The 57671-nt window shown below is 42.5% G+C and carries 56 protein-coding genes, 1 tRNA gene and 2 pseudogenes (2 of these 59 cut by a window edge); 28 read left to right on the top strand and 31 right to left on the bottom strand.

Annotated features, from left to right (window positions below; all coding sequences use genetic code 11):
- A protein-coding gene (locus CLV57_RS12140) for a carboxypeptidase-like regulatory domain-containing protein (RefSeq protein WP_100341672.1) crosses the window boundary here: on the bottom strand, positions 1 to 1188 show its 5' portion. It extends 2424 nt beyond the left edge of the window; the window shows 1188 of its 3612 coding nt (coding positions 1-1188); its start codon is at positions 1186 to 1188; the stop codon falls past the left edge of the window.
- Positions 1189 to 1354: 166 nt separating this feature from the next.
- Complete coding sequence (locus tag CLV57_RS12135) at positions 1355 to 1837, bottom strand: CinA family protein (RefSeq protein ID WP_100341671.1); 483 nt, start codon at positions 1835 to 1837, stop codon at positions 1355 to 1357.
- Between the two features lie 179 nt (positions 1838 to 2016).
- Here CLV57_RS12135 and CLV57_RS12130 point away from each other — a divergent pair, with 179 nt between their 5' ends.
- Positions 2017 to 3966 (top strand): glycoside hydrolase family 97 protein, encoded by a 1950-nt coding sequence (locus CLV57_RS12130; RefSeq protein WP_100342824.1) that lies wholly within the window; start codon positions 2017 to 2019, stop codon positions 3964 to 3966.
- A 117-nt stretch (positions 3967 to 4083) separates the two neighbouring features.
- Positions 4084 to 4602, top strand: coding sequence for a hypothetical protein (locus tag CLV57_RS12125; protein ID WP_100341670.1), 519 nt, complete (start codon positions 4084 to 4086; stop codon positions 4600 to 4602).
- A 58-nt stretch (positions 4603 to 4660) separates the two neighbouring features.
- Here the strand turns inward: CLV57_RS12125 and CLV57_RS12120 are convergent, their stop codons facing one another.
- Positions 4661 to 7279, bottom strand: coding sequence for a TonB-dependent receptor (locus tag CLV57_RS12120; RefSeq protein ID WP_100341669.1), 2619 nt, complete (start codon positions 7277 to 7279; stop codon positions 4661 to 4663).
- A 327-nt stretch (positions 7280 to 7606) separates the two neighbouring features.
- Between CLV57_RS12120 and mgtE the strand changes: the two genes are divergently transcribed.
- From mgtE to CLV57_RS12100, 4 genes are all read left to right on the top strand, one after another.
- Positions 7607 to 8956 (top strand): magnesium transporter, encoded by a 1350-nt coding sequence (gene mgtE, locus CLV57_RS12115; protein ID WP_100341668.1) that lies wholly within the window; start codon positions 7607 to 7609, stop codon positions 8954 to 8956.
- 43 nt (positions 8957 to 8999) lie between these two features.
- The gene (bioB, locus tag CLV57_RS12110) at positions 9000 to 10013 is read left to right on the top strand and encodes a biotin synthase BioB (protein ID WP_100341667.1); all 1014 of its coding nucleotides are present in this window, start codon (positions 9000 to 9002) and stop codon (positions 10011 to 10013) included.
- 94 nt (positions 10014 to 10107) lie between these two features.
- The gene (locus tag CLV57_RS12105; protein ID WP_100341666.1) at positions 10108 to 11436 is read left to right on the top strand and encodes a M23 family metallopeptidase; all 1329 of its coding nucleotides are present in this window, start codon (positions 10108 to 10110) and stop codon (positions 11434 to 11436) included.
- A gap of 141 nt (positions 11437 to 11577) precedes the next feature.
- Positions 11578 to 12369 carry a murein L,D-transpeptidase catalytic domain family protein gene (locus tag CLV57_RS12100; protein WP_100341665.1) on the top strand — a complete coding sequence of 264 codons (792 nt, stop codon included), beginning with the start codon at positions 11578 to 11580 and terminating at the stop codon, positions 12367 to 12369.
- 75 nt (positions 12370 to 12444) lie between these two features.
- On the opposite strand, the gene CLV57_RS12095 is transcribed toward CLV57_RS12100, so the two are convergent.
- On the bottom strand, positions 12445 to 13878 hold the full coding sequence (locus tag CLV57_RS12095; RefSeq protein WP_245857033.1) for a L,D-transpeptidase scaffold domain-containing protein: 1434 nt from the start codon (positions 13876 to 13878) through the stop codon (positions 12445 to 12447).
- Positions 13879 to 14079: 201 nt separating this feature from the next.
- Here CLV57_RS12095 and CLV57_RS12090 point away from each other — a divergent pair, with 201 nt between their 5' ends.
- Positions 14080 to 14592 (top strand): DinB family protein, encoded by a 513-nt coding sequence (locus tag CLV57_RS12090; RefSeq protein WP_100341663.1) that lies wholly within the window; start codon positions 14080 to 14082, stop codon positions 14590 to 14592.
- Here the strand turns inward: CLV57_RS12090 and CLV57_RS12085 are convergent.
- The 5 genes from CLV57_RS12085 to CLV57_RS12060 all read right to left on the bottom strand — a co-directional run bounded on the left by CLV57_RS12085 (position 14581) and on the right by CLV57_RS12060 (position 20909).
- Complete coding sequence (locus CLV57_RS12085; RefSeq protein ID WP_100341662.1) at positions 14581 to 15798, bottom strand: MFS transporter; 1218 nt, start codon at positions 15796 to 15798, stop codon at positions 14581 to 14583. The genes CLV57_RS12090 and CLV57_RS12085 overlap by 12 nt on opposite strands.
- Positions 15799 to 16327: 529 nt before the next feature.
- Positions 16328 to 17428 carry a chorismate synthase gene (gene aroC, locus CLV57_RS12075; RefSeq protein WP_100341660.1) on the bottom strand — a complete coding sequence of 367 codons (1101 nt, stop codon included), beginning with the start codon at positions 17426 to 17428 and terminating at the stop codon, positions 16328 to 16330.
- A 120-nt stretch (positions 17429 to 17548) separates the two neighbouring features.
- Positions 17549 to 18829 carry a 3-phosphoshikimate 1-carboxyvinyltransferase gene (aroA, locus tag CLV57_RS12070; protein ID WP_100341659.1) on the bottom strand — a complete coding sequence of 427 codons (1281 nt, stop codon included), beginning with the start codon at positions 18827 to 18829 and terminating at the stop codon, positions 17549 to 17551.
- Positions 18830 to 18832: 3 nt separating this feature from the next.
- Entirely contained in the window at positions 18833 to 19963 is a 1131-nt protein-coding gene (locus CLV57_RS12065; RefSeq protein WP_100341658.1) for a bifunctional 3-deoxy-7-phosphoheptulonate synthase/chorismate mutase type II, read from the bottom strand.
- 37 nt (positions 19964 to 20000) lie between these two features.
- Positions 20001 to 20909, bottom strand: a complete 909-nt coding sequence (locus tag CLV57_RS12060) for a prephenate dehydratase (protein WP_100341657.1) — start codon at positions 20907 to 20909, stop codon at positions 20001 to 20003.
- A gap of 458 nt (positions 20910 to 21367) precedes the next feature.
- Here CLV57_RS12060 and trxB point away from each other — a divergent pair, with 458 nt between their 5' ends.
- Positions 21368 to 22324, top strand: a complete 957-nt coding sequence (trxB, locus tag CLV57_RS12055) for a thioredoxin-disulfide reductase (RefSeq protein WP_100341656.1) — start codon at positions 21368 to 21370, stop codon at positions 22322 to 22324.
- Between the two features lie 70 nt (positions 22325 to 22394).
- Here the strand turns inward: trxB and CLV57_RS12050 are convergent, their stop codons facing one another.
- The 6 genes from CLV57_RS12050 to CLV57_RS12025 are packed head-to-tail and all read right to left on the bottom strand — an operon-like array spanning position 22395 to position 27313.
- Entirely contained in the window at positions 22395 to 23105 is a 711-nt protein-coding gene (locus CLV57_RS12050; RefSeq protein ID WP_100341655.1) for a lycopene cyclase domain-containing protein, read from the bottom strand.
- Positions 23102 to 23566: a sterol desaturase family protein gene (locus CLV57_RS12045; protein WP_100341654.1), complete on the bottom strand. Its 465-nt coding sequence runs from the start codon at positions 23564 to 23566 to the stop codon at positions 23102 to 23104. The genes CLV57_RS12050 and CLV57_RS12045 overlap by 4 nt, the downstream gene beginning before the upstream one ends.
- Entirely contained in the window at positions 23550 to 24095 is a 546-nt protein-coding gene (idi, locus tag CLV57_RS12040) for an isopentenyl-diphosphate Delta-isomerase (RefSeq protein ID WP_245857031.1), read from the bottom strand. The genes CLV57_RS12045 and idi overlap by 17 nt, the downstream gene beginning before the upstream one ends.
- Positions 24086 to 24922 (bottom strand): phytoene/squalene synthase family protein, encoded by an 837-nt coding sequence (locus CLV57_RS12035; RefSeq protein WP_100341653.1) that lies wholly within the window; start codon positions 24920 to 24922, stop codon positions 24086 to 24088. The genes idi and CLV57_RS12035 overlap by 10 nt, the downstream gene beginning before the upstream one ends.
- 4 nt (positions 24923 to 24926) lie before the next feature.
- A complete protein-coding gene (locus tag CLV57_RS12030; protein WP_100341652.1) occupies positions 24927 to 26420 on the bottom strand; it encodes a phytoene desaturase family protein in 1494 nt (497 codons plus the stop codon).
- Positions 26417 to 27313, bottom strand: coding sequence for a MerR family transcriptional regulator (locus CLV57_RS12025; protein ID WP_100341651.1), 897 nt, complete (start codon positions 27311 to 27313; stop codon positions 26417 to 26419). The genes CLV57_RS12030 and CLV57_RS12025 overlap by 4 nt, the downstream gene beginning before the upstream one ends.
- Before the next feature lie 258 nt (positions 27314 to 27571).
- Between CLV57_RS12025 and CLV57_RS12020 the strand changes: the two genes are divergently transcribed.
- From CLV57_RS12020 to CLV57_RS11995, 6 genes are all read left to right on the top strand, one after another.
- On the top strand, positions 27572 to 29833 hold the full coding sequence (locus tag CLV57_RS12020; RefSeq protein WP_245857029.1) for a family 20 glycosylhydrolase: 2262 nt from the start codon (positions 27572 to 27574) through the stop codon (positions 29831 to 29833).
- Positions 29834 to 29839: 6 nt separating this feature from the next.
- Entirely contained in the window at positions 29840 to 30544 is a 705-nt protein-coding gene (locus CLV57_RS12015) for a PliI family lysozyme inhibitor of I-type lysozyme (protein ID WP_100341650.1), read from the top strand.
- 150 nt (positions 30545 to 30694) lie between these two features.
- Positions 30695 to 32770 (top strand): BatA domain-containing protein, encoded by a 2076-nt coding sequence (locus CLV57_RS12010; protein WP_157799149.1) that lies wholly within the window; start codon positions 30695 to 30697, stop codon positions 32768 to 32770.
- 10 nt (positions 32771 to 32780) lie between these two features.
- On the top strand, positions 32781 to 34043 hold the full coding sequence (locus CLV57_RS12005) for a dihydroorotase (RefSeq protein ID WP_100342821.1): 1263 nt from the start codon (positions 32781 to 32783) through the stop codon (positions 34041 to 34043).
- A gap of 4 nt (positions 34044 to 34047) precedes the next feature.
- Positions 34048 to 34716: a hypothetical protein gene (locus CLV57_RS12000; RefSeq protein WP_100342820.1), complete on the top strand. Its 669-nt coding sequence runs from the start codon at positions 34048 to 34050 to the stop codon at positions 34714 to 34716.
- Between the two features lie 18 nt (positions 34717 to 34734).
- The gene (locus tag CLV57_RS11995; protein WP_100341648.1) at positions 34735 to 35280 is read left to right on the top strand and encodes a DUF4199 domain-containing protein; all 546 of its coding nucleotides are present in this window, start codon (positions 34735 to 34737) and stop codon (positions 35278 to 35280) included.
- 343 nt (positions 35281 to 35623) lie between these two features.
- On the opposite strand, the gene rseP is transcribed toward CLV57_RS11995, so the two are convergent.
- The 9 genes from rseP to CLV57_RS11950 all read right to left on the bottom strand — a co-directional run bounded on the left by rseP (position 35624) and on the right by CLV57_RS11950 (position 44333).
- On the bottom strand, positions 35624 to 36964 hold the full coding sequence (rseP, locus tag CLV57_RS11990; RefSeq protein WP_100341647.1) for an RIP metalloprotease RseP: 1341 nt from the start codon (positions 36962 to 36964) through the stop codon (positions 35624 to 35626).
- 13 nt (positions 36965 to 36977) lie between these two features.
- Positions 36978 to 38183 (bottom strand): 1-deoxy-D-xylulose-5-phosphate reductoisomerase, encoded by a 1206-nt coding sequence (locus CLV57_RS11985; RefSeq protein ID WP_245857025.1) that lies wholly within the window; start codon positions 38181 to 38183, stop codon positions 36978 to 36980.
- 26 nt (positions 38184 to 38209) lie between these two features.
- A complete protein-coding gene (locus CLV57_RS11980) occupies positions 38210 to 39712 on the bottom strand; it encodes a GH3 auxin-responsive promoter family protein (protein WP_100341646.1) in 1503 nt (500 codons plus the stop codon).
- 5 nt (positions 39713 to 39717) lie between these two features.
- Positions 39718 to 40488, bottom strand: coding sequence for a hypothetical protein (locus CLV57_RS11975; protein ID WP_100341645.1), 771 nt, complete (start codon positions 40486 to 40488; stop codon positions 39718 to 39720).
- Between the two features lie 3 nt (positions 40489 to 40491).
- A complete protein-coding gene (locus CLV57_RS11970; protein WP_100341644.1) occupies positions 40492 to 41472 on the bottom strand; it encodes a glycosyltransferase in 981 nt (326 codons plus the stop codon).
- 100 nt (positions 41473 to 41572) lie between these two features.
- On the bottom strand, positions 41573 to 42526 hold the full coding sequence (locus tag CLV57_RS11965; protein WP_100341643.1) for a glycosyltransferase family 2 protein: 954 nt from the start codon (positions 42524 to 42526) through the stop codon (positions 41573 to 41575).
- Between the two features lie 226 nt (positions 42527 to 42752).
- On the bottom strand, positions 42753 to 42932 hold the full coding sequence (locus tag CLV57_RS11960) for an Arc family DNA binding domain-containing protein (RefSeq protein ID WP_100342818.1): 180 nt from the start codon (positions 42930 to 42932) through the stop codon (positions 42753 to 42755).
- A gap of 2 nt (positions 42933 to 42934) precedes the next feature.
- Entirely contained in the window at positions 42935 to 43474 is a 540-nt protein-coding gene (locus CLV57_RS11955; protein WP_100341642.1) for a hypothetical protein, read from the bottom strand.
- Between the two features lies 1 nt (position 43475).
- Positions 43476 to 44333 carry an SPFH domain-containing protein gene (locus CLV57_RS11950; RefSeq protein ID WP_100341641.1) on the bottom strand — a complete coding sequence of 286 codons (858 nt, stop codon included), beginning with the start codon at positions 44331 to 44333 and terminating at the stop codon, positions 43476 to 43478.
- A gap of 114 nt (positions 44334 to 44447) precedes the next feature.
- On the opposite strand from CLV57_RS11950, the gene CLV57_RS11945 reads away from it, so the two are divergent.
- The 8 genes and pseudogenes from CLV57_RS11945 to CLV57_RS11915 all read left to right on the top strand — a co-directional run.
- The gene (locus CLV57_RS11945; RefSeq protein WP_100341640.1) at positions 44448 to 46514 is read left to right on the top strand and encodes an HD family phosphohydrolase; all 2067 of its coding nucleotides are present in this window, start codon (positions 44448 to 44450) and stop codon (positions 46512 to 46514) included.
- A 135-nt stretch (positions 46515 to 46649) separates the two neighbouring features.
- Positions 46650 to 46736, top strand: a tRNA-Ser gene (locus CLV57_RS11940).
- Positions 46737 to 46988: 252 nt separating this feature from the next.
- Positions 46989 to 47216: an Arm DNA-binding domain-containing protein gene (locus tag CLV57_RS11935; protein WP_100341639.1), complete on the top strand. Its 228-nt coding sequence runs from the start codon at positions 46989 to 46991 to the stop codon at positions 47214 to 47216.
- A 42-nt stretch (positions 47217 to 47258) separates the two neighbouring features.
- On the top strand, positions 47259 to 47957 hold the full coding sequence (locus tag CLV57_RS11930) for a site-specific integrase (protein ID WP_157799148.1): 699 nt from the start codon (positions 47259 to 47261) through the stop codon (positions 47955 to 47957).
- Positions 47945 to 48304 (top strand): tyrosine-type recombinase/integrase, encoded by a 360-nt coding sequence (locus CLV57_RS11925; protein WP_100341637.1) that lies wholly within the window; start codon positions 47945 to 47947, stop codon positions 48302 to 48304. The genes CLV57_RS11930 and CLV57_RS11925 overlap by 13 nt, the downstream gene beginning before the upstream one ends.
- 84 nt (positions 48305 to 48388) lie before the next feature.
- Complete coding sequence (locus CLV57_RS11920; protein WP_100341636.1) at positions 48389 to 48649, top strand: helix-turn-helix domain-containing protein; 261 nt, start codon at positions 48389 to 48391, stop codon at positions 48647 to 48649.
- Between the two features lie 158 nt (positions 48650 to 48807).
- A complete protein-coding gene (locus tag CLV57_RS18705) occupies positions 48808 to 48936 on the top strand; it encodes a hypothetical protein (protein ID WP_262497429.1) in 129 nt (42 codons plus the stop codon).
- Positions 48932 to 49992: pseudogene (locus tag CLV57_RS11915) on the top strand (ORF6N domain-containing protein); the annotation flags it as partial. The gene CLV57_RS18705 and the pseudogene CLV57_RS11915, both read left to right, overlap by 5 nt.
- Positions 49993 to 50007: 15 nt before the next feature.
- On the opposite strand, the gene CLV57_RS11910 reads toward CLV57_RS11915, so the two are convergent.
- A complete protein-coding gene (locus tag CLV57_RS11910) occupies positions 50008 to 50748 on the bottom strand; it encodes an SDR family NAD(P)-dependent oxidoreductase (protein ID WP_100341635.1) in 741 nt (246 codons plus the stop codon).
- Between the two features lie 101 nt (positions 50749 to 50849).
- Between CLV57_RS11910 and CLV57_RS11905 the strand changes: the two genes are divergently transcribed.
- Entirely contained in the window at positions 50850 to 51221 is a 372-nt protein-coding gene (locus CLV57_RS11905; RefSeq protein ID WP_100341634.1) for a winged helix-turn-helix transcriptional regulator, read from the top strand.
- Positions 51222 to 51225: 4 nt separating this feature from the next.
- Here the strand turns inward: CLV57_RS11905 and CLV57_RS11900 are convergent, their stop codons facing one another.
- From CLV57_RS11900 to CLV57_RS11890, 3 genes are read right to left on the bottom strand one after another with little or no spacing between them, the layout of a single operon-like run.
- Positions 51226 to 53202, bottom strand: a complete 1977-nt coding sequence (locus CLV57_RS11900) for an HRDC domain-containing protein (protein ID WP_100341633.1) — start codon at positions 53200 to 53202, stop codon at positions 51226 to 51228.
- Position 53203: 1 nt separating this feature from the next.
- Entirely contained in the window at positions 53204 to 53422 is a 219-nt protein-coding gene (locus CLV57_RS11895; protein ID WP_100341632.1) for a hypothetical protein, read from the bottom strand.
- Complete coding sequence (locus tag CLV57_RS11890) at positions 53419 to 53760, bottom strand: hypothetical protein (protein WP_100341631.1); 342 nt, start codon at positions 53758 to 53760, stop codon at positions 53419 to 53421. The genes CLV57_RS11895 and CLV57_RS11890 overlap by 4 nt, the downstream gene beginning before the upstream one ends.
- 123 nt (positions 53761 to 53883) lie before the next feature.
- Between CLV57_RS11890 and CLV57_RS11885 the strand changes: the two are divergent.
- The 5 genes and pseudogenes from CLV57_RS11885 to CLV57_RS11870 form a co-directional block, all read left to right on the top strand.
- Positions 53884 to 54303: pseudogene (locus tag CLV57_RS11885) on the top strand (SOS response-associated peptidase family protein); the annotation flags it as partial.
- Positions 54300 to 54455, top strand: coding sequence for a hypothetical protein (locus CLV57_RS18630; protein ID WP_245857023.1), 156 nt, complete (start codon positions 54300 to 54302; stop codon positions 54453 to 54455). The pseudogene CLV57_RS11885 and the gene CLV57_RS18630, both read left to right, overlap by 4 nt.
- A gap of 244 nt (positions 54456 to 54699) precedes the next feature.
- Positions 54700 to 54852 carry a hypothetical protein gene (locus CLV57_RS18625; protein WP_245857020.1) on the top strand — a complete coding sequence of 51 codons (153 nt, stop codon included), beginning with the start codon at positions 54700 to 54702 and terminating at the stop codon, positions 54850 to 54852.
- 139 nt (positions 54853 to 54991) lie between these two features.
- Positions 54992 to 55954 carry an aldo/keto reductase gene (locus CLV57_RS11875; RefSeq protein WP_100341629.1) on the top strand — a complete coding sequence of 321 codons (963 nt, stop codon included), beginning with the start codon at positions 54992 to 54994 and terminating at the stop codon, positions 55952 to 55954.
- Positions 55954 to 56766, top strand: coding sequence for a helix-turn-helix transcriptional regulator (locus tag CLV57_RS11870; protein ID WP_100341628.1), 813 nt, complete (start codon positions 55954 to 55956; stop codon positions 56764 to 56766). Before CLV57_RS11875 ends, CLV57_RS11870 begins: the two co-directional genes overlap by 1 nt.
- Here CLV57_RS11870 and CLV57_RS18620 read toward each other — a convergent pair whose 3' ends face one another.
- From CLV57_RS18620 to CLV57_RS11860, 3 genes are all read right to left on the bottom strand, one after another.
- Positions 56767 to 56973 carry a helix-turn-helix transcriptional regulator gene (locus CLV57_RS18620; RefSeq protein WP_245857017.1) on the bottom strand — a complete coding sequence of 69 codons (207 nt, stop codon included), beginning with the start codon at positions 56971 to 56973 and terminating at the stop codon, positions 56767 to 56769.
- Between the two features lie 95 nt (positions 56974 to 57068).
- Positions 57069 to 57245, bottom strand: coding sequence for a hypothetical protein (locus tag CLV57_RS18615; protein ID WP_245857014.1), 177 nt, complete (start codon positions 57243 to 57245; stop codon positions 57069 to 57071).
- A gap of 111 nt (positions 57246 to 57356) precedes the next feature.
- Positions 57357 to 57671: the 3' portion of a nuclear transport factor 2 family protein gene (locus CLV57_RS11860; protein WP_100341627.1), read on the bottom strand. It continues 90 nt past the right edge of the window; 315 of the gene's 405 nt are visible here — the last part of the coding sequence; its start codon lies off the right edge, out of view — the gene reads right to left on this strand; its stop codon occupies positions 57357 to 57359.

The raw sequence follows: 57671 nt of genomic DNA, 5'->3' as shown, positions 1-57671 counted from the left end.
TAACGAACCATCTCTATTCAGGATAATATTTCCATTAATGATCTGGTAAATGCTTGATATTTGCGCATTAGCCACAGGTATATTCAAATGTGCACCTGAGTTTAAAAAGCGACCTGGTTCTCCGTTGCGGGTATAGCAAATGTAAAAGCGGGTTGTATCGCCGTCCTTCACCAATAATGGAAATTTTAATATTTTATTGACCCCCACCAATTTAAAGAGTGAGTCGGTTTTCACAGGCTTGAGGTTAGCGCTGTTAATGCTCATGCGTGATACGTTAGTCGAACGGGTTCGTAAACTGGCGGAGGCCGACACATTATAACTACTGTTTGGCGTTAATTCCGAGTCGGCTATTTTGTAAACCTTAAAGCCTTCCTCTTCTACAGTGCCATTAAATAAAGCTTTAAAAAAATGCTGCATGGAACCATCATAAGCCAGCGCGCGATTTTTCTTCCGGTTTTGTTGTTCGCTGTTATTGCTCTGCATATCCTCAAAAAATACTTTGCCATCGTAAGAGAATGTTTGATCATGCTGGTTAAACGCGAATGCGTTTAACAGATAATTGACCTTATAACCAAGACTGCTATTTTCTATTTTAATAAAATCAACTGAGCGGGCGGTGAGCGTTCCGCTGTTTTTGTCATAGAAGAAACGGATCACCTCGGGGTTTAAAATTTTGCTTCCCCTGCCGTTGTCTGATTGTCCCAGGAAAGTTTCACTGAACATCTTTAAATACCGGGCGTGGTTACCATCAGGTTTGGCGGTAACTTTAACCTCGTTCAGCGCTACAGCATCTGTTTTTAGCGTAACGTTAAAATTTACAGAACGGGTTGTTATAGCTATGTTTTTACTTGCAGAAGTAAAACCCAGCATCCGGATAAATACTTCGTAATTGCCTGCAGGCATGCCGCCAATTTTAAAATCGCCATTGTTATTGGTGCTGGTTGCCCACTTTGAGCTGCTGATAAATACAGTTGCGCCGGGTAGGGGAGCGCCGCTTTCATCAATCACTTTTCCGGTAATGCTATATTGTGAAGTATCGATTTTTACCGCAAGCATGTTAAAATTTTTGGACGCGTTTATTGCAGCAATGGAACTATTGCACATTCCAATAAAACCAAATAATAACACAAACTTTATTGCACGGTAAAAACCATGACCTTTAGGCACAATAGCGTGATTTGTTGACATTTTAGGTTGCAGGAAAAAACTTAATTTTTACTGGTTTATAATAATCGGTAAGTAAACTTAAGTTTTTAGTTTGATAAGTGCAAGAGGGTAATAGTAAAGATTAGATGAAGAAGCGTCGCTTACTAATTATTTGTGGTAAGCGCTTAATAACCAAAGATCAAGAGCGCTACAAATCTGTAACAGCTTGCATCAAAAGTTCGGCAGTGGCATCAACTGTTTTGTGAATGATGTCTTCGCAGTTACCATCAAAAACCTTTCTGAAACTAAATGGCTTTCCTTTAACCAATGCATAAACAAACATGGTGCCTACAGGCTTATCTTCGGTTTCGCTACCGCCAGGTGTTGTAAGGCCGGTAACGCCAACCTGTATGTCTGACGGGATCTTAGATCCAAGTCGCTCGGCAAGCTCCTTAGTAACTTCCATTGATTCGGGCGTGTGTTTATCGAACAATTCCTTCGGAACTCCTAATAGAGATACCTTTAGATCTGCATCGTAACAAACAATACCACCTTTTAAAACCTTGCCCGAATGTTCGGTGAGTGCAAACTCAGAGCAAAGCCAACCCGCGGTAGCGCTTTCTGCAAAGGCAACGGTAAGGCCTTTATCAGCCATTAATTTACTGCATTCACTTATTTTACGTTCTGCCATTTGGATACTTCTTTTAGCTATAACAACTGGTATTTGAGGCGGTTTTCATGAGCTTCTTTTCATGCATTTCACGCAACTTCTTATCAATTAGTATAAAATTAACAAACATAATAAGTGTAATAAAAACAATTATATATTTGCAATTCACATTGTTAAACCACCCGTTAACTATTTACATTATGAAATTTTTCTCCGCAGCCGCTTTGAGCCTGTGTTTAGGAGCGTTCACGCTTAACTGTTTCGCTCAGGACGTATCAGTTCAAAGTCCGGATAAGCAATTGAACGTTAGCCTTACCGTTGCCGATGGCAAACCTGTTTACTCTGTTACCTACAAGGGTAAAACCATGATCGAGAAATCGCCTTTGGGATTAATGACCAACGAAGGGGATTTTAGCACCGGCATGAAATACCTGAGCAATACGCAAGGTAACGTTGATAAAAACTACACGCAGGATAAAATAAAACGGTCGCAGATACACTATGTGGCCAATAAGTTGATCTACGTATTGGAGAACGCCAAACAGCGCAAGCTGAATGTGGAGTTTCAGGTAAGTAATAATAACATCGCTTTCCGTTACGAGATAGAGCCAATGGGCGAACGCCTTGCGGTTGTTGTGGAAAAAGAAGCTACCGGATATAAGTTCCCGTCAACTACTACTACGTTTTTATCAAATAATATGTCGCCCATGACGGGTTTTGCCCGTACTGCGCCAAGCTATGAAAGTGCTTACGTGGCAGATGCGCCAATGGTTAAACAGCGCCCCTCAACCGAAGGTTATGTGTTCCCAAGCCTTTTTCATGTGGGTACAGATGGTTGGGTACTATTGTCAGAAACAGGTGTTACCAGCTTGTATTGCGCTTCTCACTTGAGCGAGATGTCTGCTGATGGTGTTTATTCTATTGAATATCCTAACATCAAACAAAATAACGGCTTCGGTTCAACGGGCGCTGCGCTTGCATTACCTGGCTATACTCCATGGCGTACCGTTACTGTAGGCGATAACCTGAAGCCAATTGTTGAAACTACCATTCCGTATGATGTTGTTGATCCTTTGTACGCGGCATCAAAGGTTTACAAATATGGTAAAGGCACCTGGAGCTGGATATTATGGCAAGACAACAGCATGAACTATGATGATCAAGTTAAGTTTATTGACCTGGCAGCTGCGTTGAAATACGAGTTTATTTTGATAGATGCCCTATGGGACAAAAACATAGGCAAAGAGAAAATGGCTCAACTGGTAAAATACGCTGCTTCAAAAAAGGTAGCTGTATTTTTATGGTACAACTCAAACGGGCAGTTTAACGACGCACCACAAGGCCCACGCAACAAAATGAACACTTCTATTGAGCGTAAAAAAGAAATGAAGTGGCTGCGCGATATTGGTGTTGTTGGTTTAAAGGTTGATTTCTGGGGAGGTGATAAGCAGGAAACCATGCGTATGTACGAAGATGTATTATCTGATGCTAATGATTATGGTTTGATGATAGACTTCCATGGCGCTACCTTGCCGCGTGGCTGGGAACGCATGTATCCAAACTACGTAGGCAGCGAGGCGGTAGTAGCTTCAGAAATGGTTTACTTTAATCAAAGCAACAGACAAACTGAAGCGGTTCACGCAACTTTCCATCCATTCATTCGTAACGCTGCGGGTAATATGGAGTTTGGTGGTACATTCCTGAATAAGTACTTAACCAAAAATAACCAGGGTAGGAGCCAGCGTTTAACAACCGATGCTTTTCAGTTGGCTACTGCTGTTCTTTACCAAAACTCGGTACAATTCTTCGCGCTTGCACCAAACAACTTAACTGATGTTCCGGCGTTTGAACTTGATTTTGTAAAGACTGTTCCAACCACCTGGGAAGAGACGGTTTACATTGACGGTTATCCCGGCAAAAGTGCTGTAATTGCACGCCGCTCGCAGGGTAAATGGTACATAGCCGGTGCAAATGCCCAAAAAGAAGTTTTGAAACTTAAAATCAAGTTACCAATGGTAGCAGGTAAAAAAGTGCAGCTTATTAACGATGACGCTGCTAAAACTACCTTCACCAAACAGATAGATATTCCTGCTAATGGTGAGTTGGAAATTGAGATCCAGCCAAACGGCGGTTTCGTAATTAAACAATAACAGTTTAAACAACTTTATAGAAAGCCTTGCCGATCGGCAGGGCTTTTTTTATGGCTTGGTGTAGCATAGCAGCTTAGAATTTCGTTTGAGTTTGGAAATTTGATGATCTAATTTATTATGAAAACAAAGTTTATTCCCTTATTCGCTATTTTGTTGTTCGTTGTAGTATCATGTGGTAAAAATTCTACTAACAATGAGTTTGACAAGAGTTTTGATGCCTGGAAAAGATTCAAAACCGAATCTCAAAACTCTTATAAGTATGCTGTTACAACCGGCTCATTTACGGGTTACGGCACAGAAACTATAATTTATGTACAGAATGGAAAGGTGTTAAAGCGTTCCTTTAAAGCAACGATGCAGGGCCCTGGTTCGCCCCCAACAAGTGTTGTGCAGGAGCAATGGACGGAAGAGGAGGGCAGCTTAAACACACATCAAAAAGGAGCTGCTACCAGAACTTTAGATGAGGTATATACCGAAGCTAAAAATAACTGGCTTAAAAAACGCGCAAAAACAACAACCTATTTTGAAACTAAGAATGAGGGAATGATATCATTGGCGGGGTATGTAGATGATGGCTGTCAGGATGATTGTTTTGTAGGGATCACCATATCTTCTATTATCAAGATGCAATTTTAAGGTAACCAAAAAAGGCCGATCCAAATTTGGAGCGGCCTTAGCTATCAATTGTATTAACCTATAAAGAATATCTCAATGTTATGCCAAGTGTACGTTGGTCGCCTAATACACCTGCATAATGACCAGCGTTACCACCTGCTGGTAGCAATTGCTCAAAGTAATTTTGATTCAATAAGTTACGGCTCCAAATATAAGTGCTAAATCCGTGGGTAGCTTTGAAACCTAAGCGTGCGTTCAATAAACCATAACCGGCTATGTTTAAGTAAGCTGATGGAGACGCGCTTGAAGAAAATGATGAGCGGAAAGAACCATCAACTGCTACAAAAAACTGCGATGTGTTGTTACCAAGGAACGCGTAGTTAGTTGCAAATTCGCCGCCTAATGAGCCGGCCCATTTAGAAACTCCCGGAAGCGCACCGCCGGAAACATCTTTAAACGGAGGTAACTGACCAGTTTCTTCTAAAGGAAGTGGCGCATTGGTGAATTTAACGTATTTAGCATCTGTCCAGGCGCCTGCTGCGTAGAATGAGAAGTTTTTATCTACACGGAAACTTGCATCTAACTCCACGCCTTTAACGTTTACCTTTTCGGCATTGGCAATGTAACCACGGTTCACAGTCAAATCTGCCGACTGTACGTTGGTTTGGTAGTTGTCAATATCTGAGTTGTGGAAAGTTAAGTTGAATATAAAGTTAGTGAACGGCGTGCTTTTAAAGCCAATTTCATAGTGTTTGGTTTTCTCTGGTTTTATTACAGCGTAGTCCAATATTGTTTTACCTGCCTCAGGTGATGGCAAACCGGCCACGTTCACGCCAACCGGCTTGTAGCTGGTTGAGTAAGTAGCAAAAGCGTTTAAGCGTGTGCTTGGACGATAAGCAGCTGTTATTGAATAAGTAAAGTTATTCTCATCAATGTTAGTAGCATAATTTTGGCTGCTATACACACCGCTTTTTATTTTCTGAAGTGCAGCCTTTACATCATCATTATATGTGGTCTTGGCAATATCTAAACCACCTCTGGCCTGTCGATCATAGTATACATCCTTTTTGTCGTAATTAATACGAGCTCCGGGTACAATGTGAAAGTTTTTGAAAACCTCATAATCAACACTGGCGAAAGCTGCCGCACTTTTAGATTTGATGGAAGCGTTGGTATAAATGCCGTATCCCTCTAATAGATCAGGTGTGGCCCATAGTTGATCCCAGGTATAGCCTGTTGGCGCACCTGTGCTGCCAGTCTGACTTTGTGAAAAGCGCCATTGCGCACTGCCTGATTCTTCAGTACCAGTAATTTTTACTTCCTGATCCAGATAGAATATACCCACAACACCGCTTAACTTCTCGTTAAAAGTACCTGCATAACGCACCTCCTGCGACCAGTTATGATGCTTTGCAGGGTTTTGTGATTTCTGCAGTACAGGTAAGCCTGTAAAGTCCCTGTCATTTGATGGGTCCCAGTTCCAGTAACGGTAAGCCGTAGTGGATGTTAAAGTACCAGGACCTATCTTGAAGTCGCCATTTAATGAAACACCACCTAATTGATTGCCCGATCTCCAGGGCGTATCATGGTCTATTACACGATCAAAAGCGTTGTAACTTGGCAATGTATATTTAAGATCTGCAATAATATTATTGAACTGGCGATAAGCAGGACGTTTTGTAGGTGCAACTCCGGCAATAACCTGTGCATAGCCATCAGGTTTTTGATCAGATGCATCACCCGCTAAAGTAATGGCAACGTTGTCTGAGGGTTTATATAGAAATTGTACACGGGCGCCTAAGTTGTTAAGGTCATTAGTTGCGCGGCCGGTACGAATATTTTGAACTAAACCATCTCGTTGTGTGCCCGAGAAGGAAACACGTGCTGCTATAGTTTTGCTCAAAGGTCCGGTAATAGCTGCTTTAGCTTGAATGTATCCAAAGTTACCAAAGCTGGTTTCAAATGTATAGCCGGGCGTAAAGCTTGGCTTACGCGTGGTAATATTAAACGCGCCTGCAGCCGTGTTTTTACCAAACAAGGTACCTTGCGGGCCACGTAATACCTCAATATTTTCAACGTCAATAAAGTCGAATGTTGCAACTGCAGGACGTGCATAATAAACCCCATCCACATAAACACCAACGCCAGGGTCCAAACCATCATTGGTCAAACCAAATGGTGAACCTATACCACGTATATTAATACCTGTGTTACGCGGGTTTGAAGTGTATAACTGTAATGATGGTACAAATTGTTTAACATAGTTAACGTTGAACGCACCGGCCTGGTCTATTTGAGAACCACCTACTACCGAAACCGGGATAGGTACATCCTGCAAAAGTTCTTTGCGGCGGCGGGAGGTTACTACAATTTCGCCCAAAAGATCGTCTTCCACTAATTCCAGTTCAAGTGAAGTGGTTTTAGAGCTCAGTACCTGGAAATCCTGCGCTTTAAAACCTACAGATTTAACCTGAAGGTAAAACGGTGGCTCAAGGTTGGGGGTAATGCTGAATGCGCCTTGCTCATCGGCAGCAACAGAGATTTTTGTACCCCTAACTGTTACTGTGGCATGGGGCACAGCAGCGCCTTTTGAATTTTTAACCACACCGGTTACTACTAACTGGGCGTATGCCGTTGATGAAGAATAAACTAAAAAGATCAGCAGTAAAAGTTTTACTGTTTTAGAAATAAGTTTCATTTATAAGTTGTTGTTTGCTTAAAGAATATGTTGTTAAGTGCTAAGAGATGATCTATTTAGATCAGCAGCAACAACATGTTTTTGTGAGTGAGGTAAAGTAAAGTTTAATCATAAAAGTTAATTTCTATTAATTTGATAAATCCTATAGATTTGGTAGACAAAAATATTAATAATTATTTGTTTGTCAATTTTTTTTTAAAAATAATAGAAAATATGTTTGATAAACAGTGGTTTGTGGACGGTTTGGGATGCTGTTTTTAGCTTACTGTACATTGCCTAAAATGTGGTTTAGCGTTAAATTCGGCAATAAAATGTTTATTTTGCACAATGCAATCTTTTGAACTGGATAGGGAGGATTTAAGCCGCATCAAGGTCGCTCTTGAAGAAGGGGATGATGTATTGAGGGAAGTTTTGCGGGATTATCATGCTTCAGAGATCGCTATCCTTTTTGAAAAACTACCATCCGAAGCGCACGAGCGCATTATCAACATACTGCCAACTGATATTGCCTCGGAGGTTATTTCAGAGATGCACGAAGAGTCGCATCCGGGAGAATTGCTGATCAACCTCGATCCTGAAAAACGTTCGGAAATAGTAAGCGAGCTGGAGTATGATGATGCTACCGACATTATTGCCCAGCTTGACGAAGAAGAGCAGGAAAATATTCTGGAGAGCATGGATGAGGAAGATGCTTCCAGCATTCGTGCGCTTTTAAGTTACGCCGAACATACAGCCGGCGGCTTAATGAACTCGTCGCTTATTAAGGTGAATATCAGCCAGGACAAAAAAGGAGCTCTTGATGATATCATACGCCAATCAGAGGAGATGGAGGAGTTTTACACCATTTACGTAGTGAATGGCGATGATGTTTTGCAGGGCGTGGTTTCCATTAAAGATATAATAAAAGCTCATGCTGATGTAAAAGTACAGGATTTACTAAAGCCTGATCCTGTTTACGTAAAAGCCGATGTTGACCAGGAAGAGGTTGCAAGGCTTATATCCCAATATAATTTAACTACCATACCGGTGGTTGATGATGAAATGAAGTTGCTGGGCCGCATTACCGTTGATGATATTATTGACGTAATGGAGGAGGAGAGCACGGAAGATATATTAAAGATCTCCGGTGTTTCTGAAGATGAGGAACTAAGCGGTAGCTGGCAGGATGCGGTGAAAAGTCGCCTGCCATGGCTGGTTATCAACCTCGGTACTGCATATCTCGCTGCTTCAGTTATCCGGCATTTTGACTCCACAGTTAAACAACTACCCCTGTTGGCAGCATATATGACTATAATTGCAGGTATGGGTGGTAACTCGGCCACGCAGGCACTGGCAGTAACGGTTAGGCGTATATCTTTAAGTGATCTGACCGACAGACAGGCCTACAGCACGGTGTTTAAGGAGTTTTTGGTTGGTTTGATCAATGGATCTGTTAACGGCCTGGTTGTTTTATGCGTTGCCCTATTTTATGATGCTAACCCTATGTTAGGGTTGGTTTTGTTTCTGGCCATGACAGGCAACTTAATGATAGCCGGTATTACCGGAGCAACAATTCCTTTGGTTTTAAAACGTGTGGGGATAGATCCGGCTGTTGCATCATCCATTATTATAACAACATTTACAGACTGCGCCGGCTTTTTGTTGCCATTATGGCTGGCCAGCAAGTTTTTGCTGTAAGCTTAAAATACCTACATTTGAACTTTCAATTTAACTGAACGAAATGACCGAAGTAAGACATAACTGGACCCGCGAGGAAATTGCTGAAATATACCACACTCCATTGCTTGACCTTATTTACCGCGCTGCTACCATACATCGCGAAAATAAAGATTATGCAGAAGTGCAGATCAGCTCACTTATATCAATAAAAACCGGTGGTTGCCCCGAAGATTGCGCTTACTGCCCACAAGCAGCACGTTACAACACAGGCGTTGATGTGCACGCCATCATGCCAAAAGAAGAAGTGATTGCCGTTGCTGAAAGAGCAAAAGCAGGTGGTGCATCCCGTTTATGTATGGGGGCTGCCTGGCGCGAAGTGCGTGATAACCGCGATTTTGACAAGGTGATTGATATGGTAAAAGCTGTAAACGCTTTGGATATGGAAGTTTGCTGTACTTTAGGTATGCTTACCGAGAGCCAGGCACAGCGCTTAGCCGATGCCGGATTATACGCTTATAACCACAACCTGGATACGTCAGAAGATGATTATAAACGCATTATTACTACGCGTACTTATGATGATCGCTTGAAAACATTGGAGCATGTGCGTAAGGCAAAAATATCGGTATGCAGCGGTGGTATTATTGGCCTGGGTGAAACTGTGGAAGATCGCATTTCTATGATTAATACTTTATCTAACTTGCCTCAACATCCTGAGTCTGTTCCTATCAATGCTTTGGTGCCTGTGAAAGGCACACCATTGGCAGATCAGCCGCGTGTTGCCATTTGGGATATGGTGCGCATGATAGCTACTACCCGCATTGTTATGCCTAAAACAGTAGTGCGTTTGTCAGCCGGACGTACCGAGATGAGCACCATTGAGCAGGCGTTCTGTTTCATGGCTGGTGCTAACTCTATATTTGCCGGAGAGAAATTGCTTACAACGCCTAATCCATCTTTTGACGAAGATATGGCTATGTTTGAGCTATTGGGCTTAACTCCTCGTAAAGCCTTTAAAAACGGCAGGCCTGAAATAAAGGAATTAAAAGAAATGAGCATTAACGAAGTGATATAGATATGAAAGGCCGGGCAACCGGCCTTTTTTGTTATAAGGCTCATCAATTAAACCTTTCTTCAAACTTTCCGTCATTCAGTGTGGTTAAATTAACATGCTGAATATTAACAATAAATCACTTATTATATTTATTCCTGTACTGATGTTGGTTGCATCATGCAGTAAAATGAACGGTCCTGCTGCTTTGTTCAAAACGCGCTCTCCGCACGAGATGTATGCTGATAACCTACGCTCTGCGGGCTTAGAACGCTCTGAACTTGGCAGGCAATGGCTTACCCGCGCATCTGATATTGCAGCAAGTGCGTTGGCGGTGAAAATTCCCTACAAAGAAACCGGATACTTTGCTCCTGAAAAAACTCAGGTAGTTACCTTTAGCTTTGAGGCGATAAAAGGGCAAAAACTCAATATCTCGTTAACCAAAAAACCTGCCATAAACTTCAACATCTATTTAGATGTATTTGAGCGTAATAAAAAAGGTGAAGTTGAGCGTGTAGCTTATGCAGATACAGCAGGAACGGGCCTTGAGTATGAAGTGGAAGCGACAGGAAAATACTATTTACGTTTGCAGCCTGAGCTTTTAAGTGGCGGGCAGTACACTTTAACAATAACCGCAGGTCCATCTCTTGGATTTCCGGTTACAGCATCTGCCAAACCCCGAATAGGTAGTTTTTTTGGCGACGGACGTGATGAAGGCGCCAGATCTCACGAGGGCATTGATATATTCGCGCCTAAAAGTTCGGCCGCTATTGCTGCTGCAAATGGTGTAGTAACATCTGTACGCGAGAATAACCTTGGCGGAAAAGTTGTGTTTATGCGGCCGGATGGAAAAGACTACTCACTTTATTACGCGCATTTAGACGCGCAGTTGGTTAACCCGGGTCAGAACGTAAAGGTAGGAGATACGATTGGTTTAGTGGGTAACACGGGCAATGCACGTTATACACCGGCCCATTTACACTTTGGTATTTACACTAATAATGGTGCAGTAAATCCCATACATTATGTTGATAAGCAGGTTAAGGCACCGTTGGGTATAAGTTCACCATTAAATTTGCTTAATGCTACTGCAAGGGTCAATAAAAAAGTTACGGTGTTTAACATGCCTGTCTCCGGTGCTTCTTCAATTGCAACATTGAGCGCTAATACACCTTTAACGGTGACCGCGGCGGCTGCAAACTGGTATAAAGTAACGCTGCCAAATAATTTGACAGGTTATATAGATGCTAAAGCGCTGAGCACAGCGAAGACACTTAGAACTTTAGCGATAAGAGCAAATACCATACTTTACAACCAACCTGATACGTTAAATGCCAAACCTATTGCTGCAATTAAAATGGGCGAGCGCATAGATGTGCTTGGTAACTACAATAATTATCAGCTGGTTTCTGTTGGCGATTTAAGTGGTTGGATTTTGAATAATTAATTTTTTGGAAAATATTTTTCTTTAAAGTGATGTTTTGCTGACATATACAGTATGCAGTGTTAAATATTTTAAGTATATTTGTATATACAATTTTAAAACTCACTACAACACACATTTAATTTTTAACGTAAAAGTGTAATTATGAGAAAACATTTTTGGTGGATTTGCTGCGTCTTTTTGATAGTATGTGCAACAGTAATTAGCTGGGCGCCTGCTGAGAGTAATAAAGTTGCAGTAACTGCAAAAAACGAACGCTCTGCAAAGGAGTTATTTAATGAATATGTAAGTTCTGTTTACCAGGCAGCAAGCCTTGGTCAGGCAGGTTTAAGTCAGCAGGTATTTGAAAAAGCCCTTACAGGCTATTTCAACCTAAAAGCTGCCAATAAATTATCAAATGCAAGTGAAATAGTTACTATTGTTGATTTTACAAAATCCAGCCGTGAAAAACGTATGTGGATTGTAGATCTATTCAGCAAAAAGCTGTTATTGAATACCTGGGTAGCTCACGGACAGGGTAGTGGTGGCGATATGGCCGATCATTTCTCAAATACCAATCAATCTCACCAGAGCAGTTTGGGATTCTACGTAACCGACGATATTTATTATGGTAAACACGGTCGCTCATTGCGTTTAGATGGTATGGACGCCGGCTTTAACAATGCTGCACGTAACCGCGCTATTGTTGTACATGCTGCAGATTATGTTAGCGAAGGTACCATCAATGCTTTAGGCAGGTTAGGCAGAAGCCATGGTTGCCCGGCGGTATCGCCAGCGGTAATTGATATGGTGATCAATAACATAAAAGGTAAAACCCTTTTGTTCATCAACGGTAACGATGCTTCATACACTTCAAAGTATTTAGATAATGCGTTTGAGAATACTTTTGCGATGAACAAGGTGGAAGCTCCAACGCCGGTTTTACCTGTTAATTAAATTTAAATCCAATTATATACAAAAGGCACTGTGGGCAACCACAGCGCCTTTGTTATGTTATGACTTAATGTCGCGCTATGCAGCTATCATTTTATTCATGTGTGCATATAACACAATATCTAGGCCGTAAACGTCTCTTCTGAATTGTAGCGTACCATTTGCATCTTGCCAGCAGGTTACATAAGTAAGATATACCGGAACTTTTTTAGGTAATGCAATATCAGTGGGTTCTGATTTGTTGCTATTCATGTCATTAACAATAGTTTGGTATTTATCGCCTTCGCCGAACAAAGCAAGTGCTAATTCCTGCGGACGCTCCACACGTACGCAACCATGGCTGACCGCGCGAACCGGTTTATTGAAGGCGAGCTTTGCAGGGGTATCGTGCAGGTAAACACTGCTTTTATTATTGAACAGGAATTTAATTTTTCCTAAAGCATTACCATCCCCTGGACGTTGTTTAAATGAATATTGATCGCCGGAAGCGCTGGCCCAATCAATAGTTTCAGGGTCATCAACTTTTTTGCCGTTTTGATAAACGTCAATTCCTTCGTTTTCCAGATAATATGGATCGCGTGCAGCAATTTTCATTATTTCTTTAGTAGCAATACTTTCGGGTATATTCCAAACAGGGTTTACCTGCACGCTATGGATCATACTGTTTAATTGTGGTGTTTCGCGCGAGAAAGGGCGATCAACTTTATCGCTTTCATCATACTCAACTAAATTATCGCTTCTGTCAACATTCCGGCCTTCGCCAACACAAACTTTCATGTTTAATGCTGATTTTCCGTTTTCCATTACATCTAAGGTAAAATCAGGGATGTTTACCAATACATATTTATCAGCGGTTGGTTTGTTTTTCCAGCGTAAACGTTCAAGGTTAACGGCTAATATGCGCTCGCTTTCTTCCGCCGGCATGCCTGGAGCCTGAACACCTCCTGCCAAAGCTTTTTGCAAGGCAACGTATTGTGGGTTTTTAGGCTGAATGCTATCCAGATAATTTTTCAAATTAGCAGTTTGAAAAACTTTTAGCATAGATGTGCTATCAGGTCTTTGGGTTTCAGTATAATAGCGTTGATAAATACGACGCGGGCTTATAACGCCAAATTGCAAAGCATTTGAATAGTTTACCAAAGCATTGGCAGTTAACAATTCTAACTCTGCAAGGTCACGATAAGCTTCATCAAGGGTTTTAATTGCTTTCTTATCATGTATTTTATTGATAAGCGCGTTGATCTCATCTGCCTGAAATATCTTTGGATTTAAGCCGTGTGCTTTGGCTTTGGCCAGATATTCGTTAGCTGGGTTGAATTTTTCTTTTACGATATGATCCATTACAAAAACGGCATCGTAGCCATTGTTTTCGTAAAATGGAAGTATTACTTGTGGCTGTTTGATCTTAGCCTTTTTTTCTGCAAGCACTTTTTGGAAAACCTCCGAAAAGCCTTCGGGTGTTACATCTTTAAAAACCTTATTTTTGGATGCGCTATAAAGTTCTTTGCCCATATCTGAGCGACTTTTTTTGCAACTTTGAAACACCAGCAAAAACGCTAATGAAGAGAAAAGGAAGAGCCGTGTTAGCTTAAAAGTATTTGTTATCATAGGAGTTTGTAAATAATATATGCTTTACATTGCAATAGGCGTACCATTTTGAAAGCATGTTACTAATAATACTTAGTTAAATAAGCTACATCACAAGAAATATATATGTCAGAACAACATCAACGTGAGGTTTGGTTAAGAGGGCCGCTACCCGGAATTCCGCCTTTGTTACAGCCTGTGGCGCATGCTTTGTTGCAAGCGAAGGAAGAGGTAAACCGACTGATGGCCGAATTCCCGGAAATATACCTATGGATAAAACCTGTGGGCTTAGCTTCTCCGGGTTTTCACCTGCAACATATGACCGGAGTTATTGATCGTTTATTTACTTATGCCAATGGAGAAACTTTAACGGCAGCACAGATGGAGTTTCTGCATAGCGAAGGCACATCGCCCCAAAAACAGGACAGCGTTGCCGCTTTACTGGATGCCTTTAGCGCAAGGGTTGACGAAGCAGTAGCGAAACTTAGCATAGTTGAGGAAGCCACACTCTCCGAGGTAAGGGGAGTAGGCCGTGCTAAAATACCATCTACGGTTATAGGGTTGTACGTACATACTGCCGAGCATATAATGCGACACTCGGGGCAGTTGCTGGTAACGGCAAAAATTTTAAGAGGTTAATGGCGTTTTTATGTATCGGTATAAAAACCAGTAACCTGTAGCAGCAAATAAACTTATTAAGCCAAGCATCCACCACAATAAGTAGAAACCACCGTACTGGATAAGTACACTGCCCAGAAACGGAGCAGTAACCTGTGCCGCCGACCATGACATGCTGTACAGCGCAGCATACTCACCACGGTTTGTGGGGCTGCATCTGCTTATCCAAAAAGCATTCATAAATGGCATTGCTAAAATTTCTGATAATGTTATTAGCGTTACGATCACCGCTGCCGCCGCTATCCCGGCGGGTAATAGGTTAAATAATATATAACCAACTGCTCCGGTAAGCACGCCCGTTATAATGTAGACCAAACCGTTACGCCTACCTTCCAAACGGTGTACTATTATCATTTCAATCAATGCTATCATCACGCCGTTCCATGCCATCAAGGCCCCGATAATACGTTCGCCTAAGTGCCAGTTAAGTTTTAGAAACACCGGCTGCATAATGAAGAACTGAAAGAAACACATACCAAACAGCGTAGACAGGAAAATAAATGCAAGATATACTTTGTCCTTGTAGGCTGATATTGCCTCATTAGCTTCATCAACATGCTTTTTGATGCCAAACATTACTTTTGAACGGGGCATGAGTATAAGCAGCATAACACCCGCCAGAATGTTAGTGCAGCCATCTACCCAAAACAATAAATGATAATTGACAGCTGCAAGTAAACCACCTGTTGCTGCCCCGAATGCCCAGCCCAGATTAACGGCCAAACGGTTTAAAGAGTAAGAGCGGATCTTGTTATCTTCAGAACTGTAATGTGCTATAGCTGTTGAGTTGGCTGGTCGGAATGATTCATTGCAAAAGCTCAATATAAATGTGCCAATAGCCAAAGTTGGGTAGGTACGCAGGAAGCCTAATAGCATAAACAACAATCCACCGCTCAATAAAGCACCCACTTGCAAATCGTAAAAACCTATTTTATCTGTGAGTTTCCCGCCAAAAAACGAACCCATTATAGAGCCGATGCCAAACATGGCCATAATGGTACCTGCCTGAACAATACTAAAATGCAACTCCTGAACGCAGTAAATGCTCAGAAATGGCACCACCATGGTACCGCTTCGGTTAATAAACATAACAACGCTCAAATACCAGCTGTTGCGGGAAAGACCGCTATAAGCTTGTTTGTATAGTTGAGCGATTGTGGTAAGCATGGCTTGAATTCGAAATTACATTAAAAATCAGTGGAAGCAGGCGAGCAAGGAAGTCTGAATATTATAATAGAACCGATGAATGTCAAACTATAACATAGATGCCAATCGAAGAAAAAACCACTTTGATTTTGTAGCCAGCCTATGTTAGGTAAAAATAAAAAAAGCATAGACAAAATAATTCCTGTTATTCCAACAAGCGTCTTTCTGTATATAATATTAGTTACATATTTAGCAATAAATATCATGGTTAAAGACCATGCACAACTAAATAAGACAATTCTTAGGATAGAAATGATTAACTCGACCAGATGTATAATATGGTATTGAAAATAATCTGCAGCGTTAAAATATACAATGTAAGCAGAAACTGTACTTGCAACCAGAATACTTGTCAGTAAAATTTTTATTGTATATAGTAAAGCTTGTTTCACTTTGGTGAAGAAATGTGACGTTTTAAAGTTGCTGAAATTTAAACAAAAAGGCGATGAGTCAACCCATCGCCTTTAATATCAGGATAATCCTTAAAATCCTATAAATGAGGGTCCAGACGGGTATTTCTATTTCTTAGCCAATGATCGGCAATAACCAGTGCGGCCATTGCTTCAACAATAGGGACAGCGCGCGGCACCACACAAGGATCATGACGGCCCTTGCCCGAAATCTCGGCAGCATCGCCATCTGCATTAATTGTAGCCTGGTTATGCATAATGGTAGCAACAGGTTTAAACGCAACCTTAAACTCAATTGGCATACCGTTGCTGATACCGCCTTGTATACCGCCTGAGTAGTTGGTGATGGTTTTTACCTTTTCACCATCCTTAATAAACACGTCGTTATGCTCAGATCCACGCATTGAGCTTCCCTCAAAGCCTGAGCCGAACTCAAAACCGTGCACTGCATTAATGCTTAGCATAGCTTTGCCTAAATCGGCATGTAGCTTATCAAAAACCGGCTCGCCTAAACCAACAGGGCAGTTTAATACATGGCAGCTAACTTTACCGCCAACGGTATCGCCGTCCTTGCGCACAGAATCAATGAACTCGATCATTTCATTAGCCGTAGCCGGATCAGCGCAGCGTACAATATTTTGTTCGCGTTCAGCTATAAATTCATCCGCACTTATTATCTCCACATTAGGGGCATCAATTTTACCAACGCTGCTAACATGGGCTACTATTTCAATGCCTTGTGTTTTAAGTAACAGTTTAGCTAAAGCACCCGCAGCAACACGTGCCGCAGTTTCGCGGGCAGATGAGCGCCCTCCACCACGATGATCGCGTATGCCGTATTTGGTGTGATAGGTATAATCTGCATGTGACGGACGGAAAACATCCGTATTATGGTTGTAATCTTTTGAACGCTGATCTTCGTTTGGGATCAGCATCATAATAGGCGTACCTGTGGTTTTACCTTCAAAAACACCCGAAAGAATGCGAACGGTGTCGCTCTCTTTACGCTGCGTAGTGATTTTTGACTGGCCCGGTTTACGCTTATCCAGTTCGCCCTGAATATAATCCAGATCAACATCCAGCATAGATGGGCAGCCATCAATAATTACACCAATAGCTTCGCCATGCGATTCGCCAAAGGTTGTTATCCTGAATAGTTGTCCGAATGAATTGCCTGCCATATAGCCCCCTAACCCCCTAAAGGGGGAATGTTTCGCCCCCCAACCCCCTAAAGGGGGAGCAATTAAATAATGATTCTATTAGGGATAGAATGTAAATAAATACCCGCCAAAGTTCCCCCTTTAGGGGGCCAGGGGGCTAACAACAAACCCCACCTTTTCAAGATCTGTCCAGAAAGCCGGGTATGATTTTTCTACCACTTTGGCATCCTCAACTTCCAGTTCGGGTATCAGCAATGCCAAGGGTGCAAAGGCCATAGCCATGCGGTGATCATCATAAGTATTAATAAACATTCGCTGGGGAATAAATTTGCCGCTGCAGTCCAGCGTGTATTGCTCATTATCCTCAATTAGTTTAACACCCATTTTAGCCAGTTCGTTCTGTAAAGCTGCTACGCGGTCGGTCTCTTTAATTTTTAAAGTTTCCAATCCTGTAAAGGTAGCTTCATGGCCCAACGCGGCACAAACAACGATGACAGTTTGCGCCAGGTCGGGACACTTTTTCATATTGAACAGCTTTTTGCTGATAGCTTTTGCTTCTTTTTTCAGATAAACACCGCCATCTTTAAATTCCGATGATATACCAAAGTTGGCCATTATCTCAGTAATTACACTGTCGCCCTGTAAACTATAGGCAGTTAATCCGCCTAAAAAAAGTTCTGCTTCATCAGCTAATGCAGCTATTGAGAACCAATAAGACGCCGCACTCCAATCAGGTTCAACCGGAAGCTCCGTTTCTTTAAAATCCTGATTAGCTATACTGATCACATTATCATTCCAGTTGTGCTGAATGCCGGCCTGTGCTAACATAGCCAAAGTCATTTCAACATAGGGGCGCGATGTTAACTCACCTTCAATTTGTAGCTCCAAACCTTGAGGTAGCTTAGCAGCAATTAACAACAGGGCAGTGATATACTGGCTGCTGATGTTGCCTTTAATGCTGATGCGATTTGTTTTTTGCTCGAGGTTACCTTTTATGTGGATGGGAGGGAAGCCCTCGTTTTCTACATAATCAATTTCTGCACCCAACTCACGCAACGCATCAACCAATATGCCAATAGGGCGTTGTTTCATGCGGGCGCTGCCGGTTAATATCACTTCCTCGGGCTGCAAAGTAAAATAAGCAGTAAGGAAGCGCATGGCAGTACCAGCGGGACCAATGTTAACTTCGGATATCGGATTTTCGATTTCAGAAGCGGCTAATACAGTGTTTACTTTGCCCGACTTCAAAATTCCATGTAGCAATACCGTATCGGCAGCATCAGACACATTTTGCACCTTAACTTTGCTATTGCTCAGCGCTTCAATAATAAGCGCGCGATTGCATTCGCTTTTTGAACCTGTAAGCTGTATGGCGCCGTTAGCGGTTTTGCCTGGCTTGGTGAGCAGAATATTAGGGCTCATGTATTATGCGTGTGTAAGTTTTTCAGCTTGCTGACCTGCTGCCAGATCTTTATTCATGATAGCAGTTTGTCTGCGGATAGATTCGCTGTGTACCAATTCTAAAAACTTCTCGGTAAACTCTTCGCTTAACTGTAGTGCTTTACCGTAGCTGATAGCTTTTTGAAGGATCTCGTCCCAACGGTTAACCTGCAAAATGGTAATGTCGTTGTCGCGTTTGTGGATCCCTATTTGCTCAGCAATTTTCATACGCTCAGCAATTTTTTGAATTAAAAGGTCGTCAATTTTATCAATTGTACCACGTAGTTCGCTTAATTTATCTTTAACTACAGCGTCACCACCTTCTGGTTTACGTAATATCAAACGATCTATTAGTTCAGCCAAAGCAGCAGGAGTAACCTGTTGTTTAGCATCTGTCCATGCAACTGATGGGTCAATGTGCGACTCAATGATCAAACCTTGCATATCTAGGTCTAATGCTTTTTGAGATATATAACCTATCAAATCACGGTTACCGGTAATGTGGCTTGGATCGCAAATAATAGGTAAGTGCGGTGCTAAAGTTTTAAGGTGGATAGCAATATCCCACATTGGCTCATTACGGAAAGCAGATTTTTCGTATGATGAGAAACCACGGTGAATAGCAGCCAATTTGGTGATGCCGGCATTGTTGATACGCTCAATAGCACCTATCCATAATGAAATATCAGGGTTAACCGGGTTTTTAATTAATACAGGTACATCAACACCTTTTAACGCGTCGGCAATTTCTTGCACGGTGAAAGGGTTAGCAGTTGAACGTGCACCTACCCATAAAATATCAACACCTGCAGCTAAAGCTTCTTCAACGTGTTTTGCGGTAGCAACTTCAACGGCAGTTGGTAAACCTGTTTCGGCTTTGGCGCGTTTTAACCACTCCAAACCAATACTGCCAATACCTTCAAACTCACCCGGACGGGTACGTGGTTTCCATATACCTGCACGTAAAGCGGTTACTTTACCTGTGTTTTTCAATAAATGTGCGGTTGCTACTAACTGTTCTTCTGTTTCAGCGCTGCAAGGGCCTGCAATTAAAAATGGTTCGTTTACGGCCGTGATCCATGAGCTTAACGGCTGTATGTTTAAATTAAGTTTCATCGTTTAAATTTGGTTGCGAATGTCTGTAAATCTTGGTTTATTTATTTAATTTTTTTACACTTATATACTTACGTACAGGTTTTTCGGGCTTAACTTCCGGAGCTTTCTCACTTTCATCTTCGTAGCGGACGTACTCACCTAAAATGTTAAAGTTGTGGGTGTACTTTAGCACTTGTTTAATGGCAGCATCATACTGCTTGTTATCTTCCCACTCTACATCAACATAAAAATTATACTCGTGGCGTTTGCCTAACACCGGCATAGACTGTATTTTGCTCATATTAACGCCTAAATCAGCAAAAATATTAAGCACTTTAGCCAGTGCACCTACCTGGTTACTCACCTGGAAACATAACGACGCTTTATTAGGCGTTTGCTTGGTTACATTCTCGTGTGTGGTTAGTATCAGGAAACGGGTATAGTTCTTTTTGTTAGATTCTATGCGACGCTCAATAATATCCAATCCATAGGTTTTAGCAGCCAGCGCGTTGGCTATGGCTACAGTATCAGTCAGCTGCTCATCCTGAATGCGTTTGGCGCATGCGGCGGTATCGCTGCTCTCCACAATTTTAAGGTGCGGAAACTCGTCTAAGAAATCGCCGCACTGGCGTATGGCCATTGGGTGTGAGGTTACATTTTTAATTTGTTCAAACTTTACACCCGGCAAAGCCATTAAGTGTAACTGAATAGGCAGATAAACCTCACCAACCACCGGGAAGTTATAACCCAATAACAAAGAGTAATTAGGTAAAATACTGCCCGCAATGCTGTTTTCAATAGCCATAACTAAGTAGTCGGCTTCGTCACGCTCTAACGCCACAAAGGTTTGTTTGAACGAATCGCATTCAACAGTTTCAATATTCTCGCCAAAATATTCAAATGCAGCCTGCTCGTGGAACGATGCTTTTATTCCTTGTATGGCTACTCTTGGTTTATCTTTTTTCATAAAGCTTATAAAGCAAAAAGTCCCGGCTTTTTGGGCCGGGACTTTTCAATTTCTTGTTATATGTTTAGTGCATATTAGTCCCGGCTCTTACTGGTAAAGTAAAAGTAGTAGCCGTAAAAGTATGCGCTGTTAAATTTCATTGTTTTTAATTATGATGCGAATATACGTTTAAAAAGGATATGTCAATAGAAAATTTTTATTTTTTGTAAAAAAGAACACTAAACAAAATTTTATTGGGTAAAAATAGGAGTTTGCAGTTTTCAGTAGGCAGTTAGCAGTAATGGTTATTGCAATTTTATATAAGCTGCAAACAAATACGCCTGCACAGCATTTACCACTGCCCACTGCCCACTGCCCACTGCCCACTGCCCACTGACTAAGCAAACTACAAAACGCTGACCAACGCCTATTGATGAGCCGCACAATAAAACCTATTTTTGTATGCAATTTTTATACTGATGTCTGAAAACTTAGAACACGTAAAATGCCTGATAATAGGTTCGGGCCCTGCGGGATACACTGCAGCTATATATGCTTCACGCGCTGATTTAAAGCCTGTTATGTATACAGGCATGTTGGCCGGTGGGCAGCTTACGCAAACTACTGATGTAGAGAATTTTCCGGGATACCCAACCGGAGTAATGGGCCCTGAAATGATGGAAGATTTCCGTAAACAGGCCGAGCGTCTAGGTACCGAAATTAGATTTGGTTATGTAAGCTCGGTTGACTTTTCAAATCTGCCGCATAAAGTGGTAGTTGATGAGGTTAAAACTATATTGGCTGATACCGTAATTATATCAACCGGTGCATCTGCTAAATGGCTGGGTTTAGACTCGGAACAAAAATATAGCGGCTTTGGCGTTTCTGCATGTGCGGTTTGTGATGGTTTCTTCTTTAAAGGACAGGATGTTGCCATAGTAGGGGCCGGCGATACTGCTGCTGAAGAAGCTACTTATTTGGCTAAAATGTGCCGCAAGGTGTACATGATCGTTCGTCGTGATGAATTCCGTGCTTCAAAAGCAATGGTTCATCGTGTGCTGAATACCAAAAACATTGAAGTGTTATATAACACCGAAACCAAAGAGATTTTAGGAGACGGACAAAGTGTTAACGGTGCCCTTGTTATCAATAGCAAAACTAACGAGGAGCGTAAGCTTGACGTTACCGGTTTCTTTGTGGCAATTGGTCACGAACCTAACACAGGCATATTTAAAGGCTGGATTGATATGGACGAAACAGGTTATATCAAAACCCGTCCCGGCTCAACCGAAACTAACGTTGAAGGCGTGTTTTGCTGCGGCGACGCGCAAGACCACATTTACCGTCAGGCGGTAACAGCTGCCGGTTCAGGTTGTATGGCTGCTATTGATGCGGAAAGGTATTTAGCTGCTAAAGAGCACGTTGTGACGGTTTAAATAACTTTTATAATATTGAAAAAGGCATCTATTATATAATAGATGCCTTTTTTATTGGGTGTAAATTTTGTTAACCGGCAATAGCAGATGCGGAGTGATTTTTACCATAGCGCAGCCGCTGATAGATCCAGGTGTTAATGAGCAGAAGTCCCATGCCATAAAAAACATCCTCAATAGGTATCGTTAATATACGCGCCCCAATTATGTGGTCTGGATTGTACCAAACTACCGGCGCATCTAAACAGGTGCCTGTAAGCAAACCGTTTACAATTGTAAAAGGGATGAGCAGTATAATATATATTATATAAAACCTGCCCAGCCACCGCACTTTTTTGTAATATGCGGCAAATATTAAAAGTGCTAATAATCCAAATGCTGATGCTGTGTAATAATTGTTACGGTAAATTGCGGCTATAATTATACATAAGCCAATAAGTGTATAGCTGATGAATGGTGAACTCTTGGATAGCACATTTTCAGGGATTACCCTTATCAGGCAGTCAAACGTGAACACGCAGGCGTAGGGTATACATACAAAGAATAGTATCTCCTCTAAAGGCATATTACCCACATGTATGCCCGTTATATAAGTAGAGTTAAAGCCCCAAACGCCCATGCTTGTAAACCAGCTGTCCCAAACCAAATAGAACAAACTGGTAACTATTATTGCAGGTAGTAAAGCGTACCAGTGCTTATACAATCCGCTTTTTGGATGAAATGATACCAGGAAGGGTACCGAAATACTGAAGAAATCAATAAGCAGATAGGTGTATTTTGTCATGAAGCCGCCTCTTGCTTTTTAAAATATTTGCGCGGAACCCATAGCATACCAAAGCATTCGCCGTCATGCTTACCTAAATGTTTGTGGTGCATTTTGTGCGCGCGACGAATACCCAACAGGTAGGGATTTTTGGTGTTCCGTAACCATTTAATACGTTGATGAATGAAAATATCGTGCACAAAAAAGTAGCAAAACCCATACAGGGTAATACCCAAACCAATGTACAGCAAAAATGTAACAGGGGTATAAATACCGATAGCCAAACAGGTGATACCAGGGGTAGCGAAAATCAAAAAGAAGGCATCGTTATGTTCTAAAAAACCGTAATGCTCTTTATGGTGATGATCTTCATGTAAACCCCATAACCAACCATGCATCAAATACTTATGTGCCAACCAGGCAACGCCTTCCATCGCGACAAATGAAACTACGGTTATTAATATGTTATATACTATTTGCATTGTTTTTCTTTTGGTTAATACGTTCAAAACATAGCCTGAACCATGGTGTGTACTGCTCAGGATTTTCACTGATGTCAGAGGTAAGAGCTTCCGTACTGATATATCTGAAAGAAGCAACTTCCGCAGCATTAGGTTGAGGCAGGCTGTCGCTGATGCCAATAAACACATGGTCAAACTCGTGTTCAACCAAGCCGTTATCAAACTCAGCACGGTAGGTAAAATTAAACCACTCTTCAAGTTCACAATCCATGCCCATTTCTTCTTTAAGTCTGCGGTTTGCTGCGTCAATGGTCGACTCGTGAGGGCGTGGGTGACTGCAACAGGTATTGCTCCACTTGCCCGCCGAATGATATTTTTCTAAGGCGCGTTGTTGCAACAAAAATTCGCCTTTAGAATTGTAAACAAACACGGATATAGCACGGTGTAATGAGCCGGTAACATGAGCCTGCATTTTCTCCATCACCCCCTGTGCAACATCGTTGTTGTCAACAAGTATCACGTTCTCCATTGTATCGGCAATTATATCCAATTTAATTTGTGTTTTAACATCGTGTCAAACAATAACGCAATTTTGCGCCGGTTAGATATGCGGAACCTTTCAGAAAACACAGCACTCGCAGCCGCCAGCTTGATCTTCTTAAAAAGCTGCTGATAATAGCGATACGCTAAAAACACGCCTCTGCGAGATGAGCGAGGTAACATACGTATGCCTACAAGCGCATCCGAGAAATCTTTTTCAATTTCTTCTTCAATTTTGCGCTTATCCACCTCGGTAAATACAGAAAGGTCTACGCCCGGAAAATAGGTGCGGTTAAGCTGGTTGTAGTCAGCGCCAATATCACGAAGGAAATTGATCTTTTGAAATGCCGCGCCAAGCTTCATAGCTGACGGTTTGAGCTGTTCATAAACTTGTTTATCCCCACCCGTAAATACGTACAAACACATCAATCCAACCACCTCTGCGGATCCTAATATATATTCCTCGTACTTGGCTTTGTCGTATTCCTGCTTATATAGATCCATTTCCATGCTATGCAAAAACTGATGGATCAACTGGTGGTCTATCCGATAATCATGCACAGTCTTTTGAAAAGCATTTAAAATAGGGTTCAAACTTATCCCGCTTTCGATAGCCTCAAAACAATGTATCTTAAACTGATCTAATAATAGCTGCTTATTATGGTCATGAAAGCTGTCAACAATCTCATCTGCCAGCCTTACAAAACCGTAAATGGCGTAAATGGGGTCGTGCAGATATTTATCAAGAAAACGTATGCCTAAAGAGAAACTTGTGCTGTAACGCCTTGTGGTCAATTTGCTGCATTCAGCTGATAATCGGTCAAATTTTTCTTTCATAGCACTAACGTTTAAGGTATCTGAGTAATTGGTTGGCGGCAACATTGCCGGATATGATAGCGGGAGGTACCCCCGGTCCCGGCACAGTAAGGTGCCCTGCAAAGAATATATTTTCAACTTTCCTATTGCGCATAGATGGCTTAAGTATGGCTGTTTGCGTTAATGTATTAGCTAAACCATATGCATTCCCTCCAAACGAATTGTAATCTCCTTTAAAGTCGTCAATACAGTAACTCTTTTTGTAGTCAATTGAGTTGCGGATGTCTTCACCGCAATAAGCTTCCAAACGATCCATTATAATATGGAAGTATTTTTCACGCAGCTCATTCGTTTCAGTTATGTCAACAGCTAATGGCATTAATATAAACACATTTTCGTGGCCCTCAGGCGCTGCATCATTATCAGTTTTTGACGTGCAGCACACATAAAACAAGGGTTTTGACGGCCATTTAGGGTCTTTGTATATCTCTACAGCATGTACCTGCAGGTCCTCGTCAAAAAACAAGTTGTGGTGTTTTAAACGCTTTAACTTTTTATTTATGCCGAGGTAAAATATAAGTGCCGATGGCGCCATTACTCTTTTCTTCCAGTACTCAGGGGTATAGGTAGCGTACTCTGGCCCAAGCAGTTCCTGGTCAATGTGATGATGATCGGCAGAGCCTATAACGGCGTCAACATCATGAACGCTATTTTTAGTGTAGATGCGGTCAATTTTCTTTCCGTTAATATCAAATCCGGTTATAGCAGCATCAGTGTGAAATTTTACCCCCTGCCGTTCAGCAACAGTTTTCATCGCTGTTATGATCTGTGCAAAGCCGCCCTGTGGATACCAAGTGCCTAATGCAAGCCCTGCATAGTTCATTAGGCTGTATAATGCAGGCGTATCCTGCGCCATTGCACCCAAAAACAGGGCTGGGAATTCCATCAGCGCTATCAGTTTCGAGTTTTTGAAATGCTTTTTTACGTGCGCGCTTAAAGAAGTAAATACCTGTAATTTAAATACACCTTTTATCAGTTCAATATCTGCAAACTCGGTTATGGATAAGCCGGGTTTGTAAACCAGTTTATTGATACCGATGTTGTATTTAAAAGCTGCTTCTTTTAAAAACTTGTCTAACTTTTGAGCGCTGCCCGTTTCAATCTCTTCAAATAAGGCTGATAAGCCGGATAAGGTAGCGGGCACTTCTAAAACATCATCTTTACCAAAAATGATATCATACTGCGGATCTAATTCAGTGAGTTTGTAAAAGTCGGCAGGAGTGCTGCCCATGTCGGCAAAAAATTTCTCAAAAACATCAGGCATCCAATACCAGCTCGGGCCCATGTCAAATGTGTAGCCGTTATCTGTTTTAAGTTGACGGGCGCGTCCACCTATAGCTGCGTTTTTCTCATAAACGCTTACATCGCAACCTGCCTTAGCCAAATAAGCCGCAGCGCTAAGTCCTGAGAAACCAGCACCTATGACAGCAATTTTTTTAGATGGAGTTAATTGTGTCATACAGTACGTTTGTTTTTTATAATTGATTCAAAATCCGCCGGATTTTCCAGCAATTTAATGTTTTCAGGTAGGTTTACAGCATGCATTATCTTCAAATTGCCTGACAAGTAAATAGTTACTCCCTTGAGTTGTGAAGACAGGGAGTTTAAATAAGTTTGGGCTTCTGCCGGCAGCCTCATTCTTGTCATGAAAAGCAACAGGAATTCCGGCTTCGTGACGGAAACTGCATCGTGCAACGTATCTAACGGAACTCTGGGGCCTAAGTAAATTACACGCTGACCGGCGGCTCTAAGCAAATAGTTGGCTAACAACAGCGGTATGTCATGATCTTCATCTTCGGGCAGGAACAGTAGCCAACCTTTTGTTGTATTATCTACAACTGCGCAGGAATCGGTAGCGGCAAATAGTTTTTGACGGATGATCTGAGATAAAAAATGTTCCTGCGATGGCGAAACTTTTCCGTTAAGCCACAAAAGGCCAATTCTAACTAATAGTGGATAAATAACAAATTTGTAAGTATTGAGAATACCGTCCTGCCCGAAGGATGAAGAAATCAATTCACTCAATTTTTTTTCGTTATAAACCAAGCAGCTATTTATTATTTGGGTTATAAAGTATTCATGTCTGTGTTGGGCGGCAACTGTGCTGTCAATGTCAAGCTGTAACAATTGGCTCATATCGCTATTGCTTAAGCTGCAAACGCGAGATATTTTGTGTCCCGAATGATATAAACCTGTAATACTCAACAAACGTTTTAATTGCTCGTCATCGTAAAAACGTGTATTTCCGGCTGTACGAGAAGGTTTCAGCGCGCCATAACGGCGTTCCCATATCCGTATATTATGTACAGATATGCCCGAAAGCTTTTCCAGATCAGAAATTGAGTAATTCATTTTGTCTAAAAAATATAACGGTAAATTTAGACAAAAGTTCTTTAATTGTTAAAAATGATTTTAACAATTGGGAATTTATTTTTGAAACAAGCGTTATAAAAAGATTGGTTAACTTTTGTGGCATTATTTTTACAGCCGTAGTATGCTATTAATTTTATAAAATTTTAAATTCACCAACTTAAATTATTGATGAACCTGTTTATGTTAAGAAAAGGCCGGGCATTGCTGGGGTTGATATGTGTCTGTTTATCGTACAACTTGAGAGCGCAAGATGTTGACCCTAACATGGGAATCATTCCTGCGCCTGTATCAGTAAGAAAAGCCGCAGGTGTATTTCTGTTTAGTCAGCAAACAACTGTACTGGCAGATACGGTAGATCATAAAGCGGTTGTTTTTTTTACAGAGTATCTTCAAAATAAAACAGCATTACGTATCCAGCCAAAATTATATAACAAACAAAGCGGCAGCAATACGTTGATATTGACCAGTATCGGTTCTGAAAACTTACCTGCCGACGGATATCGTTTAACAATAACTCCTCAGAATATCACACTTGTTGGTAAAGGGGCGGGGTTGTTTTATGGCATGCAGACTTTAATTCAGTTAGTACCGACAAATAAGGCGGCCACCATTCCATTTCCTTGCGTGCAAATAGAGGATTTTCCACGCTTTAAGTACCGCGGCTTTATGTTAGATGTGTCAAGGCACTTTTTCAACGCGGCAACGGTGAAAAAATATATCGACCTGATGGCGATGTATAAGTTGAATAATTTTCACTGGCACCTTGCTGATGATCAGGGTTGGCGAATTGAGATCAAGCAGTACCCAAAACTTACCGAAATTGGTAGTAAGAGAGCTGAAACGCTTATTGGTAATTATCACGACCGCCAGCCGCAACAATTTGACAGCACGCCATATGGCGGTTATTATACGCAGGAAGAGATACGGGATGTTGTGCAATATGCCGCTCAAAAATACATCAACATCATCCCTGAAATTGACATACCGGGTCATTCTAAAGCTGCTTTAACGGCTTACCCTGAGTTTGGCTGCAACGCGCCTGATACGTACACCGTATCGGGAACATGGAGCGAACGCCATGATGTTTTTTGCCCCAGCGAAGCAACATTCACTTTTCTGCAAAATATCTTTACCGAGATAATGGATCTGTTCCCGGGCAAATACATCCATATAGGTGGTGATGAAGTGGCAAAAGACGATTGGAAGGCCAGCGCATTTTCTCAACAACTGATAAAGCGTTTAAAGCTGAAAGACGAGAAAGGTTTACAAAGTTACTTTATCAGGCGGATGGAGGAGTTTATTAACTCAAAAGGCAGAAAAGTAATTGGCTGGGATGAAATATTAGAAGGGGGGCTTGCCCCAAATGCCACAGTAATGAACTGGAGAGGAGAGGCCAACGCTGTTGCTGCCGCTCAGCAAAAACATGATGTTATAATGGTGCCAAGCGGCCGTGGTCTTTACCTTGACCATACACAAGGCACCAATCTGAATACCGAACCTGTAGGCATTGGTGGTAATGCGCCGATTGAAAAAAGCTACAGTTTTAATGTGATCCCGGCAGGGTTAACGCCTGAACAAGAGAAATATATAATTGGCGTTCAAGCTAATTTATGGAACGAATATATAGGTACGCCTAACAAAGTTGAGTACATGTTATTGCCGCGGTTGCTATCGCTTGCCGAAATTGCATGGACACCTGTAGCTAACAAAAACTTTACCGACCTTATGGAAGTGCGGATGCCAAAACAATTGGCCGTATTAGAGAAAAATAATTACAATTACCGTGTTCCTGCTACCATTGGTACTAAAGATACCATAATGTTTGGCGCCCGGCTAACTGCGCAGTTAAAACCATCTGTAGAAGGAGCTAAAGTTTATTATACCATTGATGGTTACACGCCTAATGAAACCGATCTGGAATATTCTACTCCACTTAGCTTTACAGTACCGCAAAACCAGTATCGTGAATTACAAACGATTGTAATTACTCCTGCCGGGAAGCGTAGCACGCCAACTAAAACGCTTGTTTATAATAAGACGCCATTCCCTGCCGTTGAATATACAGGTAACAAACAAGGCATGCTTTACCAGTTATTTACAGAAGGAACTCTTACCAGTACCCGTCAGTTAAATATACCTACCGCCGGATTTGATACTACGCAAGTAATTAAAAGCTTTAATACATTGCCGTTCCGTAAAATTGCATCAACATTTGGAGTGATTTACCAGGGTTACTTACGGGTTGATGAGGATGGGGTATACGGCTTCTCTACCTTATCAGACGATGGTTCAATGCTTTATGTAGATGACATACCGGTGGTTGACAATGACGGCAGGCATTCGCCTATAGAAAAAGGTGGAGCTGTGCCATTGCAAAAAGGTTTTCATAAAATAACCGTTAAGTATATAGACGTACGTATTCCCGGAAAGATACAGGTGTTTATGACGCTGCCGGGTAAACCTAAAGGTGAGTTATCGCCCGATTCGCTTTACTATTAATTTAAAATGAAGAGATATTTATTATTTGTGCCGTTGCTTTGCGCAATAATTGCCGGTTGTGGCAATAACGAAAAACCGGTTGTTAAATCTGCTCCGGTAACCCAATCCAAAACAATGGAACCTTTCAGGTTTCATAAGTTAGTTGAAGTATCGCCAGGACAATATTATGATGTAGTGAGCTGGGGACGCGCCTCAGTTGATACCGGTGCATTTTTAATACTTCATTCCGATTCATTAGGAAGAAAATACACAACTACAACCGGTGATCTGGATGGTGCAATTGTTGATGTGTTCAATACAGATATGGATGCCGATGGCAACCCGGAAATAATTATTCAAGCCAAAAGTTCAGATACTACCAAGTATGTAAATATTTACGCTTTTGAGTTTAACAATAACCACGCTAACGAGATCAGATTTCCATCGCTTAAGAGCTCGAAATCAAACTATCGCGGACAAGATAATTTTTATATTCAGGAAGGTAAGTTAATACGTGAATTTCCGTCGTACACAGGCGAAGGTAAAGACGCAAAGCCAACAGGAGGGAAATACAAGTTTGAATATACTTTAAGCGGAAATGATTTCGACATAAAAACATTGGTAAAAGATTCAACCCTTAAAGACACCCCTGTTGCAAAAGAACCCGCGCCGGTAAAGAAAAAAGAAACGGTAAAAAAGAAAGCTACACAGAAGAAACGTCGCCGCAGGTAACTATTTAACTGATCAAGGTTGCTGAAAATTAACCCTGATATTGACCCATATGAGCCAATTAATGCGGTTAGTGACAATCTCTTTACAAAAGCTTTTATAATTTTAATGCTATTGGCTTTTTTGCATATTTGTATATAACCCATTAAACCAGTGCATTTTTTATATCCCGCATTTCTGTTCGCTTTGGCATCGCTGGCCATACCTGTAATTGTGCATTTGTTCAATTTTCGCAGGTATCAAAAGGTTTATTTCAGTAATGTGCAGTTCCTCAAAAATATACAGGAACAGCAATCATCAAGAAGAAATATAAAAGAGCGGTTGATATTAGCGGCACGTTTACTGGCTTTGTTTTTTCTGGTACTGGCTTTTTCCCGCCCTTATATACCCGGTAAGCGTGCCGGGATCAATGGCGCAAGGCAAGTAGTAAGCGTTTTTATTGATAACTCTTATTCTATGCAAAACCTCAATAGGGAGGGCTCTTTGCTGGATGAAGCTAAACGCCGTGCCAAAGAAATAGCTGCGGCTTATACTAATAATGATCGCTTTCAATTATTAACGCAGGATTTTGAAGGTCGACATCAGAGACTGTTAACGCCCGCCGAATTTGTTGATGAGGTGGACGCCGTTAAAATTAGCCCGCGTAATCATACCTTACAGCAAATAATTTACCGCCAGCAGGGTCTGTTAGATAACCAGCCTGAGGTGCATCGGTCAGTCTATATTCTATCTGATTTTCAGAAAAATATATCTGATGGTAAACCTTTAAAAGTTGATACAGGACTGCATGTAAGCCTGGTGCAACTAAGGGCAAGTACGCCGGCCAACGTAGCAGTTGATTCGGTTTGGTTACTAAGCGCTATTCATCGCCCCGGCGAAACGGAGAAAATGATAGTTAAGCTGCACAACTATTCTAATGAAGAATCAACAAAAATTCCGCTTAAGCTTACCATCAACGGTGAACAAAAGGCTTTGGGTGGTTTTTCCATCCCGGCCAAATCATCACAGATAGATACGCTTACTTTCTCCGGTCTTTCGGCTGGATGGCAGCGTGGTGAAATAAGTTTACAGGACAACCCTATCACTTTCGATAACCGCTTTTTTCTGAGCTTTAACGTGAAAGAGAAAATGCAGGTATTGCTAATAGACGGCGGAATACCTAACCCATATTTGAAGGCAGTTTTTGCTACCGATCCATTTTTTGATGCCAGACGCGTTTCTGACGGTAACGTTGATTATGCCTCGCTGGGCACTTATCCGCTTATTGTTTTAAGTGATGTGCGTATGGTATCGCCGGGATTAGCGCAGCAACTTACCGCCTACGTAAAAAAAGGCGGAACACTGGCTGTATTCCCTGCAACAGATGCCGATTTGAACAACAACCGTACATTTCTGCAAAATATAGGTGCTGCTTACCCTAAGCAGGTCGCGGAAGAAAATTTGAAGGTGGCATCTCTTAATTTACAGAACCCTGTATTTAAAGATATTTTTGAGAGCTTACCGAAAAATCCTGAATTACCAACCGTAAAAAAATACTATCAGTTAAAATCCGCTGTAAAAGCGCAAAATGAAAACTTAATGCAATTGCAAAACGGCAATTCTTTTTGGGCCGGATTTAATAGTGGTGCAGGTAAGGTGTACGTATCTGCCGTTCCGCTGGCTGACGATTTTAGTAATCTACCGCGCCACGCTTTATTTGTGCCGATTATGTTCCGGATAGCTTTATTAAGCGGACGTGAGCAACCTCTATTTTACAACATGGGTCATGATGATGTAATTGAGACACTGCCAATTCAAACTTCAGAGAAACAACTGCTTAAACTAACCAAATCAGGCAAAAGTATCATTCCGGATGTAAGGCAGCAGGAGGGAAGTACTTTACTGTATGTATCAGACCAATTGCAGGAAACAGGGCTTTACGATCTGAAAAAGCAGGATAGTACTGTAGCCGTTATGGCATTTAATGATAACAGGGCCGAGTCTGACATGAGTTACTATACCGCCGGTGAGTTGAATAATATTGTCCCTGAGGCAAAGGGAGTTATAGAAACTACAAAAGCATCTTTAAAAGATGTGATAGGTACATCAAATTTTGGCACGCAATTATGGAAACTTTGTATAATTTTGGCATTGGTTTTTCTGGCTGCCGAAATACTGCTGATCAGGTTCTACAAAACAGATCAGCGTGTACTTTTGAGCGCCGATGAGCCGGCACCAATCCATACATAAAGCAGCGCTAATGAATTTGCTTATCAAATCTGCTACAGTTGTTGATCCAAACTCACCATTCCATCAACAGGTTGCTGATATTTTAATTGAAAACGGAACTATTAAGTCTATTGCCTCTGAAATCAATGAGGAAAACACCAACGTTTACGATGGCACAGGAAAACACGTTATCCCTGGCCTATTCGATCTGAATTGTAACATAGGCGAATTAGGCCTTGAAACAAAGGAGACACTTCAAACAGGTACAAAGGCCGCTGCAGCCGGTGGCTTTACAGGTTTAGCTTTAATGCCTAACACGCAGCCGCCTGTCCACTCAAAGGCCGAGGTGGAATACCTGTTTAACCGGGCAAAGACCAATCTGGTTGATGTTTTTCCTTTGGGAACTATATCGCATAAACGCGAGGGTAAAGACCTCGCCGAAATGTACGATATGTACCTGAGCGGCGCCAAAGCTTTTACAGATGGCACGCGCCCGGTTAGTGATGCCGGACTAATGGAACGCGCGCTGTTGTACACCAAAGGTTTTAGTGCCCTTGTATTCTCTTACCCGGAAGACCCTGCTATTGCCGGAAAAGCAAAAGTTAACGAAGGCGAAGTAAGTACGCTTTTAGGCATGAAAGGAATCCCGGCACTTGCCGAGGAGCTGATAGTTGCGAGAGATCTTTACCTGGCTGAATACACTGATTCCAAAATACACTTTAGCACCATATCAACAAAACGCTCGGTTGAGCTAATTAGGGAGGCCAAGAAAAAAGGCATACAGGTAAGCTGTGATGTGGCAGTTCATCACCTGGTGCTTACTGATAGCGCGTTAATGGGCTTTGATAGTCTTTATAAGGTAAAACCACCGCTACGTACCCAAAATGATGTTGACGCGCTTATAGCGGGTTTAAACGACGGAACTATTGATGCAATAATAACGCAACACACCCCGCATGAAATAGAATTTAAAGACGTAGAATTTGAAGTGGCAGAATATGGCATGATCGCGCTACAAACTGCTTTTTCTTTGGCATTGCAGGCAGGACTATCATTACAGACGATAGTTCAAAAAATGGCAATCAATCCACGTGATATATTAAATGTTGATGCTGCTACAATCGCCGAAGGTTCAGTTGCCAATCTGGTGGTGGTGGATACCGCTGTCGAGTGGCAGTATAACAGGCAGAATAACCTATCTAAATCAGCCAACTCACCTTATTTAGGTAAAACTTTAACAGGTAAAGTTTTGCTAACTTGTAATAATAACCAATCAATTGTATCTGATATTTAAAGAGATGATAGATCCTAAAGTAAAGAATGGTATTAAGGCAGCTATGGCAGCCTTATCTGAATATAGCAATTCAGACGCTGCTGAGCTCACCAAACAATTAGAAGAAGTTTTTTCATTAGAAGTGGACTTTTTGAGTAAAGTTGATGCCCTGGATAAAACTGTTGATGATAACCCTGAACTGGAAGGTTTGCGTGAAATATTGTTTGACCTGCTAATGGTGAACTTTTTTAGCGCCGACGTTAAAAAGCTGGAAGAAGATTACCTTGATAGTAAAGAATGGGAAGATATCGAAGAAGAGACGCTTGACAGGGGTACAGAAATGCTTAACTTGTTGTTGTATTTGAATGAATGCGCCGACGAGGACATCGAACCCGAACTGGAAGACTATCTAAAAGAGTTCTTACTGGTTGACGAAGACGAGTTTCAGGACGAGTACCGTATTTACGAGCCTGTAATATCTAACCAGATATTAATGGAAAGTCCGGTAGTTGAAATTGCAAAGGTGGCTGAAAAGGTATCAGATGATTCAGAATTGAAAGAGATATTTTACCCGATGATGTGCTTTTTTCAAAACCCTGATGCCGGCGAAAAAGAGAAGCAGGAGATAGCGGCAAACGCAAGTGATAAAGAATTTACCATGCCGGTAATTGCTGTCCTACAATCGTTTATTTAAACCTTAAAATAATATAAAATGGAAAACCAAGCTGCTGTCACCCCTAATCCTACCAAGGTAGCCACAAAGTGGGCCTTAATAAGCACTCTTACCAATATTGTGCTAACTTACGTTTTCGAATTTATGAACCTTGATCAGCAATCGCCGATTAAGTATTTATCGTTTTTGCCTTTTATCATATTCCTCTTTTTGGCTCAAAAGGAGTTTAGAGATACCACAGGTGGTGGATACATGACTTTTGGAACCGGGTTCTCAACCGGCTTCCGTTACTCTGTATTTACCGGCCTGCTTTTAGGCGTATTCATAGCAATCTATTTGTGGATTTTGAGTCCTGAGGTTTTAGAGAAATCACTGGAGGCATCTCGTGCCCAAATGGAAGCAAGAGGTATGTCAGACGCTGAAATTGAACGTTCTATGGGTATTGCAAACAAAATTGGACCTTGGGCTGGTGGGTTTTTCTCGGCATTAATGTATACTATAGTTGGTGCATTATTGTCATTAATTGGCGCTGCTATCTTTAAAAAAGAACGCTCTCCGTTAGATACCGCCGTAGATCCGGAATAATCTACAGAAAGCTCTTTAATTGTTAGCTCATAGCTATAGCTAAACATGTCGTACCGTTTCACCGAGCATATGAGACGATGTGAAACGATATTTTTTATAAAAATTTGGTAATCAATAAATTGCAGATTTTTAGTGAAACGAAAATGAAACGGGTGAAACGGCTAATTTTAATTTTCCCGTAAATTTTAGCCTATGTAGCGTTACTTGCGGTGCTGTAAACGCACACACCTTTAGGCGCGAAGTGATATTCAGTACTGTAGTTTAATGCAGATCTCAGTTAAAACAAAGCGGCCTCCTGGTTTTTCCAGGAGGCCGCTTTGTTTTATTAATATGTGTAACGCTGTTATTTATTAATAACATGTTTCATAATATCATTACCAAATACAAATACCATCAGGGTTATCAGCAATACAAAGCCAACCACCTGAGCCCGCTCTAAAAACTTATCGCTTAGTGGTTTGCCTTTTACCATCTCAATGATCAGGAACACCGCATGGCCGCCATCAAGCGCCGGTATTGGTAAAAGATTGGTAAAGGCAAGCACCATCGATAAGAAGCCTACCATGGTCCAGAAGTGTATCCAGTTAAGCTCTGTACCAAACATGGTTGCTATAGCCACAGGACCACCAACAGCTTTACCCAATTCAACATCGCCTTTAAATACTTTTGACAGACCTTTAATGTTGTCAATAAAAGTGCCCCAGGCTCTTTCAGCGCCAACAGGTAATGAACCAACCACGCCGTAATCTACGGTAACTTGTTTAGGAAGATTAAAATCAGCACGGAAACCAAGTGTACCGGTTGGGCTAACTTTTGCTGTAAGGTGTTTGGTTGAATCTGCTCGCCATACTCCAACATCAACAGTTTTACTTTTATTAGCTTTTAATTCACTTACCAGCTGATCGTAAAATAATACCGGCTTATTGTTTATGCTTACTATGCTATCGCCTTTTAATAAACCTGCACTTGCGGCGCCTGTATTGGGCTGTATCTCGCCAACTGTAAAGGTGCTGCGTGGTAAACTACTTATAAATTGTTCTAAGCCGTCCTGACCGTAATCTGCCAGGTCATTTATAATGTTTGAAGGAACTGTAACTTCAAGCGTTTTGTCGCCACGCTTAATAGTTAATACGGTGTGATCTAATAATACTTTTGTACTACGTAAATCGCTAAAACGATCAACCTCTTGCCCGTTCACGGCAATGATCCTGTCGCCTGCCTGCAGGCCCATTTTTTTGCCAATTACACCCGGAACAATGCCGTGTTCTATGTTGGCTGTAGGAACATAGGTCTCGCCGTATCTGGCGGTAAGCATCCAAAAAATGAATATGCCCAGTATTACATTCACAATAATACCGCCCATCATTACAATAAGGCGCTGCCACGCCGGTTTTGAGCGGAACTCCCATGGCTGCGGCGGACCGGCCATTTGTTCGGTATCCATAGACTCATCTATCATTCCCGAAATTTTAACATAACCACCTAAAGGCAGCCAGCCAATACCATACTCAACGTCTTTATAAGTAAATTTAAATAAGCTGAAGTTCCAGGCATCAAAAAACAGGTAGAATTTTTCAACCCTGATACCGAAAGCCCGTGCGGCTAAAAAGTGGCCCAACTCGTGTAGAATAACCAGGATAGATAATCCCAGTATAAGTTGGCCAACCATTATTACTATACCCATATATTATTTTATATCAAATTGCAGCACCTTTAACGCTGCCGGCTTGTATTATATTTTGCGCAAATATGCGTGTTTCTCTGTCAGTATTCAAATAATCATCCAGTGTTGGACGCTCCACATAAGCAATATGTTTCATGCAGTTTTCAATAACCTCGCTTATTTGCAAAAAGCCCACACCATCAGTTAAAAAAGCAGCTACGGCAACCTCATTGGCGGCGTTGATAACACAGGGCATATTACCACCTTTATCCAATGCCTCAAAAGCTAAAGCAAGGTTTCTGAACGTTGTAGTATCAGGCTTTTCAAAGCTCAGGTTGTGGTAGTCAGTAAAATCAAAACGCTTAAAATTATTTTGTAAGCGCTCCGGGTAAGCCAGTGCATATTGAATAGGCAATTTCATATCAGGCAAGCCCATTTGTGCCTTTATTGAACCATCCTGAAACTGAACCATGGAGTGAATGATAGATTGCGGATGAACGATCACATCTATTTGTTCGTTACTTACATCAAACAGCCACTTTGCCTCAATAACCTCTAAGCCCTTGTTCATCAAAGTAGCCGAATCAATGGTTATTTTGGCACCCATCACCCAATTAGGGTGTTTTAGTGCGTGCTCGCGGGTTACGTCGGCCAAATAAGCTGCATCCCTGCCTCTGAATGGCCCTCCTGAAGCGGTGAGGATGAGTTTTTCAATTTTGTTGTATTCTTCGCCAACTAAACACTGGTAAATGGCAGAATGCTCAGAATCAACCGGTAAAATTTTAACGTTGTGTTTTTTAGCCAGGTCTGTAATTAGTTCACCTGCCACAACAAGGGTTTCTTTATTGGCTAACGCGATGGTTTTAACCGCCTTTATTGCAGCTATGGTGGGCTGCAAGCCTGCAAAACCAACCATGGCTGTTAACACAATGTCTATTTCCGGGTGAGTAACCGCTTCAATAATGGCATTGATCCCGGCTGATACCTGCGTATCAGTATGAGCAAGGGCTTGTTTTACTTCGGCGTATTTACTTTCGTCGCAAATAACAACATGCTGCGGTTTGAATTGTAAGGCCTGCTGTATAAGTAAATAGGCATTGCTGTTGGCTGTGATCAAAAATGCCTTAAAAAGCGATGGGTTTTCCGCTATCACTTCCAAGGCTTGTGTACCTATGCTGCCTGTTGAGCCAAGAATGGCTATATTTTTAGGGTTATTCAATGTTATATATTCACCTATCACAATTTTATAATTGTAATGGTTTTAAATTAAGCGTTAATGTATTCCTGAAGGCCGTCCGCTATCTTTCTGTCGTTTGATAAACGAGGAACTTTATTTTGCCCTCCCAGTTTTCCCTGCGAGCGCATAAAATTAATAAAAGCATCCTTGTTTAGGCTTCTTATTATCAAAGGTTGCAAAATATTACCATCAATCAGGTCAAAATAATAAATATTTTTTACCTGTAGGGCTTTATCAACTTTAGCAGCAAAATCAGCCATGTTGATTGGCGCTGTACCAAACTCAACAAACCATTCGTGATAGGGGAGCTCACCCTTTGCCGGATTTACCTGAGGAGCCACCGTAAATTCTACAATATCAATTCCCTCCTGGTTGGCCACGCCTAATAAAGCCTGTTCAACTTCTTCGCCAATAACATGCTCACCAAACGCTGATATATAATGTTTTATACGGCCGCTTACTACAATTTTATAAGGATTTTTCGACACAAACTTTACCGTATCGCCAATGCTGTAGCCCCATAAACCTGCATTGGTATTCATTATCAACGCGTAATTTTTATTCAGTTCAACATCTTCAAGACTTATTCGGGTAGGGTTATCATTAAAGTATTCATCTGAGGGGATGAACTCATAGAAGATACCCGAGTCGGCCAACAATAACAATCCCTTTTCTTTTTGCGAATCCTGGAAAGCGATAAATCCCTCAGAAGCAGGGTAGGTCTCAATTGTGTCTATGGCGAAGCCAATGCTTTCCTCAATACGCGCACGATAAGGCTCAAAGTTCACACCGCCATAAACATAAAGTTTAAAATTGGGGAAGATGTCTTTTATCTTTTTACCGCCTGATGCAGCAGAAAGCCGGTCGAAATACATCTGACACCAGGGCGGGATGCCGGATATTAGCCTCATATCCGCTTTTAGTGTTTCGGCAACAATGGCGTCAACCTTCTGCTCCCAATCGTCAATGCAGTTTACTTCATAGCTGGGTAGTCTGTTTTTTTGCAGATAACCGGGAACATGGTGCGCAACTATGCCCGAAAGGCGTCCGGTAGGAATCCCCGCTTTTTCAGCCAGTTCGGGGCTGCCCTGTAGAAATATCATTTTGCCATCAACAAAATCAGCCTTACCGGTCTCGTGAATATAGCTAAGCAGGGCATTGCGTGCGGCCTTAATATGCTCGGGCATACTTTCCTTACTAATAGGAATGTACTTTACACCGGATGTAGTACCCGATGTTTTGGTTAAATAAGCGGGCTTGCCGGGCCATAGCACATTTTCTTCGCCATCAATTACGCGCTTTATATAAGCGCTTAACTCCTCATAGTCACGAATAGGTATCAGGCGTTTAAAGTCATCGTAAGTTTTTATTTGATCAAAATGATGATCCCGACCAAACGCTGTGTTTTTTGCCTGGTTAACGAGTTGTAGCAAGGTTTTTTGTTGGAGCCATACGGCGTTTGCCCGTAATTTATTGATATCGCGGTTTACCCACGCTGCAAATACTTTGCTTAAGGTGGCTTTCAAACCCATAATTATTAATTAGTTTCTGAGTAGTCGTCATCAATATCCTGATGCGCGTATACCAGTTTGCGGTAGGTTACCATTACTAAAACCTGAACGGTAGGGAAAGCTATAACAAACCAAAAATAGAAAGCCAGTCTGAATAGAAAGCTATCCTCCTCACGCTGCAGAAAACCAATAAAAGTTAATATGATCAGCAGCGTACCCACCATGAAGCCTAATATGATCAACACGATACTCAATGTTTTAAAGATGTTGTCCTTGGTTATCAGGAAGCTTTGCAAGAGGGCTTCATACGCATGCGAATCTTCGTCTACCACAAAACACACGCAAAATATAGAGCGTATCAGTAAGTAACCTATCCCAACTATCTCTAAAAATCTCACTGTCAACTGTATTACAGGCCACTCCTGTAGCATGAGGTTTATAAACCAACAAGTACCAATAAGCAGAGAATATGATAAGCCAATAATAATAAACCTGAAGGCCATGCGGAATGAAGGCCATATCTCTCTAAATTCAAATTCATAGTATTGCTTGTCCATCAAGGTCAAAATCAGCTTATAAAAGCTTAAAGCAAGGTAGGACTGTACCAGCATTTGGATAAATAGTACTACTAATTGATAACCTATTGAATCATCCAATAAAACAAATGAGTTAATGAATTCGGTAAACCCTATAACCACTAAAGATACTATGGAGTATATTGCTAATATGGCAAAGTTGCCCTTTAGTACATTCCATGATGTTTTAATAGTTTCTGAAACAGAAAACGGGTGGTACATATATTAAGCAGATATTTGTTTTTTTAGCACTATACGTTTCCAAAAATCCTGCATAAAACCTAAGCCATATGCGGTTAGTTGGATAAAGGCGGCTATCACACTCAAAAGTGCAATTTTTAGTGATTTGTTTTTCCACCAAGCGTGAAAAAATATTAACAAAACGATGAACAGTGCTATTATATTCCCAATAAATGCTATTTGCAAATGGAAGATATTAAAAACTATTAAAAAAAGAATGCTGACGGTAAAGGCGGCAGGGAAAAAATGAACGGCTTTTAGTGTTTCAGGAAAGAAAAGGGATATGTTAACACGAGCCCTTCCAAAAAAATGAATTTGCTTGTAAAACTGTAACAGATTAGTGCGGCGTTTATGGTAAACCTTAGCTTCTGGTATTAAACCTATTTTAAAACCCAATGAGTGTATACGAATGCTGTACTCAATATCTTCACCCAGGCGGGTTATTTTAAAACCACCTGCTTTTTGCCAGGCCGCCCTGGATATACCCATGTTAAAACTACGTGGATGGAACTGCCCGCCAATAGCCTTTTTATTGCCACGTATGCCACCTGTAGTGAATGGTGAGGTCATGGCATAGCTGATAGCTTTTTGCGTAGGGGTAAAGCTTTCATGCGCTGCATCCGGACCGCCGTAAGCATCCAGCCAGTTAATTGTAAGCGAGTTATTTACAATTTCAAAGTAATTGGCAGGTATCAAACAATCCGAATCGAATATTACGAAGTAATCTCCTTTGGCACGCTCAAACGCAAAGTTGCGGGCAAAGCCTTGTCCGGCATTTTCTTTTACATAATAGTGCAGATCAAGTTGGTCTTTAAAGCTATTAACTATATCGCTTGCGTCAAGTTTTGAGCCGTCTTCAATAACCAGAACCTCAAACTGCTTATAGGTTTGCAGGGTTAGGGTTTCCAGCAGTTCTTTTATCTCCTGCGGGCGGTTATATAGGGGAATGATTACGGAAAAAAACATGTTTGTTATAGATGCAGGAGTTAAGATTAAAGAATTAAGACTATTGCCAAACTATCCTTACCAATCTTACTTCCTGTTTCTTGCTTCTGAAAATCTGAAATTAAATAACGTCTTCTATCTGGTACTTATTTCGCTCGGGAGCGCTGCGCGCTACCAATTCTGCAACAAACCCGGTAAGGAATAGTTGTGAGCCAATTATAATAGCTACCAAAGCAATATAGAACAGCGGCTGATCTGTAACATCGCGGTTTATTTTAATGTGGTGCGCAATATCATATAGCTTTTCGCAGATGAGCCAAATGGCTATCACCATCCCTGCCAAGAAACTTAAAGTTCCCATTAACCCAAAAAAGTGCATTGGGCGTTTGCCAAACTTGCCTACAAAAAATATAGACAGTAAGTCTAAAAAGCCGTTAACAAACCTGCTCATACCAAATTTGGTGGTGCCATACTTACGTGCACGGTGCTCAACCACTTGTTCGCCAATTTTGGTAAACCCCGCCCATTTAGCCAGCACAGGTATATAGCGATGCATCTCACCGTAAATCTCAATGTTTTTTACCACGGCCTTACGGTAAGCTTTTAATCCGCAATTAAAATCATGCAGGTTGTTGATACCCGACATTTTACGGGTGGCAGCATTGAACAACTTTGTTGGAATGGTTTTGCTCAGCGGGTCATAACGTTTGGCTTTCCATCCCGAGATCAGATCATATTTTTCTTCGGTGATGCGGCGGTATAGCTCAGGTATTTCATCCGGACTATCTTGCAGGTCGGCATCCATGGTGATGATCACATCGCCTTGTGCTTTTTCAAAGCCCGTGTTCAATGCAGCCGATTTACCATAGTTGCGTCTGAATTTAACGCCGTTTATAAACGGGTTGTTAACACGCAGTTTGTTGATCATATCCCATGAGCCGTCGTTACTGCCATCATCCACCAACACTATCTCGTAAGTGAATTTGTTATCGTCCATCACACGGCTTATCCATGAGGTAAGCTCAGGCAATGACTCAACTTCGTTATATAAAGGTACTACTACTGATATATCCATTTAATGGCAGGTTTTGCAAAACCTATGCAAAAATATAAAAATAGGGCAATGGTTAAGCTAATGTTAGCTAATGCCCTGTTAAATATTGTTAAAATTTGTATTGATCCGCAACCCATCTCAAACAGTTATCGCAAAGAATACTGACAATCAACTATAGCAAATAGGTGATTGTCAGTGTTGATTTTAAAAGTCGGTTTGCATTAAAAACGTTTTAAATACAAATGCATTATTGGTTGTTGTTTGCGTCTTTGTTTTTTTTGCTTCCTTTTTTACGCGCGTTCAAAGCCTGCTGCAACAGGAACTCTATTTGCCCGTTGGTGCTCCTGAACTCTGTTTCTGCCCAGGCTTCTATCTCCTTGAGCATATCAGGATTGACGCGTAATACAAATGCTTTTTTTTCGGCCATAGTTATACTGATGCTGCGGCAGCTGCCCATTGCTGGCGCAGTAATAAAATATTTACGCCAATAATGGCCATTAAAACAATTGGTACCTGTGCCTTATTTAACTGCGTATTCACAATTTCAACAGTAAAGGGTTTTCTAAAACCAAAGCAACTTTGCAGCGTTATAAATTCTCCCAATTCGCTATTGAGCCAGCTTACTTTCCGACTAAATATACCCGACCCCGGGGTGCGTGTAAATGTGGCAGTAAAGCCCGTATGCAATTGCAGCGTTTGCTTATTATCCCAGGTGTTACGGGTTAACGAGCCAATTTTTTCCTCATTTTTATAAATTTCAATCTCTTTGCTCCAAAAGCTTTTTTTATGCAGTTTGAAGGTGCCATCCGCTGTTTCAATCAGGCGGTCACAATTAAACATTTTTGGCCTTATCAGTTTACCAAACTCAAATTGGCCATCAGTTAGTATATGGTCAGGGCACCAAAAACCGCTTCTTTTAATATATAAGGAGGGTGTGCGCAGATCCTGAATTTTTCTGTATTGTTCCATCTTAGTGATACAAGGTACCGGTATTAACAACAGGGTTTACAGCTTTGTCTCCGCAAAGCACAACTAACAGGTTGCTCACCATCGCTGCTTTACGTTCTTCATCTAACTCTACTATGTTTTTTTCCGACAGCTTTTGTAAGGCCATATCAACCATACCAACGGCTCCTTCAACAATTAAACGACGAGCAGAAATGATAGCTGACGCTTGCTGGCGCTGCAGCATGGTGTGGGCAATTTCGGGCGAATAGGCGAGGTGCGAAATGCGTGCTTCTAAGACTTCTATCCCGGCAGGTTCAAGGCGCTCATTCAGCTCTTTCTCCAATAATTTACTTACCTCATCGGCACCGTTGCTTAAGGTAATGCGGGCTTGCTCATCCTCAATGTTATCATAAGGAAAAGAATTAGCAAGATGACGAACGGCCGCCTCGCTTTGTATATTAACGTATTGTAAATAGTTTTCAACGGCAAACATAGCCTTAGCCGTATCTTTTATACGCCAAACTATCACGGCAGCAATTTCTATCGGGTTGCCTACGCCGTCGTTTACCTTTAATTGTTGTCCGTTAAGGTTGAAAGCCTTTAAAGATACTTTTCTTTTTATAGTGAGCGGGTTTACCCAAAAAAAGCCATCTTGCTTTACGGTGCCAACATATTTGCCAAACAATATTAAAACCTTTGATTCATTAGGGTTAACAATAACAAGGCCCGGCAGTACCAGTATAAAATCAATTAAGCCAATTATAATAGCTCCGGTAAAGCTTTGGTTAACTATGCAAAAACCGGTTGCGCCAAGCAGGAGTAAAAATACTACAAGGGTTAAATAGCCGGATGGAGGGTTTAGTGTTTTTTCGGTATTCATGATTCTTTTTGATTTTAAAATGATATCACAAAGATATCATAATAGATATGACAAAATCAAGAAAAAATGCTCATGTTTTAAAAATTAGTTACTTTTGTGTGTTTAGATAGATAAATGGCTAAATTCTCCACTTCGCGACAGAAGGCCGCATTGCGTAAGTACGCCCGACACCTTAAGTATTTGATGGTTGTGGCAAGTACAGTGGTTATAGTTTTTACCTTGCCCAAACAGGTAAAATTTAGCTACGAAATTGAAAAAGGGCGTATCTGGAATCAAAAAGACCTGGTTTCACCTTACAATTTTGCTATACTCAAAACTTCAGAAGAGATTGAAAGAGATAAAAAAATAGCGCTTGCCAACATCACGCCTGTATATCAATTAAATAGCGGTTTGGCTGCTCAGCAAATAGCAGGTTTTAAAGCCGATCTTGAAATTAAATGGCGCGGTGCAAATATCCCGGATAACAAAAAGAAAAAATATATAACCACAGGAGTAGCACTGTTAAATAGCGTTTATAACAGGGGTATTTTGAATTTAAATCCAAAATACATGCAAAATGAGCAGGGATATACGATTACTGTTCTGGATAAAAACATTGGTACGGAAAGAAACACTTCCGATTTATTTACACGCGAAAAGGCTTTGCAATATTGCGATGCAACTTTAAGCGCACAACCTGATCTGGATAAGGCCTTTTTGTTAGATCTGCTGCAAATAAGGATACAAAATAACATTTCATACAATCACAAACTTACTTCTAAGCTTGAGAATGATGCAATGTCTGACCTGTCTATTAGTAATGGAATGGTGCAGAAAGGGGAGGTAATAGTAACAAAGGGCTCGGTGGTTAATGATGATATTTATCAAAAGCTGCAATCATATAAAAAAGCTTTTGAGGATAACGCCCGCATTAAAGGCGACCCTAAACTGGTGCTGACCGGGCAATTTGTATTGGTTGGCATTGCCGTTGTATTGCTCATGGTGTTTCTTTATTTATTCAGAAGAGATATTTATGATGACAACCGCCTGGTTGGGCTGATACTACTGGTTATAACGGTAATGCTGTTTACCCTGTCAATGGCTATCAGGTTTCAGTTGCCTAACCTGTATTATATACCTTATTGTATAGTGCCTATTATTATCCGCATTTTATTTGATACCCGTTTAGCGCTGAACATACATATGCTGGTGGTATTAATAGCAGGTTTTTTTGTGCCCAACAGCTTTGAGTTCGCCTATTTTGAAATTACCGCAGGCATGGTGTCAATTTATAGTATCAAGTATCTGGCTCGCCGCGATCAGTTTCTTACTTCGGCGCTTATCATCATCATATCCTACTTCATGGCGTTTTTAGGTATATCGCTAATTAAAGAAGGAACATTGGTTGATCTGGACTGGGTTGGATTTGTGCCGTTTGTAGTAAGTGTGTTATTAACATTACTCGCTTACCCGCTTATTTATCTGTTTGAAAAAATATTCTCCATCACTACAGATATTACATTAATTGAACTAACCAATACCAACGCTCCGCTACTGCGCAAAATGGCCTCTACAGCACCCGGAACGTTTCAGCATTCGCTTCAGGTAGCTAATCTTGCTGAGAATGCCATTTACGCTATTGGTGGTAATGCCCTGTTGGTTAGGGCAGGAGCTTTATACCATGATATTGGCAAAATGGATAATCCGCTTTTCTTTATAGAGAATCAAACGTCAATGTTTAATCCGCACGATAAGCTTACTTATGAGGAAAGTGCACAGGTTATCATCAGGCACGTTAGCAGGGGCATTGAAATGGCCCATAAAGCCAATATTCCAAACATTGTAATTGATTTTATACGGACGCATCATGGCAATACACGTGTTGATTATTTTTACCAATCTTTTTTAAAAAACTTCCCCGAGAAAATAGTTGATGAGAATACATTCAGATATCCTGGACCTATTCCGTTCTCCAAAGAGACAGGTGTTTTAATGCTCGCTGATTCAATAGAAGCTGCGTCTCGTGCTTTGAAACAACCGGATGAGGTCTCGATAGGCAATTTAGTTGACCGCATAGTAAAGTACAAGTTAGACCAAAATCAGCTTAACGATAGTGATATCACGCTGAAAGACCTGGAGACGATCAAGACTATTTTTAAGCGCATGTTGATGAGTATTTATCACGTTAGGATTGATTATTAGCGATATTTTATATCAAAAAAATAATTTATTCCCCTATAAAACAGCATGATAAATTATTACCTTAAATTTTTTTTTGCCTGCTTAAGCTAATTACTATATTTGCATTCCCTGAAAAAAGGGTGTTTATTAAAAGATGGTGAGGTGCCTGAGAGGCCGAAAGGATCAGTTTGCTAAACTGACGTACGGGAAACTGTACCGAGGGTTCGAATCCCTCCCTCACCGCAAATTAGCAGCTCAAAACTACGCAAAAACCTGTAAATCGTTGATTTACAGGTTTTTTTGTTTTAACGCGAAACCAAAAAAAACGGCAAAACGCATAACTTTAGTGAGTTATTCAGTGAGTAAAATGACAATGCGAAAATTTACTCACTGGAAGTGTCGTAAAGCACTGAATGACAATGTTTTCACTAAATGAACATCTTGACTTTTGAGGCACTCATTTCGATATTTATTCATCTAAAATCGTGAGTGATCATGCTTGAAAAAACATTAGGTTTACTGTTTTACCTGAAAAAACCGAAAGATTACACAGAAGGACCTGTATTAATCTACCTGCGAATTACCGTTGACGGCGTTCAAAAAGAAATGTCCACCAAACGTTTTTGTGAACCTGAGAAGTGGAGTTCTAAGGCCAATCGTGCCATTGGTAACAAAGAAGAAGTTAAAAAACTCAACGCCTGTCTTGATCTCCTGCAAAATTAGGCGTATGATGCCCGTACCCATCTCATCGACCGTGGCAAAGTCGTGACCGCTCAGGCGATCAAAAACATCATATCCGGCGAAGACCAGCGCCAGTGGATGCTCTTAACACTTTTCAAAACGCACAACCAGCAACTTGAAGGAATGGTCGGCAACGGAGTAGCCAAAGGCACACATACGAATTTTGAAACGGCTTATAAACATGTTGCCAATTTCCTAAAAGCTGAATACAAAGTTGATGACATCAACATCCTGTCCTTGGACCTGGAGTTTATCAAGAAATTCTATCACTGGTTAAGGATGGTGAAAAAGCTTAACCGCAACTCCGCCTTAAAGAATATCGCCAACATGAAAAAGATCGTGCTGGATTGCGTGGATAATGGCTGGCTGCTGGGCGACCCCTTCGCCAAGTTCGACATGAACCGTGATGAAGTAAACACCATTTATCTTACCAAGGAGGAAGTGCAGCGGATTGTCAATAAGGAACTCAGGACTTCCCGCCTCAGCCGGGTAAGGGATTTATTCATTTTCTCTTGCTTCACCGGTCTGTCCTTTATAGACATGAAACAGCTTAAACGTTCCGAGGTCAGCATAGCGGCGAATGGTGAATTGCGTATCAATAAGAACCGGCAAAAAACCGCAACAGCGGCCGTTATCCCGTTACTGCCTATTGCCAAAGGCATCCTGCAAAAGTACGCTTACGACGAGCATTGTATCATCACTGATATGCTATTGCCGGTTTAAGCAATCAGAAGTATAACAGTTACCTAAAAGAAATCGCAGAGCGCTGCGATATTGAGATCGAACTCAGTTCCAAGATTGTCCGGAATACTTTCGTCACAACTATCACCCTGGCTAACAACGTCCCCATGGAAACCATCAGCAAAATGATGGGTCACAAAAGCCTGCGGCAAACTCAACATTACGCCAAAGTACTCGCTATCAAAGTCAATGAAGACATGGCCGAACTAAACAGGAAATTACAGGACAGCGATTTCTTCGCAAATTCTCCAATTCTGAGCGAAGACACCGGGCCTGTTGGATTTGAATCCACGCAAAATCGCTTAAAAAAACACCCAAGTTGCTCATAAGGGTTGATTTCCGCTGCGCCAATATGTGCAGTTTTGAACCCCGCCTAAAAGTTAGGCAGGGTTTACATTAAAAGTATCAACACTATGGCAGCAGAAATCATCACCAAAGAAGACCTTGCCGAATTTGAAAACAGGCTGGTCGAAAGGATCAAAGGCATATTAGGGCAAGGGCGCGGGCAACCGCTTAAATGGCTGAGGAGCGCGCAGGTCCGCAAACTGCTCAACATCTCACCCAATACCCTGACCAGCCTGCGCATTAATGGCATCATCAAATTCACCCGCGTCGGCGGCATCATGTATTATAACCAGGAAGACATCAACAAAATGCTGGCCGGTAACCAATAGCTTATGAAACAATTAAACGCCTTGGCGCGCTTTATGATCAGGGCCGCCAAAAAAACAACGATGTTTTGCCGAGTCACATCAGCCTTTTTCTTGTCTTATTCTGGAGCTGGAAGCAACATCAATTCTGTGAAACCTTCCCTGTTTTTCGCAAAGAGCTGATGACACTGGCGCATATTCATTCCATCGCTACTTATCACAAGTGTATCAAAGACCTGATCGCGATGGGCGTGATCTACTACATCCCGTCTTATAATTATTATCAGGGCAGCCTCATCTATTTAACTTAATATGGAAAATCTTACTACAACTAACGATCAACAGATCGCCGAGAAAATCTATCTCATTCGCGGCATCAAAGTCATGCTCGATAAAGACCTCGCCGAAATGTACGGCACGATTCCCATCCGCCTGCGCCAGCAGGTCAAACGTAATACAGAGCGATTTCCCGAACACTTTATGTTTCAATTGATGGTGCAGGAGGCCGGTGCCATGGTATCACAAAATGTGATACCTTCCGCCTGGAAGAATGAAGCCTATGAACAGTTGGAAGGGCAGATCGCCAGTGCCAAGATCAGTCTGGCCCGGCTTTCATCTCCCCAGCTTTATTATGTGCTAAGCGGCAATGATTTTTCGCTGGATATCAATAATCCGAAAGCACCCAAAGTCGTTTGCCTGGCCAACAACACGCAGAAGTCACAGGTTTATGGCGCCGTATTATCGCTGTATGTCAATCGCATCAATAAGTTGGTGAATCGTAAACAACAGCAGAAATGCAGCCTGATCTTTGACGAGTTCCCAACCATTTATTTCAATGGGATTGACAACCTGATTGCGACGGCACGCTCCAATAAAGTGGCGGTCACGTTAGCGGTGCAAGACTACTCTCAATTAAAAAAAGACTATGGACGAGAGCAGGCAGAGGTCATCATGAACATCGTCGGTAATATCATTTACGGTCAGGTGACCGGCGATACCGCCAAGCAATTGTCGGAACGCTTTGGCAAGATCAACCAGCAAAAGAGAGCGTGTCCATCAATAGCAATGATACCTCGGTCAGCCGTTCTACACAACTGGACTATGCCATTCCCGCTTCAAAAATTGCAAGTTTGTCCTCCGGTGAATTTGTCGGTATGGTCGATGATGATCCGACCAACAAGATCGACCTGAAAACTTTTCACTGCCAGATACAGAATGACCATGCAGCCATTAGCCGGGAAGAAGCAGCTTACGAGGCGATACCTGAAATCCGAAAGAGCAGTTTACAAGAAATCAGCCAAAACTATCACCACATCAAAGCGGATATTGCCGGATTGATAGCAGAGAGGAACAGGCCCGCTGAGTAACGGGCCTGTTCAATTTTAGGCGTTAAAACCACCGTCAATGGTAACCCATGAACCGGTAATATATTTACTTTCTTCACTTGCCAGAAATGAAACGAGTCCGGCAATATCTTCGCCAGTACCATACCTTCCCAAAGCTGTTTTGCTGCGCAGAAAATCAGCAAATTCCGTGTTAGCGGGGTTCATGTCGGTGTCGATAGGACCGGGTTGTACCAAAGTAACGTTGATGCCTTTTGGGCCGAGATCTCTGGCCAGGCCCCGGGTAAGGCCATGCAAGGCAGATTTACTCATGGTGTACAATGTGGTTTGTGGGCCGATGGCATTATCACCCATGTTGCTGCCGATCGTAATGATACGACCACCTGATTTCAGATGCTTAACCGCTTCCAACGCTGCAACATAGACCGCTTTAACATTGACGGCCATGATCTCATCATAGTCTTCGATGGTATGTTCCGCGAAATCCTTGCCCACATAGATCCCGGCATTGTTCACCAGGATATCCAGTCCGTCAAATGAAGCAACGGCGGTGTTGACGGCGTCAATGACCGCTTTTGCCTGGGCGCTGTCGGCCTGTAACGCTAATGCCTTGCCGCCGGCAGCTTGAATTTCCGCAGCGAGGGCTTCCGCTTTCTCAGCGGAACGGGTATAAGTGAACGCAACGCTTGCGCCATCTGCCGCTAATTTGCGGACGATCGCGGCGCCGATTCCCCGGCTACCACCGGTAACCAAGGCCACTTTATTTGCTAATTTTTTCATGATTGTATGTTATTCTTTTAAATGACGCAGCAAATCTAATTCCTATACGCTACTTTTGTAAGTAATTCATCAATTGTTAGGTACTAACAAAAACGTAAGTAATGCGAAAACCAACCTCTACCAATGCTTTGAATGAAAAACTGATCACAGACAGTTGTGGCATGGCCAACGCTTTGCGTGTTTTAGGTGGCAGATGGAAACCTGCCATTTTGTGCAGGTTGCGTTACGGCACCATGCGTTACGGTGAGTTAAAGAAGTCTATCGAGGGGATTTCAGAACGCATGCTGGTGGCGCAGTTACGCGAACTGGAAAACGACGGGATCATCAAAAGAATGGTTTACCCGGAAGTGCCGCCGCGGGTGGAGTATAAACTGACCGATTTAGGCCTGACCATGCAACCGATGTTAATTGCGATGTCGGATTGGGGAAATTTGTACAGGGAGACAACAGAAAAGCAAATGGTAGAAATCTAAGCCATCAGAACAAACTGCTCTGGTCGCCATCCAGGCCCTGGAAAGTCCGTATAAGTCCAATCAAGTCCGAACCGTATTGACTGGCTTTCTGAGGCCCGACACCTTTGATTGCGCTCAAGGCCTTGATCGTCGCCGGTAATTTTTCAGCGATAGTTGCGGCAGTCTTTTCTGACAGCAGCATATTCGGCATGATCTTCTCCTGCGCGGCAGTTACCGCCCGCCAATCCAGTATCTGTTGGTAAAGTACTTCATTTACCGGCGCCGTTAAAGCGCGTAGGTAATCGCTCTTCTCGCTTTTCTGGTTTTGTAGTTTCAGGTAAGCCTCCGTGGTGAATTCTGCATTGGCGAAATATTCCAGCAGCGGTAAACGTCCGAGCAGCCAGTTTATAAGTTCATCGGCCTTTGCGGCGTTATCTTTAGATTGGGCGATGAAATCCGGGAGTTGCTGGTGCAGTTGCTCTGTCATCGCGGTCAGTTTGCTGTGAAAATAGGCCGCAGCTTTTTGAATTCTTACGTTGTCATAACCCGCCAATTGACCAGCTGAGCGCTTAGCGATATCGATTATTGTTGGCTGCAGATCAGGTACCATGTAGCTAAATTTTTCAGCCCTTTTTGCCAGTCCATTGAAATTGAAGAGGTCGCTCAATAAGAACCGACGGTAGTTTTCCTGATCATTCAAGAGTTGTTCGCGATCAGGCTGAAGCAGTCTAGCATGTTCATTAAAGCGGGCGACCGCCGGATCTCCGATGATATTCTCTGCAGCAATGGGATTGCGCAATATAATACCTGCAAGGCTCCGGCAACGGCTCAGTGCCACATAGGCCTGACCATGGGTAAATGCTTCGCTCACATCAATGATGGCTTTATCAAAAGTTAGCCCCTGGCTTTTATGAATGGTAATCGACCAGGCCAGTTTAAGCGGGATTTGGGCAAAGGTCCCGGCATTGGTTTCGCTCATTTCATCGCCTGCCATTTGGTATTTGACATTTGTCCATTCTAATGCCTGCACCTCGATCTCCTGGCTGCCGCTTCTTACGGTTACGGCATCAGTTGTAACTCCTGTTACCGTCCCCATCTTACCGTTATAATATCGCTTTTCAGCAGAGCTGTCATTCTTGACGAACATCACCTGCGCGCCGATCTTCAATAATAATGATTCATCAGTAGGGTAGGCATCCTTTGGGAAATCTCCTTTAATGGTCGCTTTATATTCCACTGATTCACCAGCCAAAGCCGTTATAAATTCGGTATTGATCTGCTGCGTGATCGTATTATGCGTAGTTAGCGTAATATAAGGATCATCCGCCGAAGGCTTAAATCCCGGTACGTAGTGTTCATTTAACAATGCAAGGCTATGTTCGCTAATGGTCTGGTTTCTCACCTCGTTCAAAATATCTACAAAAGCCTGTTCCTTTTGGCGGTAAACTTTATCCAGCTCGATTCGTACATAGGCCGCCTTTTGCAAAACCAGGCTGCTGAAAAAATAAGGTGTAGCATAATAGCGGCTCAATACCATCCATTCCTCATCGCGAATGATCGGGCTTAACTGCGAAAGGTCGCCGATCAGCAGTAACTGCACACCGCCAAATGGAAAGCTATTATCCTTGATATTGCGCAGGATCAGATCGACCTGGTCCAGCACATCCGGCCTGACCATACTGATCTCATCAATGATCAACAGTTCCAGGCTGCTAAGAAGCGCTTTTTTTTCATCACTATATGTCAGCTCGGGTTGTGCGATGCTGCCGGGAATAATCAATCCGAAAGGCAGCTGGAAAAGTGAGTGGATCGTCATCCCTCCGGCGTTAATCGCCGCAACACCTGTCGGAGCAACCACGGCCAGCTTCTTGTTTGATGTCTGCCGCAGGTTTTGTAAAAAGGTAGTTTTACCCGTTCCGGCTTTACCGGTCAGAAACACTAAGGTATTGGTACTTTCCAGGTAATCGGTGGCCAATTGCATGGCCGGGTTTGGCTCATTCATCTTACTTGCTCAGTTCAGCCAGTTTCTCAGCAACTGTTTGTAATAACGGCACATTCCCGGATGAAACATTTCCCAGCGCCCTGTAACTCCCTTCTTCATCCGGTTCGAACGTAAACGTTTCCTCACCGATCAGCACCATAAAACGATGCGTATAACCCCAACGCTCAAAACGGGCTTTAAAAGCATGTTCATTCACCTGTAAAACAAAAGGCTCGTTCATGCCGCTAAAATAGGATTTCCGAATAATTTCGCGGGTTCCTGTGGAAAGAAAGCGAAATCCCGCGGCACTTCCTTGACATAAAGCTCGGTATCCAGCAGCGTGGTAAAGAAGAAATCCATGGCCTGTTTGACCAGTGCCAATTCGATCACCGCCACTGTCTGAAAGACAAATATCCTTTGCGGCACGAAGCCTCCTTTTACCTGATATTGCGTCGCTAGGCAATAGGTCGTTCGGGAGGCAGAAACCTTTTTATCTTGTTCGAAAACCGCTATCCGGACCTTGTTTTCCAGATCGGTGATCTCCGTTCTTTTGCCTGCTGTCAATACCTGATATCTCATGTCATTCTTGTTATGTTTACAAATTTATGCTAAAAATATTAGCAAATGCAAATTAAACCAACTAATTTTGTGGCATGTTGCGATTGAAAAAACACCGGCAAAAAAGAGACGGCCGATGATGAGCGGATACACAGCAAGAACAAGCATGCGCGGATCGAGTCTTTGTTCACGGTGCCTTTGTGGCGCGAAAGGGTAGGACGTAAACATTGCGTCATCCGGATACAGGCTTATTTTGAGTACAAGATTCAGAACATCACTTATAAAGTGGAGCGGACCGACGGGAAGCCGTTTTACATCGCGGGGCTTTGGGAGCATTGGCTGGATATTAAAACCAATATTTTATTACCAACTTTCGTGATGATCACGGTACCACCCAATAGGGCTGCTGCGGAGATCCATGACCGGATGCCTGCCATTTTGGAACGTGAACACATCAAGCATTGGATCAACGCGCATTTGAACGGGCCGGAAAGGGTGGAGTACCTGCGCGGTAATCCCTGTCCGGCTGAAAAACTGAAAATAACGGTGCATAAAACAGGATGACGGAGCAATTGGCGTTGTTTGGTGAGGCGGGACAAAGCAGGGGTTTGCCTACTGATTTTCTGGAATATTTCACGGGTTTATTCAGCCCGGAGGAGGGTAATGATTTCTTCAAAAGTTCATCGCAACTGCACCCTGGAAGCAGACCAAACTAAAAATGTATGATAAAGAAGTGCTGACCCCGCGGCTGACCGCTTGGTATGGCGACCGGGGAACGGATTATTCCCATCCCGGCCGGATCACCAACCCTACACCCTGGACGCCTGCGTTATTGGCGATCAAAGCGAAGGTGGAACCATTAGCGGGTGTTAAGTTTAACAGTGTGTTGTTGAACTATTACCGGGATGGAACGACTCGGTCTCCTGGCACAGCGATAACGAAAGCATTCTCGGCAAGCGCATGGTTATCGCCTCAGTAAGCTTCGGTCAGGTGCGCAGTTTTGATATCCGCAATAAAGCCAATCATCAGGAGCATTACTCGGTTAAACTGGCATGGCTCATTTTTGCTGTTGAAGTCCGGTTTGCAGGAGCAATGGGAGCACCGGATCGCTAAATCGACCAAGCCCATGCGGCCAGGGGTCAACCTGACCTTTAGGTTAGTTATTTAAAGCAACCAACAAATGAGCCGTACAGGCTATTAATTTGAGCCGTGGAGAACAATGGGAGGATGATCACCCGACTATCTTTGGGTCATGAAAAACATCACACTCGGCCATAAAGGCCCGCAGGTCTCCAAACTGGGTTTGGGCTGCATGCGCATGTCATCGGTATGGGGCGGACCCACACCCGATGAACAGGAAAGCATCGCTACCATACAGGCGGCGCTCGATCAGGGCATCAATTTTTTTAATACCGGCGACTTTTACGGTGCCGGACATAATGAACTGCTGGTTGGCAAAGCGGTTAAAGGCAGAAGGGAGGATGCTTTTATCAGCGTCAAGTTCGGCGCGATCTTCCACAACGGCGAATGGCTGGGTCTTGATCTGCGGCCGCTTGCTATTAAGAACTTTATCAATTATTCGCTGACCCGTTTGGGCACCGATTATATCGACTTGTACCAACCCTGTCGTATGGATGGCAGCGTAGCGTTAGAAGACATTATCGGCACAGTGGCAGATCTCATCAAAGAAGGCAAAGTACGTTACCTGGGCGTCTCGGAAATTACCGCAGACCAATTACGACAAGCACACGCAGTTCACCGGGTATCTGCATTAGAGATCGGTTATTCCCTGGCAGACCGACAAATTGAAGCTGACCTTTTACCGGCTGCCAAAGAGCTGGGAATCGGAGTGATCGCTTTTGCCAATACCGCTGAAGGGTTATTGACCGGCGACATGAAAGCCCCCTTGCCCGCCGGTAGCTACCACGCGCACTTCTCCCGCTTCCAGGGCGATAACCTGATCAAAAACCTGGAAAAGGTGGAAGTATTGAAACAGATTGCTGCCGATAAGCAGGTAACGCCGACACAGGTGGCCATTGCCTGGGTGAATACCCAGGATAAACACATTATGCCGCTGGTGAGTATGAGCCGCCGCGCGCGCCTGCCGGAAAACATCGCCGCTATGGAATTGGAACTGAGCGCGGCTGAAATGAACTTGTTAAATACTACATTTGCACCGGGCGCTATCTTAGGCAGCACCTATTTGCAGCGTTAATGACCAATCCAGCAGAAATATTACCCGGCGTGATCTTTTATTCCTACCTGTCTTCGCAGCGAAAGGACAAGGTCTGCTTTTGGGCCAACCATGCTTTGGTGCTCATGGTCTCCGGCCGTTTAGGCCTGGAGACCTCCGGTCAAAGCCTGGTTACCGGTGCCGGTGACGTCCTGCTGATCAGTAAGAACCAGTTAGGTACCCTGACCAAGACGCCCCTGGACATCCAGCCTTACGAAAGCATCGTCATTTCCTTACAGGAAGAGCTGCTGCGCAGGATCGCGCTGGAAGAACGTCTCCTGTCGGAACAAAAATACCAGGGGCCGCTCAATATACAACTTCCCCCCAATGCCTATTTGCAGGGCTTCTTCCAATCCATCATGCCTTACGCGCGTACGAGTGCCGAGCCGCTCAGTGAAGAAATGGGTATCCTTAAAGTAAAGGAAGCGGTCAAACTCTTACTGCATATCCAGCCTGGTTTAAAAAATTTACTGTTCGATTTCTCGCATCCCCACAAGATCGACCTTGAACATTTTATGGTGCAAAACTACCATTACAACATCCCCGTCGAACGCTTTGCCCAGCTTACCGGCCGCAGCCTGGCCGCCTTCAAACGCGACTTCCACAAGCTATTCGGCCAGCCACCGCGCCGCTGGCTGCAGGAAAAACGCCTCGGCGAGGCCCGTCACCTCATCGAACAGCAGCGTAAGAGACCGACGGACATTTACCTTGACCTTGGTTTTGAAAGCCTCTCGCATTTTTCGCGTTCATACCGGCTGCAATTTGGTCACACACCGACCGCCATTACGACCTGATCAGTTAAAGCTTGCGCGAAACGCCAGCGGCGATAATTTTGTTTTATTTTTGAAGAGCTTATTGAACGATTGCGGGTGCTCGAAGCCCAGATGGTAAGCAACCTCGCTCACCTGCAGGGTGGTCATGCTCAACAGCTCTTTTGCTTTTTCAATGAGCCGTGCCTGAATATGTCGCTGGGCCGTTTGGCCCGTCAGGCTGCGCAGCATATCGCTCAGGTAGTCTGCCTATAAATTTAATTCAGCGGCGATAGCCTGCACCGAGGGCAAGCCTTGGGTTGATCAAAGTAAGTATCCAGCAGGTGCTACATACGGATCAGTAATTCATCATTGGCGACCTTACGCGTCGTAAACTGCCGGGCATAGAAACGACTACCGTACCGCAGCAACAATTCGATCTGCGTAATCATAACGTCGCGGCTGAAACCATCGATCGCGCTTTGGTATTCCCGCTCAATACTATTAAAGATCCCTTCGATCACGGCTTCCTCGCTTTCTGATAAGTGAAGGGCCTCATGCAATTCATAAGAAAAGAAATGGAAGCCCTTGGCATTAAAACCAAAACCCCGGGCTGAGCGACCGGGGTTTTGCTATCAATTGATGGGAATTCCCTTAATATCGCGCAATACGGGCACCATATTCAGCGCTTCACGGATCAGTTTGATCCTGCCGTTTTCAGCAACGACCCGGCCCATGTAATGCTGGGCGTAATCCTTACCGTTGGCGGCGATCTTCGCAGTAGCTTCGTATTCGCCAAATGCTTGTTCCGGGGTGTCGATATGGATCCGGATGTTCCTGAACTGAAAGCCCGGAAAGGTCTTAGGCAGATTACTTAAAAATTGGTACAATACTTCACGGCCTTCCCAGCGGGCGGGCAGCCCAATGCTGGCCAGGTAGGGTAATTCAAA

Origin of the sequence: Mucilaginibacter auburnensis (genome assembly GCF_002797815.1) — a bacterium.
In the GTDB taxonomy this organism is placed as follows: domain Bacteria; phylum Bacteroidota; class Bacteroidia; order Sphingobacteriales; family Sphingobacteriaceae; genus Mucilaginibacter; species Mucilaginibacter auburnensis.
The sequence above is the reverse complement of the archived record's forward strand: the minus strand, read 5'-3'. Positions and strand labels throughout refer to the sequence as shown.

Bases quoted from the DNA above. Each gene is read 5' to 3' on its own strand.
- CLV57_RS12035 (WP_100341653.1), bottom strand. From the start codon at position 24,922: ATGAAAGAAAAATTTGACCGATTATCAGCTGAATGCAGCAAATTGACC.
- CLV57_RS12060 (WP_100341657.1), bottom strand. From the start codon at position 20,909: ATGAAAAAAGATAAACCAAGAGTAGCCATACAAGGAATAAAAGCATCG.
- aroA (WP_100341659.1), bottom strand. From the start codon at position 18,829: ATGAGCCCTAATATTCTGCTCACCAAGCCAGGCAAAACCGCTAACGGC.
- CLV57_RS11980 (WP_100341646.1), bottom strand. From the start codon at position 39,712: ATGGGTTTGAAAGCCACCTTAAGCAAAGTATTTGCAGCGTGGGTAAAC.
- CLV57_RS12085 (WP_100341662.1), bottom strand. From the start codon at position 15,798: ATGCTTACCACAATCGCTCAACTATACAAACAAGCTTATAGCGGTCTT.
- CLV57_RS11910 (WP_100341635.1), bottom strand. From the start codon at position 50,748: ATGAAAAAATTAGCAAATAAAGTGGCCTTGGTTACCGGTGGTAGCCGG.
- CLV57_RS12030 (WP_100341652.1), bottom strand. From the start codon at position 26,420: ATGACACAATTAACTCCATCTAAAAAAATTGCTGTCATAGGTGCTGGT.
- CLV57_RS11975 (WP_100341645.1), bottom strand. From the start codon at position 40,488: ATGTACCACCCGTTTTCTGTTTCAGAAACTATTAAAACATCATGGAAT.
- CLV57_RS11905 (WP_100341634.1), top strand. From the start codon at position 50,850: ATGCGAAAACCAACCTCTACCAATGCTTTGAATGAAAAACTGATCACA.
- aroC (WP_100341660.1), bottom strand. From the start codon at position 17,428: ATGGCAGGCAATTCATTCGGACAACTATTCAGGATAACAACCTTTGGC.
- mgtE (WP_100341668.1), top strand. From the start codon at position 7,607: ATGCAATCTTTTGAACTGGATAGGGAGGATTTAAGCCGCATCAAGGTC.
- CLV57_RS11895 (WP_100341632.1), bottom strand. From the start codon at position 53,422: ATGAACGAGCCTTTTGTTTTACAGGTGAATGAACATGCTTTTAAAGCC.
- CLV57_RS18630 (WP_245857023.1), top strand. From the start codon at position 54,300: ATGACGGAGCAATTGGCGTTGTTTGGTGAGGCGGGACAAAGCAGGGGT.
- CLV57_RS12000 (WP_100342820.1), top strand. From the start codon at position 34,048: ATGATAGATCCTAAAGTAAAGAATGGTATTAAGGCAGCTATGGCAGCC.
- CLV57_RS12130 (WP_100342824.1), top strand. From the start codon at position 2,017: ATGAAATTTTTCTCCGCAGCCGCTTTGAGCCTGTGTTTAGGAGCGTTC.
- CLV57_RS11875 (WP_100341629.1), top strand. From the start codon at position 54,992: ATGAAAAACATCACACTCGGCCATAAAGGCCCGCAGGTCTCCAAACTG.
- CLV57_RS12065 (WP_100341658.1), bottom strand. From the start codon at position 19,963: ATGAAACTTAATTTAAACATACAGCCGTTAAGCTCATGGATCACGGCC.
- CLV57_RS11945 (WP_100341640.1), top strand. From the start codon at position 44,448: ATGGCTAAATTCTCCACTTCGCGACAGAAGGCCGCATTGCGTAAGTAC.
- CLV57_RS18625 (WP_245857020.1), top strand. From the start codon at position 54,700: ATGGTTATCGCCTCAGTAAGCTTCGGTCAGGTGCGCAGTTTTGATATC.
- rseP (WP_100341647.1), bottom strand. From the start codon at position 36,964: ATGGGTATAGTAATAATGGTTGGCCAACTTATACTGGGATTATCTATC.
- CLV57_RS12025 (WP_100341651.1), bottom strand. From the start codon at position 27,313: ATGAATTACTCAATTTCTGATCTGGAAAAGCTTTCGGGCATATCTGTA.
- CLV57_RS12135 (WP_100341671.1), bottom strand. From the start codon at position 1,837: ATGGCAGAACGTAAAATAAGTGAATGCAGTAAATTAATGGCTGATAAA.
- CLV57_RS12125 (WP_100341670.1), top strand. From the start codon at position 4,084: ATGAAAACAAAGTTTATTCCCTTATTCGCTATTTTGTTGTTCGTTGTA.
- CLV57_RS12005 (WP_100342821.1), top strand. From the start codon at position 32,781: ATGAATTTGCTTATCAAATCTGCTACAGTTGTTGATCCAAACTCACCA.
- CLV57_RS12090 (WP_100341663.1), top strand. From the start codon at position 14,080: ATGTCAGAACAACATCAACGTGAGGTTTGGTTAAGAGGGCCGCTACCC.
- CLV57_RS12050 (WP_100341655.1), bottom strand. From the start codon at position 23,105: ATGACAAAATACACCTATCTGCTTATTGATTTCTTCAGTATTTCGGTA.
- CLV57_RS18705 (WP_262497429.1), top strand. From the start codon at position 48,808: ATGACACTGGCGCATATTCATTCCATCGCTACTTATCACAAGTGTATC.
- CLV57_RS12095 (WP_245857033.1), bottom strand. From the start codon at position 13,878: ATGGGCAAAGAACTTTATAGCGCATCCAAAAATAAGGTTTTTAAAGAT.
- CLV57_RS11965 (WP_100341643.1), bottom strand. From the start codon at position 42,526: ATGGATATATCAGTAGTAGTACCTTTATATAACGAAGTTGAGTCATTG.
- CLV57_RS12100 (WP_100341665.1), top strand. From the start codon at position 11,578: ATGAGAAAACATTTTTGGTGGATTTGCTGCGTCTTTTTGATAGTATGT.
- CLV57_RS11935 (WP_100341639.1), top strand. From the start codon at position 46,989: ATGCTTGAAAAAACATTAGGTTTACTGTTTTACCTGAAAAAACCGAAA.
- CLV57_RS12045 (WP_100341654.1), bottom strand. From the start codon at position 23,566: ATGCAAATAGTATATAACATATTAATAACCGTAGTTTCATTTGTCGCG.
- CLV57_RS11995 (WP_100341648.1), top strand. From the start codon at position 34,735: ATGGAAAACCAAGCTGCTGTCACCCCTAATCCTACCAAGGTAGCCACA.
- CLV57_RS11960 (WP_100342818.1), bottom strand. From the start codon at position 42,932: ATGGCCGAAAAAAAAGCATTTGTATTACGCGTCAATCCTGATATGCTC.
- CLV57_RS11950 (WP_100341641.1), bottom strand. From the start codon at position 44,333: ATGAATACCGAAAAAACACTAAACCCTCCATCCGGCTATTTAACCCTT.
- CLV57_RS12105 (WP_100341666.1), top strand. From the start codon at position 10,108: ATGCTGAATATTAACAATAAATCACTTATTATATTTATTCCTGTACTG.
- CLV57_RS11900 (WP_100341633.1), bottom strand. From the start codon at position 53,202: ATGAATGAGCCAAACCCGGCCATGCAATTGGCCACCGATTACCTGGAA.
- CLV57_RS11870 (WP_100341628.1), top strand. From the start codon at position 55,954: ATGACCAATCCAGCAGAAATATTACCCGGCGTGATCTTTTATTCCTAC.
- bioB (WP_100341667.1), top strand. From the start codon at position 9,000: ATGACCGAAGTAAGACATAACTGGACCCGCGAGGAAATTGCTGAAATA.
- CLV57_RS11890 (WP_100341631.1), bottom strand. From the start codon at position 53,760: ATGAGATATCAGGTATTGACAGCAGGCAAAAGAACGGAGATCACCGAT.
- trxB (WP_100341656.1), top strand. From the start codon at position 21,368: ATGTCTGAAAACTTAGAACACGTAAAATGCCTGATAATAGGTTCGGGC.
- CLV57_RS12015 (WP_100341650.1), top strand. From the start codon at position 29,840: ATGAAGAGATATTTATTATTTGTGCCGTTGCTTTGCGCAATAATTGCC.
- CLV57_RS11920 (WP_100341636.1), top strand. From the start codon at position 48,389: ATGGCAGCAGAAATCATCACCAAAGAAGACCTTGCCGAATTTGAAAAC.
- CLV57_RS11970 (WP_100341644.1), bottom strand. From the start codon at position 41,472: ATGTTTTTTTCCGTAATCATTCCCCTATATAACCGCCCGCAGGAGATA.
- CLV57_RS18620 (WP_245857017.1), bottom strand. From the start codon at position 56,973: ATGCTGCGCAGCCTGACGGGCCAAACGGCCCAGCGACATATTCAGGCA.
- CLV57_RS11955 (WP_100341642.1), bottom strand. From the start codon at position 43,474: ATGGAACAATACAGAAAAATTCAGGATCTGCGCACACCCTCCTTATAT.
- CLV57_RS12120 (WP_100341669.1), bottom strand. From the start codon at position 7,279: ATGAAACTTATTTCTAAAACAGTAAAACTTTTACTGCTGATCTTTTTA.